Origin of the sequence: Lacisediminimonas profundi (assembly GCF_008831265.1) — a bacterium.
Taxonomy (GTDB): Bacteria; Pseudomonadota; Gammaproteobacteria; order Burkholderiales; family Burkholderiaceae_D; genus Lacisediminimonas; species Lacisediminimonas profundi.
The window spans coordinates 399,514-454,622 of sequence record NZ_VTTH01000004.1 but is presented as its reverse complement, the minus strand read 5'-3'; the positions used below and the strand labels follow the sequence as shown (position 1 = coordinate 454,622).

The following is a 55,109-nucleotide window of genomic DNA, read 5'->3' as shown; positions in this document are numbered from 1 at the left end:
AAAAAACCCCCTGAGACTCTCAGGGGGTTTTCGAATAAAAGCCTGACGATGACCTACTTTCACACTGGTTGCAGCACTATCATCGGCGCGAAGTCGTTTCACGGTCCTGTTCGGGATGGGAAGGGGTGGTTCCGACTTGCTATTGTCATCAGGCATGACTTGTCGATTGTTTGTTGAGCTGTTGCTGCTAGCTCGAACAAGCAATCCAATCTGGAAGAAGTAGTTACAACAAATTTTGGCGGGCGTGAATGCTCAAACTGGCATTACGCTATTCACTTGCCTACACCTTATCAAGGTTATAGGGACAAGCCGCACGGGCAATTAGTATCAGTTAGCTTAACGCATTACTGCGCTTCCACACCTGACCTATCAACGTCCTGGTCTCGAACGACCCTTCAGGGAGATCAAGTCTCCGGGAAATCTCATCTTAAGGCAAGTTTCCCGCTTAGATGCTTTCAGCGGTTATCTCTTCCGAACTTAGCTACCCGGCAATGCCACTGGCGTGACAACCGGTACACCAGAGGTTCGTCCACTCCGGTCCTCTCGTACTAGGAGCAGCCCCCTTCAAATTTCCAACGCCCACGGCAGATAGGGACCAAACTGTCTCACGACGTTTTAAACCCAGCTCACGTACCACTTTAAATGGCGAACAGCCATACCCTTGGGACCGGCTACAGCCCCAGGATGTGATGAGCCGACATCGAGGTGCCAAACTCCCCCGTCGATATGAACTCTTGGGAGGAATCAGCCTGTTATCCCCAGAGTACCTTTTATCCGTTGAGCGATGGCCCTTCCATACAGAACCACCGGATCACTATGTCCTACTTTCGTACCTGCTCGACTTGTCAGTCTCGCAGTTAAGCACGCTTATGCCATTGCACTATTAGCACGATGTCCGACCGTACCTAGCGTACCTTCGAACTCCTCCGTTACACTTTGGGAGGAGACCGCCCCAGTCAAACTGCCTACCATGCACTGTCCCCGATCCGGATAACGGACCAAGGTTAGAACCTCAAACAAACCAGGGTGGTATTTCAAGGTTGGCTCCACGAGAACTAGCGTCCCCGCTTCAAAGCCTCCCACCTATCCTACACAGATTGGTTCAAAGTCCAATGCAAAGCTACAGTAAAGGTTCATGGGGTCTTTCCGTCTAGCCGCGGGTAGATTGCATCATCACAAACATTTCAACTTCGCTGAGTCTCGGGAGGAGACAGTGTGGCCATCGTTACGCCATTCGTGCAGGTCGGAACTTACCCGACAAGGAATTTCGCTACCTTAGGACCGTTATAGTTACGGCCGCCGTTTACTGGGACTTCAATCAAGAGCTTGCACCCCATCATTTAATCTTCCAGCACCGGGCAGGCGTCACACCCTATACGTCCACTTTCGTGTTTGCAGAGTGCTGTGTTTTTATTAAACAGTCGCAGCCACCAGTTTATTGCAACCCTTTCGTCCTTCTGGCGCGAGCCAGTCAAACTACAAGGGCGTACCTTATCCCGAAGTTACGGTACCAATTTGCCGAGTTCCTTCTCCCGAGTTCTCTCAAGCGCCTTAGAATACTCATCTCGCCCACCTGTGTCGGTTTGCGGTACGGTCTCGTTAGACTGAAGCTTAGAGGCTTTTCTTGGGACCACTTCCGATTGCTTCGCAGCACAAGGCCGCTCGTTCCATGCCCTTGAATTACGCTACCGGATTTGCCTAGTAGCCTTCTCCAACACAGAAACCGGGACTTCCAACACCCGGACAACCTTCCGCGATCCGTCCCCCCATCGCATCTAACGACGGTGCAGGAATATTAACCTGCTTCCCATCAGCTACGCATCTCTGCCTCGCCTTAGGGGCCGACTCACCCTGCTCCGATGAACGTTGAACAGGAAACCTTGGGCTTACGGCGTGGGGGCTTTTCACCCCCATTATCGCTACTCATGTCAGCATTCGCACTTCTGATACCTCCAGCATCCCTTACGAGACACCTTCGCAGGCTTACAGAACGCTCTCCTACCATATATCCGAAGATATATCCGCAGCTTCGGTGACTGGCTTAGCCCCGTTACATCTTCCGCGCAGGACGACTCGATCAGTGAGCTATTACGCTTTCTTTAAAGGATGGCTGCTTCTAAGCCAACCTCCTGACTGTTTTAGCCTTCCCACCTCGTTTTCCACTTAGCCAATCTTTGGGACCTTAGCTGGCGGTCTGGGTTGTTTCCCTCTTGACGCCGGACGTTAGCACCCGACGTCTGTCTCCCAAGCTCGCACTCATCGGTATTCGGAGTTTGCAATGGTTTGGTAAGTCGCGATGACCCCCTAGCCATAACAGTGCTCTACCCCCGATGGTGATACTTGAGGCACTACCTAAATAGTTTTCGGAGAGAACCAGCTATTTCCAAGTTTGTTTAGCCTTTCACCCCTACCCACAGCTCATCCCCTAATTTTTCAACATTAGTGGGTTCGGACCTCCAGTGCGTGTTACCGCACCTTCATCCTGGCCATGAGTAGATCACTTGGTTTCGGGTCTACACCCAGCGACTGAACGCCCTATTCGGACTCGATTTCTCTACGGCTTCCCTATACGGTTAACCTTGCCACTGAATGTAAGTCGCTGACCCATTATACAAAAGGTACGCAGTCACGGAACAAGTCCGCTCCTACTGTTTGTATGCACACGGTTTCAGGATCTATTTCACTCCCCTTCCGGGGTTCTTTTCGCCTTTCCCTCACGGTACTGGTTCACTATCGGTCGATTACGAGTATTTAGCCTTGGAGGATGGTCCCCCCATGTTCAGACAGGATTTCACGTGTCCCGCCCTACTTGTCGCAAGCTTAGTTCCACACCAGGGATTTCGTGTAAGGGGCTATCACCCTCTATGGCCGCCATTTCCAGAGCGTTCCACTATCGCTGATGCTAAATCTTGCAGGCTGTTCCCATTTCGCTCGCCACTACTTTGGGAATCTCGGTTGATTTCTTTTCCTGTAGCTACTTAGATGTTTCAGTTCGCCACGTTCGCTTCACACACCTATGTATTCAGTGAGTGATGACCTTTCGGCCGGGTTTCCCCATTCGGAAATCTGCGGATCAAAGCTTGTTTGCCAGCTCCCCGCAGCTTATCGCAGGCTACTACGTCCTTCATCGCCTGTAATCGCCAAGGCATCCACCATGTGCACTTATTCACTTGTCCCTATAACGTTGATCTCTCTTGCGAGAGCGTTATAGAAAAGTTGAGTTCGCGTGTTTGCCGTATCCAAAGAGATTCGTCTTTTTGAGAACTCTTTACATACTTTATGATTGATACAATCACAACCCACCAGTCGTTACCTCTGCGCTCATCACAAACGCATCAGCTCCAACTGATAAATTCTTTACTTCTTCCAGATTGTTAAAGAACAAAACAGCTTATTGATCCAAACGATCAAACCTAAATGGCGCCGTCCAATATCTTGCGATACCTGGCCGTCTCACTTAGGTTTGAAGTCTTGGTGGAGGTTGACGGGATCGAACCGACGACCCCCTGCTTGCAAAGCAGGTGCTCTCCCAGCTGAGCTAAACCCCCGAAACCTTCATGGTGGGTCTGGTTGGGCTCGAACCAACGACCCCCGCGTTATCAACACGGTGCTCTAACCAACTGAGCTACAGACCCCTTCGGATCAGTACCCAATCAAACCCCCGGCAGACTATTCCTGCCGACTGCCGACCGTTCACTGTTCTTCTTCTTATTAACACACCGATAAGTGTGGACGCTTAACTTCCGCGCTTACTCTAGAAAGGAGGTGATCCAGCCGCACCTTCCGATACGGCTACCTTGTTACGACTTCACCCCAGTCACGAATCCTACCGTGGTAAGCGCCCTCCTTGCGGTTAAGCTACCTACTTCTGGTAAAACCCGCTCCCATGGTGTGACGGGCGGTGTGTACAAGACCCGGGAACGTATTCACCGCGACATGCTGATCCGCGATTACTAGCGATTCCAACTTCATGTAGTCGAGTTGCAGACTACAATCCGGACTACGATACACTTTCTGGGATTAGCTCCCCCTCGCGGGTTGGCGGCCCTCTGTATGTACCATTGTATGACGTGTGAAGCCCTACCCATAAGGGCCATGAGGACTTGACGTCATCCCCACCTTCCTCCGGTTTGTCACCGGCAGTCTCATTAGAGTGCCCTTTCGTAGCAACTAATGACAAGGGTTGCGCTCGTTGCGGGACTTAACCCAACATCTCACGACACGAGCTGACGACAGCCATGCAGCACCTGTGTTCTGGTTCCCTTTCGGGCACCCCCGCCTCTCAGCAGGGTTCCAGACATGTCAAGGGTAGGTAAGGTTTTTCGCGTTGCATCGAATTAATCCACATCATCCACCGCTTGTGCGGGTCCCCGTCAATTCCTTTGAGTTTTAATCTTGCGACCGTACTCCCCAGGCGGTCTACTTCACGCGTTAGCTGCGTTACCAAGTCAATTAAGACCCGACAACTAGTAGACATCGTTTAGGGCGTGGACTACCAGGGTATCTAATCCTGTTTGCTCCCCACGCTTTCGTGCATGAGCGTCAGTGTTATCCCAGGGGGCTGCCTTCGCCATCGGTATTCCTCCACATATCTACGCATTTCACTGCTACACGTGGAATTCTACCCCCCTCTGACACACTCTAGCCGTGCAGTCACAAATGCAATTCCCAGGTTGAGCCCGGGGATTTCACATCTGTCTTGCACAACCGCCTGCGCACGCTTTACGCCCAGTAATTCCGATTAACGCTTGCACCCTACGTATTACCGCGGCTGCTGGCACGTAGTTAGCCGGTGCTTATTCTTCAGGTACCGTCATTAGCAAAGGATATTAGCCCTCACCGTTTCGTTCCTGACAAAAGTGCTTTACAACCCGAAGGCCTTCTTCACACACGCGGCATTGCTGGATCAGGGTTTCCCCCATTGTCCAAAATTCCCCACTGCTGCCTCCCGTAGGAGTCTGGGCCGTGTCTCAGTCCCAGTGTGGCTGGTCGTCCTCTCAGACCAGCTACTGATCGTCGCCTTGGTGAGCTTTTACCCCACCAACTAGCTAATCAGATATCGGCCGCTCCTGGAGCGTGAGGCCTTGCGGTCCCCCACTTTCATCCGTAGATCGTATGCGGTATTAGCTAGTCTTTCGACTAGTTATCCCCCACTCCAGGGCACGTTCCGATATATTACTCACCCGTTCGCCACTCGCCGCCAGGGTTGCCCCCGCGCTGCCGTTCGACTTGCATGTGTAAGGCATGCCGCCAGCGTTCAATCTGAGCCAGGATCAAACTCTTCAGTTTAATCTCTGTTTTGTGCCATTTCTGGCAGGTTCCGAAGAACCGTCGCTCACTCAAAATACTGACAGGAATGTTCTTGCGAACCTTCCTATATTTCTTCTTTGTGAGCACTTCATGTTTTAAGTATTCCAGATCCGCTTTCGCGCATCCGGCGCACTTCCATCAAGCGCCCACACTTATCGGTTGTTAATTTTTAAAGAACTTTTCCACTTAGCAACCAGCCCTTCCGGGCCAGGCAGCTCGCTGTCGAATCGTTTTGTTCGTCAGCAGCAGAGAGATGAGATTATGGGGCAATTTCTTCTGACCGTCAACCCCTTGTTCAACATTTCGGGGAGTTCGTTCGTTGCCTCACAACTACTACAGAATAAAAAACCCCCTGAGACTCTCAGGGGGTTTTCGAATAAAAGCCTGACGATGACCTACTTTCACACTGGTTGCAGCACTATCATCGGCGCGAAGTCGTTTCACGGTCCTGTTCGGGATGGGAAGGGGTGGTTCCGACTTGCTATTGTCATCAGGCATGACTTGTCGATTGTTTGTTGAGCTGTTGCTGCTAGCTCGAACAAGCAATCCAATCTGGAAGAAGTAGTTACAACAAATTTTGGCGGGCGTGAATGCTCAAACTGGCATTACGCTATTCACTTGCCTACACCTTATCAAGGTTATAGGGACAAGCCGCACGGGCAATTAGTATCAGTTAGCTTAACGCATTACTGCGCTTCCACACCTGACCTATCAACGTCCTGGTCTCGAACGACCCTTCAGGGAGATCAAGTCTCCGGGAAATCTCATCTTAAGGCAAGTTTCCCGCTTAGATGCTTTCAGCGGTTATCTCTTCCGAACTTAGCTACCCGGCAATGCCACTGGCGTGACAACCGGTACACCAGAGGTTCGTCCACTCCGGTCCTCTCGTACTAGGAGCAGCCCCCTTCAAATTTCCAACGCCCACGGCAGATAGGGACCAAACTGTCTCACGACGTTTTAAACCCAGCTCACGTACCACTTTAAATGGCGAACAGCCATACCCTTGGGACCGGCTACAGCCCCAGGATGTGATGAGCCGACATCGAGGTGCCAAACTCCCCCGTCGATATGAACTCTTGGGAGGAATCAGCCTGTTATCCCCAGAGTACCTTTTATCCGTTGAGCGATGGCCCTTCCATACAGAACCACCGGATCACTATGTCCTACTTTCGTACCTGCTCGACTTGTCAGTCTCGCAGTTAAGCACGCTTATGCCATTGCACTATTAGCACGATGTCCGACCGTACCTAGCGTACCTTCGAACTCCTCCGTTACACTTTGGGAGGAGACCGCCCCAGTCAAACTGCCTACCATGCACTGTCCCCGATCCGGATAACGGACCAAGGTTAGAACCTCAAACAAACCAGGGTGGTATTTCAAGGTTGGCTCCACGAGAACTAGCGTCCCCGCTTCAAAGCCTCCCACCTATCCTACACAGATTGGTTCAAAGTCCAATGCAAAGCTACAGTAAAGGTTCATGGGGTCTTTCCGTCTAGCCGCGGGTAGATTGCATCATCACAAACATTTCAACTTCGCTGAGTCTCGGGAGGAGACAGTGTGGCCATCGTTACGCCATTCGTGCAGGTCGGAACTTACCCGACAAGGAATTTCGCTACCTTAGGACCGTTATAGTTACGGCCGCCGTTTACTGGGACTTCAATCAAGAGCTTGCACCCCATCATTTAATCTTCCAGCACCGGGCAGGCGTCACACCCTATACGTCCACTTTCGTGTTTGCAGAGTGCTGTGTTTTTATTAAACAGTCGCAGCCACCAGTTTATTGCAACCCTTTCGTCCTTCTGGCGCGAGCCAGTCAAACTACAAGGGCGTACCTTATCCCGAAGTTACGGTACCAATTTGCCGAGTTCCTTCTCCCGAGTTCTCTCAAGCGCCTTAGAATACTCATCTCGCCCACCTGTGTCGGTTTGCGGTACGGTCTCGTTAGACTGAAGCTTAGAGGCTTTTCTTGGGACCACTTCCGATTGCTTCGCAGCACAAGGCCGCTCGTTCCATGCCCTTGAATTACGCTACCGGATTTGCCTAGTAGCCTTCTCCAACACAGAAACCGGGACTTCCAACACCCGGACAACCTTCCGCGATCCGTCCCCCCATCGCATCTAACGACGGTGCAGGAATATTAACCTGCTTCCCATCAGCTACGCATCTCTGCCTCGCCTTAGGGGCCGACTCACCCTGCTCCGATGAACGTTGAACAGGAAACCTTGGGCTTACGGCGTGGGGGCTTTTCACCCCCATTATCGCTACTCATGTCAGCATTCGCACTTCTGATACCTCCAGCATCCCTTACGAGACACCTTCGCAGGCTTACAGAACGCTCTCCTACCATATATCCGAAGATATATCCGCAGCTTCGGTGACTGGCTTAGCCCCGTTACATCTTCCGCGCAGGACGACTCGATCAGTGAGCTATTACGCTTTCTTTAAAGGATGGCTGCTTCTAAGCCAACCTCCTGACTGTTTTAGCCTTCCCACCTCGTTTTCCACTTAGCCAATCTTTGGGACCTTAGCTGGCGGTCTGGGTTGTTTCCCTCTTGACGCCGGACGTTAGCACCCGACGTCTGTCTCCCAAGCTCGCACTCATCGGTATTCGGAGTTTGCAATGGTTTGGTAAGTCGCGATGACCCCCTAGCCATAACAGTGCTCTACCCCCGATGGTGATACTTGAGGCACTACCTAAATAGTTTTCGGAGAGAACCAGCTATTTCCAAGTTTGTTTAGCCTTTCACCCCTACCCACAGCTCATCCCCTAATTTTTCAACATTAGTGGGTTCGGACCTCCAGTGCGTGTTACCGCACCTTCATCCTGGCCATGAGTAGATCACTTGGTTTCGGGTCTACACCCAGCGACTGAACGCCCTATTCGGACTCGATTTCTCTACGGCTTCCCTATACGGTTAACCTTGCCACTGAATGTAAGTCGCTGACCCATTATACAAAAGGTACGCAGTCACGGAACAAGTCCGCTCCTACTGTTTGTATGCACACGGTTTCAGGATCTATTTCACTCCCCTTCCGGGGTTCTTTTCGCCTTTCCCTCACGGTACTGGTTCACTATCGGTCGATTACGAGTATTTAGCCTTGGAGGATGGTCCCCCCATGTTCAGACAGGATTTCACGTGTCCCGCCCTACTTGTCGCAAGCTTAGTTCCACACCAGGGATTTCGTGTAAGGGGCTATCACCCTCTATGGCCGCCATTTCCAGAGCGTTCCACTATCGCTGATGCTAAATCTTGCAGGCTGTTCCCATTTCGCTCGCCACTACTTTGGGAATCTCGGTTGATTTCTTTTCCTGTAGCTACTTAGATGTTTCAGTTCGCCACGTTCGCTTCACACACCTATGTATTCAGTGAGTGATGACCTTTCGGCCGGGTTTCCCCATTCGGAAATCTGCGGATCAAAGCTTGTTTGCCAGCTCCCCGCAGCTTATCGCAGGCTACTACGTCCTTCATCGCCTGTAATCGCCAAGGCATCCACCATGTGCACTTATTCACTTGTCCCTATAACGTTGATCTCTCTTGCGAGAGCGTTATAGAAAAGTTGAGTTCGCGTGTTTGCCGTATCCAAAGAGATTCGTCTTTTTGAGAACTCTTTACATACTTTATGATTGATACAATCACAACCCACCAGTCGTTACCTCTGCGCTCATCACAAACGCATCAGCTCCAACTGATAAATTCTTTACTTCTTCCAGATTGTTAAAGAACAAAACAGCTTATTGATCCAAACGATCAAACCTAAATGGCGCCGTCCAATATCTTGCGATACCTGGCCGTCTCACTTAGGTTTGAAGTCTTGGTGGAGGTTGACGGGATCGAACCGACGACCCCCTGCTTGCAAAGCAGGTGCTCTCCCAGCTGAGCTAAACCCCCGAAACCTTCATGGTGGGTCTGGTTGGGCTCGAACCAACGACCCCCGCGTTATCAACACGGTGCTCTAACCAACTGAGCTACAGACCCCTTCGGATCAGTACCCAATCAAACCCCCGGCAGACTATTCCTGCCGACTGCCGACCGTTCACTGTTCTTCTTCTTATTAACACACCGATAAGTGTGGACGCTTAACTTCCGCGCTTACTCTAGAAAGGAGGTGATCCAGCCGCACCTTCCGATACGGCTACCTTGTTACGACTTCACCCCAGTCACGAATCCTACCGTGGTAAGCGCCCTCCTTGCGGTTAAGCTACCTACTTCTGGTAAAACCCGCTCCCATGGTGTGACGGGCGGTGTGTACAAGACCCGGGAACGTATTCACCGCGACATGCTGATCCGCGATTACTAGCGATTCCAACTTCATGTAGTCGAGTTGCAGACTACAATCCGGACTACGATACACTTTCTGGGATTAGCTCCCCCTCGCGGGTTGGCGGCCCTCTGTATGTACCATTGTATGACGTGTGAAGCCCTACCCATAAGGGCCATGAGGACTTGACGTCATCCCCACCTTCCTCCGGTTTGTCACCGGCAGTCTCATTAGAGTGCCCTTTCGTAGCAACTAATGACAAGGGTTGCGCTCGTTGCGGGACTTAACCCAACATCTCACGACACGAGCTGACGACAGCCATGCAGCACCTGTGTTCTGGTTCCCTTTCGGGCACCCCCGCCTCTCAGCAGGGTTCCAGACATGTCAAGGGTAGGTAAGGTTTTTCGCGTTGCATCGAATTAATCCACATCATCCACCGCTTGTGCGGGTCCCCGTCAATTCCTTTGAGTTTTAATCTTGCGACCGTACTCCCCAGGCGGTCTACTTCACGCGTTAGCTGCGTTACCAAGTCAATTAAGACCCGACAACTAGTAGACATCGTTTAGGGCGTGGACTACCAGGGTATCTAATCCTGTTTGCTCCCCACGCTTTCGTGCATGAGCGTCAGTGTTATCCCAGGGGGCTGCCTTCGCCATCGGTATTCCTCCACATATCTACGCATTTCACTGCTACACGTGGAATTCTACCCCCCTCTGACACACTCTAGCCGTGCAGTCACAAATGCAATTCCCAGGTTGAGCCCGGGGATTTCACATCTGTCTTGCACAACCGCCTGCGCACGCTTTACGCCCAGTAATTCCGATTAACGCTTGCACCCTACGTATTACCGCGGCTGCTGGCACGTAGTTAGCCGGTGCTTATTCTTCAGGTACCGTCATTAGCAAAGGATATTAGCCCTCACCGTTTCGTTCCTGACAAAAGTGCTTTACAACCCGAAGGCCTTCTTCACACACGCGGCATTGCTGGATCAGGGTTTCCCCCATTGTCCAAAATTCCCCACTGCTGCCTCCCGTAGGAGTCTGGGCCGTGTCTCAGTCCCAGTGTGGCTGGTCGTCCTCTCAGACCAGCTACTGATCGTCGCCTTGGTGAGCTTTTACCCCACCAACTAGCTAATCAGATATCGGCCGCTCCTGGAGCGTGAGGCCTTGCGGTCCCCCACTTTCATCCGTAGATCGTATGCGGTATTAGCTAGTCTTTCGACTAGTTATCCCCCACTCCAGGGCACGTTCCGATATATTACTCACCCGTTCGCCACTCGCCGCCAGGGTTGCCCCCGCGCTGCCGTTCGACTTGCATGTGTAAGGCATGCCGCCAGCGTTCAATCTGAGCCAGGATCAAACTCTTCAGTTTAATCTCTGTTTTGTGCCATTTCTGGCAGGTTCCGAAGAACCGTCGCTCACTCAAAATACTGACAGGAATGTTCTTGCGAACCTTCCTATACTTCTTTTTTGTGAGCACTTCATGTTTTAAGTATTCCAGATCCGCTTTCGCGCATCCGGCGCACTTCCATCAAGCGCCCACACTTATCGGTTGTTAATTTTTAAAGAACTTTTCCGCTTAGCAACCAGCCCTTCCGGGCCAGGCAGCTCGCTGTCGAATCGTTTTGTTCGTCAGCAGCAGAGAGATGAGATTATGAAGCATTTTCTTCAAATCAACCAGCTTTTTGTTTCGCTTTTTTTTCGCTAGACATCGCTGCGTTGACTACCTGCACCCCCGTCTTTCTTCAGCCTTTTCGAACCGCTTTTCGCGGCTTTCGAAGCGCTGTTTCGCGACGGGAGGCGAACTATATCAAAGGTTACGGAAGGCTGGCAAGCGCTTCTGTAAAAAAGCGTTCATTCCCTCTTTCTGGTCCTCGGTGCCGAACGTGGAGTGGAACGAGCGGCGCTCGAACAGCACGCCCTCCGAAAGGGGTGCTTCATAGGCGCGATTGATCGCCTCCTTGATCATCATGGCAACCGGAAGCGACATGGAAGCGATTACCTGCGCTGCCTCCATCGCCTCGTCCAGCAAGCGCTCGACCGCCACCACGCGGGATACCAGGCCGGCTCGTTCAGCCTCGGCAGCGTCCATGATGCGCGCCGTCAGGCACATGTCCATGGCCTTCGCCTTGGATACCGCCCGCGGCAGACGCTGGGTGCCGCCTGCGCCCGGCATTGTTCCCAGCTTGATTTCCGGCTGGCTGAACTTCGCATTCTCGGCGGCGATAATGAAATCGCACATCATCGCCACCTCGCAGCCTCCGCCGAATGCATACCCGGCGACCGCGGCGATCACCGGCTTGCGGGTGCTGCGCAGGCCTTCCCAATTGCGGGTGATGTAGTCGCCTTTGTATACGTCCATGAATGAGTAGCCCGCCATCGCACTGATGTCCGCTCCGGCTGCAAATGCCCGCTCACTGCCAGTAAGGACTATGCATCCAATGTTCTCGTCCGAATCGAATTGATTCAACGCATGACCCAATTCGTCCATCAATGCGTCATTCAGTGCGTTCAACGCCTTCGGCCGATTCAGCCGTATCAATCCCACCCGATCCTTTGTCTCCACCAGGATATTTTCGTATTGCATGACCGCCGACTCCTTTTCAATTGGGGATAAGTTCGCCGTTCATTTTAACGGGGCGCGGCACGGGGATCTCCGGCCAATCACGACATTGACCTCGATCAATGGCAGCCGGGAGTCCATGCCTAAGATACAAGCCGTCAACAGCGAGGAGATCGAGCGATGCTGCAAGAGATGTGGTCGAATGGTTTTTCCACTGGCGCGAGCTGGTTGGATGAGTTGCACTTCGGTATCGCGAAATCCCTCAGGCGAGCCAGCGGTGCGCCGGATCCTGATTTCGGCAGGGCTTATAACGACCTGCTTGCCGATCTGGAAATGGTGTTCCGGGAAGAAGAGGAAAAAATGGCTGATTCCGACCCGGTCGCAGCCAGGAGCCACCGCGAACAGCATGCGCAGGTACTGCATGGCCTGCATTGTGCGCATGGGCAGGTGCTGGATGGCGACCTTCACCTCGGGCGCCAGATAGCAACGGAACTGCTGCCCCGCTGGCTGAGCTTTCACATGGCCACGATGGATGTTCCGCTTTTCAGGAGAAGCAGTGACTCCAGCATCAGTGAGAGCGCCAGCGCCACCAGCGCCTGCCCATCGACATCATGACCGGGGTAGTTTAGGGAGCAACACCCACATTGCCCCGCGCTGCTTCATCCGCCCCGCCACTTCACCCGCCCCACTTCCGAAGCCCCAGAAGAAATCCCCGCGCACCGCGCCGCGGATGGCCCCGCCAGTATCCTGCGCCAGCATCAGGCGCTGCAGGGGCTTGTCACTCCCCGGCTCGGTAGTGGCAAGAAAAACCGGAGCGCCAAGCACCAACATCCGCGGATCGACCGCCATTGACCGGGCCGGAGTCAGGGGCACCCCGAGGGCACCCTTCGGCCCCTGTTCGACTGCGGGCAGCTTCTCCTCCCGGAAGAAGACGACGCTCGGGTTCGCATCGAGGAGCTCCTGGCGGCGCCCCGGATTGGCGACGAACCAGGCCTTGATCGACGCTGCGGAAGCCTGGTCCAGTGTCATTTCTCCCTTATCCACCAGATAACGTCCGATCGACTTGTAGGGATGGCCGTTCTGGTCCGCATATGCGACCCGCACCGTCTCACGCGTATCCGCAAGTTGGACCCGCCCCGATCCCTGCACCTCGAGGAAGAAGGCGTCTATCGCATTGTCGACCCACAGCAACTCCTTGCCAGCCAGGAGGTTCGACTTCGCCACTTCAGCGCGCGTCGCATAAGGCACGACCTTGTTGCCCGCCAGCCGTCCACGCAGGCGCATCCCCTTCAGATCGGGGTATACCGAGCTCAGGTCAATGGTCAGCATGTCCTCGGGCACCCGGAACAATGGAATCTGGTAAGGGCCCCCGCGCTTGCGCGCCCCTTTCAGCAATGGTTCGTAATAACCGGTAATGAGTCCGCTATCGCTGCCGTCAGCGTTGATCACTTTATGCGGAACGAAAAAAGATTCGAAGAACAGGCGCACACCCTTGCTGTCGGCACCGTCCACGCCGAGCGCGATCGAACACGGCTCCTTCCATTCGGGCTTTCGAACCAGCACCTCACAGGAAGCAAGGAAAGGCCGCCACGCTTCCCGCAAGTCGTCGGCCTCCCAGCCAGGGATTTCGGCGAATGTGACCGGCTGAAGCCGCGGTTGCGGCTTGGCCTCCACCGGCGGCGGGGGCTGCTCGACCTTGGGTGACGGCGCCACGGCGCAGCCGCCCAGGACAATTGCTGCTGCCAATGCGAGTAAACTTGCCGCTCGTGACAATTCAGAGGTAACACTCATGTGGATCTTGATTGCAGAAGCGCTGTTGGCGCTGGGGCTGTTCGTGTTTATCGTTTGGTGGACCATGTTTTCTGGCAGGAAGCCGGACCAGCGGGGCCAGAGAAACCAGCAGGCCCGGTCCAAAGACGAATCCGGCAAGTAGTTAGTGGAGGGTACGGGGCAGGGTCAGCACGAATTCCGGTATCGCCGCTTCAAAACGGGTGCCGTCTTCAGCCACGCAAAAATACTCCCCGTACATAGTGCCGTGCGGCGTGGTCAGCGTGGCGCCGCTGGTGTACTCGAATTGCTCGCCCGGCTGCAGCAAAGGCTGGTGCCCGACCACCCCAAGTCCATGGACTTCCTGGACCTGGTTGCTGGCGTTGGTAATCACCCAATGCCGCGAGATCAGCTGCGCCGGGATCGAGCCCGCATTGCGGATGGTAATGGTGTAGGCAAATACATACTGCGACTTGTCCGGATCCGACTGCTCCTCAATGTGGCGACTGGCCACTGACACCTTGAATTCGTATGTTGCCATCTCGCTCTCCACTGGATTTTGAACTTCATTGCGCGACCGATTCCACACGAAATCGGTTTGCCTGACAAGTCATCATTCGTACCGGAGGGGTAAAATGCGGGATCGTTCCGAACCATTCCGCACCCCATGACCACCTACCGCATCGCCCCAAGCATCCTGTCTGCCGATTTTGCCCGCCTGGGTGAAGAAGTGCGCAATGTCGTCGCCGCCGGCGCCGACATCATTCACTTCGACGTGATGGACAATCATTACGTGCCGAACCTCACGATCGGCCCCTTGGTCTGCGAAGCGATCCGCCCGCACGTGCAAGTGCCCATCGACGTCCACCTGATGGTCAAGCCGGTGGACCGCATTATCCCGGACTTTGCCAAGGCCGGCGCCAACATCATCACCTTTCATCCCGAAGCGTCCGAACACATCGACCGCAGCCTGCAGCTGATACGCGATAACGGCTGCAAGGCCGGTCTGGTATTCAACCCGGGAACGCCGCTGCACTACCTCGACCATGTGATGGACAAGCTCGACATCATTCTCATCATGTCGGTCAATCCCGGATTCGGCGGGCAATCATTCATACCCGAGGCGCTGACGAAGATTGCAGCGGTCCGCCAGCGCATCGACGCATCCGGGCGCGAGATCATGCTGGAAGTCGATGGCGGCATCAAGGTGGATAACATTGCCCAAGCCGCAGCAGCCGGAGCCGACACCTTCGTGGCCGGCTCGGCCATTTTCGGCAAGCCCGATTACAAAGCGGTAATCGACGCCATGCGCAAGTCGCTCGCCGCAGCGTGAGTTCTGCAATCGCCAGTGCCCTGCAGGGAATCAGGGCAGTAATTATCGATCTCGACGGCACCATGATCGATACGGCGCCGGACTTCCACGTCGCCATCAATCGCATGCGCGCGGACATCGATATGGCGCCGGTGAGCTCGGATGTAATCATCCGCTACGTCGGCAAGGGCACCGAAAACCTGGTCCGCAGCATCCTCGCCCTCGAGACGCCTGCCGACCAGCTGGAAGCAATATTCCCGAAAGCGCTGTCGCGCTACCAACATCATTACCAATCCATCAACGGCGACTACAGCCGGATATATCCGGAGGTCGGGACCGGGCTGGACGCCATGCGCGAGCAGGGCTTGCGGCTGGCGTGCGTCACCAACAAGCCGATTGACTTCGCCCGGCCATTGCTTGAAAAAACGGCGCTGCTCGGATATTTCGAGCTCGTCTACGGCGGCGACTCGCTGCCGCGCAAGAAGCCCGACCCCTATCCGATGCTGCAGGTTTGCCGCGATTTCATGCTTGAGCCTCACCAGGTGCTGGCGATCGGCGATTCGAGCAACGACGCCCAGGCGGCGCGGGCCGCAGGCTGCAAGATTGTCATCGTGCCGTACGGGTACAACCATGGGCTGCCTGTACAAACGATTGATGCCGATGGTATAGTCGAAACCTTGTACCAGGCTGCGGGATTGCTTGCTGCTCCTGTTCCTGCTCCGCTATAGCCAATGGCCAATGGCACACCGCCGCTGCAATCGGCAACAACACGACTATTCAATCATTCATGTTCTCGTTTTCCAAAGAACGTCTTCTGCCGGCCCCGGGGGCCTGGCTATGGCGACGCTGGCAATCCTGGTCCAACTGACCGATTTGCCTGCTGCCGCCGCTCGTCCGTGACGGCAGTTTTCTTGGAAACCCCCGCGCCCCTTACAATAGGGCTCCCCGGAGAGAAGCATGACCGAACTCGAATTCAAATCGCTGGCCACGCAAGGCTACAACCGTATTCCCCTGATCGCCGAGGCCTTCGCCGATCTCGAAACGCCGCTCAGCCTGTACCTGAAGCTGGCGCAATCGCAAAACGGCGGCAAGAACACCTTCCTGCTTGAGTCCGTGGTTGGCGGAGAGCGCTTCGGGCGCTACTCGTTCATCGGACTGCCCGCAGGCACCCTGCTGCGCAGCACAGGAAACACGACCGAAGTCCTCAGGCAGGGCAATGTTGTCGAAACCCACGAAGGCAATCCGCTCGAATTCATAGAAGAATTCATGGCGCGTTACAAGGTCGCGATCAGCCCCGGCATGCCGCGCTTCTGCGGCGGCCTCGCCGGCTACTTCGGCTACGACACCGTGCGCCATGTTGAAAAGCGGCTCGCCAACACAGCGCCGCCCGATGACCTGCACCTGCCCGAGATCCAGTTGCTGCTGACAGAAGAACTGGCCGTCATTGACAACCTTTCCGGCAAGCTCTACCTGATCGTCTACGCCGACCCGACCCTGCCGGAAGCATTTTCCAAAGCACGCCAGCGGCTGCGCGACCTGCGCGCCATGTTGCGCCGCGCGGTCGAGGCGCCGGTCACCTCGGCGTCAGTACGCACCGAAACCTCGCGCGACTTCGCAAAAGTCGACTATCTGAAGGCAGTAGCCAAGGCCAAGGAATACATCATGGCCGGCGACCTGATGCAGGTCCAGATCGGCCAGCGCCTGCGCAAACCCTACGTCGACTCGCCGCTGTCGCTGTACCGGGCACTGCGCTCGCTCAATCCATCGCCGTACATGTATTTCTACAACTTCGGGGACATGCACATTGTCGGCTCGTCCCCGGAGATCCTGGTGCGCAACGAAGCGATGCCAGACGGCCACAAGAAAGTGACGATACGCCCCCTCGCAGGCACCCGGCCGCGCGGCGAAACGCCCGAGCGCGACACTGCACTGGCGACCGAACTGCTGGCCGACCCCAAGGAAATTGCCGAACACGTGATGCTGATCGACCTCGCCCGCAACGACATCGGCCGCATCGCCGAAATCGGAAGCGTCAAGGTGACCGACAAGTTCATCATCGAAAAATATTCGCATGTGCAGCACATCGTGTCGAACGTCGAAGGAACGCTGAAGCCGGACATGTCCAACCTGGACGTACTGCGCGCCACCTTCCCGGCCGGGACGCTGTCCGGCGCACCGAAAGTCCGCGCGATGGAGATCATCGACGAACTCGAACCGGTCAAGCGCGGCATCTACGGCGGCGCCTGCGGATATCTGTCCTTCGGCGGCGAAATGGACCTGGCGATCGCAATTCGGACCGGCGTCATCAAGGACGGCGAACTTTACGTACAAGCAGCAGCGGGAATCGTTGCCGACTCAGTACCGGAGATGGAATGGCAGGAAACCGAGAACAAGGCGCGCGCTGTGCTGCGCGCTGCCGAGCAGGTGCAGGACGGACTGGACGGGGGGATCTGAAATGCTGCTGATGATCGATAACTACGACTCGTTCACCTACAACCTGGTGCAGTACTTTGGCGAGCTCGGTGAAGACGTACGCACCTTCCGCAACGACGAAATCACCTTGCAGAAAATTGCACAGATGAACCCGGCGCGAATCTGCATTTCGCCTGGCCCCTGCACGCCGCATGAAGCCGGCGTCTCGGTGCCCGTCCTGCACGAATTCGGCGGCAAGATTCCCATCCTTGGCGTCTGCCTCGGACACCAGAGCATCGGCGCTGCCTATGGCGGCAAGATCATTCGCGCCAAGCAGGTCATGCACGGCAAGACTTCGCCGATCTGGCATACCGGGGCCGGCGTCTTCAAGGACCTGCCCAGCCCCTATACCGTCACCCGCTACCATTCGCTGGCGATCGAGCGCGAAACACTGCCGGCCTGCCTGGAAATCACGGCATGGACCGAAGACGGTGAAATCATGGGCGTGCGCCACCGCGAATTCAACGTCCAGGGCGTGCAGTTCCATCCGGAGTCGATCCTGACCGAGCATGGCCACCAGCTGCTCGAAAATTTCATCAAAGGCGCCTGATTCCCGGGTGTCTGATTCCAGATTCCCGGTTCCGGTTTCAGCGCAATTTGCGAGAACGAAATGTCCATAACACCACAAGAAGCCCTGCTGCGTTGCATCGATCATCGCGAGATATTCCACGACGAAATGCTGTCGCTTTTCCGCAAGATCATGAGCGGCGAAATGTCGCCGGTGATGATCGCCGCCCTGACCATGGGGCTGCGGGTGAAAAAGGAAACAGTCGGCGAAATTGCCGCCGCAGCACAGGTGATGCGCGAATTCGCCACCAAGGTGCCGGTCAGGGACAGCGAAGGGCTGCTTGACATCGTCGGCACCGGCGGCGACGGCGCCAACACCTTCAATATTTCCACGGCGTCGATGTTCGTTTCCGCTGCAGCAGGCGCCCGGGTTGCCAAGCATGGCGGCCGCAGCGTCTCGTCCTCTTCCGGCAGCGCCGATGTGCTCGAGGCATTGGGCGCCAACATCAACCTGAAACCCGAGCAAGTCGCGCAGTCAATCGAAGAAACCGGCATCGGCTTCATGTTCGCGCCGAATCACCATGCCGCCATGAGGCACGCCGCGCCGGTTCGCAAGGAACTGGGCGTACGCACGATCTTCAACATCCTCGGACCACTCACCAATCCGGCCGGCGCGCCAAACATCCTGATGGGCGTATTCCATCCCGACCTGGTCGGCATCCTGGTACGCGTGCTGCAACGACTGGGCACCAGGCACGCGGTCGTGGTCTGGGGCCGCGACAACCTGGACGAGGTATCGCTGGGCGCCTCGACAATGGTGGGCGAACTGGTTAACGGCGAGATCCGCGAATACGAGATCCATCCTGAAGATTACGGCCTGCAGATGGTTTCGACCCGCAATTTCAAGGTCAACGGCGCCGGGGAATCCAAAGCCCGGGTCCTGGAAGCGCTGAACGATGAGCCCGGACCGGTGCGTGAAATCGTCGCCCTGAACGCCGCCACCGCACTATATGCAGCGAACGTCGTTCCCTCGATCGAGGCAGGACTGGTGAAGGCGCGTGAAACGATCTCCTCCGGCGCCGCCTTGCGCAAGGTCGAGCAGTTCGTACAAACCACACAACGACTCGGCGCCGCCTGACATGTCCGATATCCTGAAAAAAATCCTCGACGTCAAAGCAGACGAAGTGCGCGCCGCCAGCAAGCGGCAAGATCTCGCAAGCCTTCGTCGTGACGTGGAAAGCAACCGCGAAGCGCAACAATCGGTGCGCGGTTTTGAAGCATCCCTGCGCGGAAAGATCGCCGCCGGCAAAGCCGGCGTGATTGCGGAAATCAAGAAAGCATCGCCATCCAAAGGCGTGCTGCGCCCGGACTTCCGGCCCGGCGAGATTGCAGCCAGCTACGCCGGCAATGGAGCGGCCTGCCTGTCAGTCCTCACCGACGTCCAGTTTTTCCAGGGCTCGCCTGATTACCTGAAAGAGGCGCGCGCCGCCTGCGCACTGCCGGCGCTGAGGAAGGATTTCATCGTCGACATGTACCAGGTCTACGAAGCCCGCTCGTGGGGAGCCGACTGCATCCTGCTGATCGTGGCGGCCCTTGATGCCGGCCTCATGGCCGAACTCGAAGCCTGCGCGCATGAGCTGGGCATGGGCGTGCTGGTCGAGGTGCATGACGACAAGGAGCTCGAATCGGCGCTGCGCCTGAAGACTGCCCTGCTCGGCGTCAACAACCGCAACCTGCGCACCTTCGAAACATCGCTGCAGACAACGATCAACTTGCTGCCGCAAATCAGCAAGGACAAGCTGGTGGTGACCGAGTCGGGAATACTGCAGCGCGATGACGTGACCCGCATGCGCCAGGCTGGCGTACATGCGTTCCTGATCGGCGAAGCCTTCATGCGCGCCGACGATCCGGGCGCCGAACTGGCCCGGCTTTTCGACTGACAGCCCTGCGTGGCGGGCCGGTCAGCCCTTGCTGGCCAGCCAGGCCGCACGCAACTTCACAGCGCTGGCGGGCTTGGTCGACGGCGTCAGTTCAAACTTGGGTGTATCGTCTGCGGCCACGATGAGTCGCTTCTCCATCAGTTCATCGCGGCGGAATGCATGCACCGTCACGGTGTCGCCGACCCGGTAGCGCCCCAGCAGCGTGTCCAGGTTACCGGCAGTGACGCGCAGTCCATCGATCGCTACCAGGATATCTCCCGCTGACAAGCCCGCCTGATGCGCAGCGCCGTATTCGTACACAGCCGCCAGCTTGCAGTCGTTTCCTTCCTTGGCCGTGCGCGCCCCCAAGCCAGGTTTCGCCTTCTTTCGACCGTCTTCAATCCCGATCCCGAAAGGCTCGAGCAGATCGGCCAAGGGCACATCCTCCGTGCCATGAACATGGCGCGCCAGGAATCGCTTCAGCGAGAAACCGGCAACTTCCTCCAGCAAGGCCTCCACCACCGATTCGGTCACGCCCTGCCCACCGCCGGACGCATAGAACTCGCGCCCAAAGCGATCCCACAGCGCGCGCATCACGTCATCCAGCGACCTCTTGCCGCACGTGCCGGCGCGTATCGTCAGGTCCAGCGCCAAGCCGATCAGCGCGCCTTTCGCGTAATAGCTCACCACCGCATTGGTGGCGTTCTCGTCCTGACGGTAATACTTCACCCAGGCATCGAAGCTCGATTCGGCCACGCTCTGTTTCTTGCGGCCACTGCCGCGCAGGACGTTGTTGAGTGTCTTGCTCACCAGTTTGCAGTAGGCGGCCTCGTCAATCAGGCCGCTGCGCACCAGCATCAGGTCGTCGTAGTAACTGGTGAGGCCCTCGAACAGCCATAACAGCGAGGTGTAGTTCTCGACCCGCAGGTCGTAGGGAGCGAACGCGGCCGGCTTGATGCGCTTCACATTCCAGGTGTGGAAATACTCGTGGCTGCACAAGCCCAGATAAGTCCGGTAACCCTCGCTGATTTCCTTCTGCCCTTTGACCGGAAGGTCGTTCCTGGAGCAGATCAGCGCAGTTGACGCGCGGTGCTCCAGGCCACCGTAGCCGTCACCCACCGCCAGCGTCATGAACACATAGCGCTTCATCGGCGCCCGCTTGCCATGCGGATCGAACAACGCAATCTGCGTCTCGCAGATCTTGCGCAAGTCCGCTGCCAACCGTGCAAGGTCCAGGTTGGGCACCTGTCCGGTGATGACGATGTCGTGGGCTACGCCGTGGGCCCGGAAAGTGGAGAGCGCGAAGCTGCCCATTTCGACCGGATGATCGATCAGTTCGTCGTAATCCGCCGCGATGTAACTGCCGAATCCATAGCGCTTTGCCTTTGCTTCCTGCAGCGAAGTCGCGACCCGCCAGGCGGCATACTGCTCGCCCTCCGGCGGCAATATCTCCACCAGGTGCGGTTCATTCTCCTGCCCGCAAACCTGCAGGAAAACGCTGGTGCCGTTGAAGAATCCATGGGTCTGGTCCAGATGCGCGGTGCGCACCGACAGGTCCCACGCATAGACCTCATACTGCACCACCAGCGGCCCGTCGCACGGCGCCGCCTGCCATGTATGCTTGTCGACCTTGCGCAGCGCGACCTTGCGGCCCTGGCACTGCGCCTGAATGCGCACGATATTGCGCGCGAACTCCCGGATCATGTAGCTGCCGGGTATCCACGCCGGCAGCATCAACTGCTGGCCCTCACTGGCCGGTCTATCTACCGTCAGGGTGACGAAGAACAGATGGGCAGCCGGATCGCCGGGGACAATCGAATAGCGGACAGCGTTTTTCATTGCCTTACTTCACCGTGGCAAGCCTGGCTTCCAGTGCTTTCGCGTCCAGCGCACCCGCGGCACGAGTGCCATCCGCGAAGAAGATCGTCGGCGTACCCGTGATCTTCAGCTTGCGTCCGAGTTCATACACACGCTCATTCGGCGTGGTGCAACCCTCGGCAGCATCAGGCGCCGCTTTGCCGGACAGCATCCAGTCGTCCCATGCCTTGTTGCGGTCCTTGCTGCACCACACATTGCGTGACTTGACATTGGAGTCTTCCGACAGAATGTTGTACAGGAAGGTATAGACGGTGATGTTGTCGACGTCTTGCAGCGTGCGCCGGAAGCGTTTGCAGTAGCCGCAGTTAGGATCTTCAAAAATCGCGATCACGCGCTTGCCGTTCCCCTTCACTGTTTTCAGCGCGGACTCGAGCGGCAGGTCGGAAAACTTGACCTTGCTGATTTCCTCTATCCTTTCACGGGTGAAGTCGCGCGAGGTCTTCGCATCAAGAATGCGGCCCACGAAAATGTATTTCGCCTGGGCGTCGGTGTAGAAAATATCGTTGCCCACCCGTATCTCGAACATCCCCGAGTACGGGGTTTTCTTCACCGTTTCGATTTTTGCCTCATTCCCGATATGGGATTGGACCAACTTGCGCACGCTGGCCTCCTGCGCGGTCTCCGCCATCACGGAAAATGAAGCCAGCGCCAGCAGCACTGCCAGCAGCATCCCCGGCAGCAGCGCCGGCAGGGTACGAATCGATTTTGTCATTGCATATTCCATTGAAAATTCAGAACGAACCCATTGCATGGGTAATCAGGCGACGCTTGATGAACGGCAGCCGATCCAGCACATCCATTCCCAGGTTGCGCAATACCCGCACCGGCTCCAGGTCGGCCGAGAACAAGCGTTCCAGGCCATCGGTGGCCAATTGCATCAGCAAAACATCTTCCTTCCTGGCACGGGCATAACGCCTCAGCAACCGCTCGTCGCCGCAGTCGCGTCCGGCCTCGCGTTCGGACAGGATCCGCATCAGCGCGGCGACATCGCCAAACCCCAGGTTCATGCCATGGCCGGCCAGCGGATGCACCGCATGCGCGGCATCGCCGGCGAGCACCACCCGCGGGGCAATCATCGACTCGGCTTTCAGGAACATCAGGGGCACCGCCTGCACCGCTTCCGGCTGCAATGGCGTAAGGCGGCCCACCATCTGTCCCGGCAGCTGCGTCAGTGTCTCTGCCAATAATGACAGCGGATCCCGCATGATCTGCTCCGCCAGTGCGTCAGGCGCCGACCAGACCAGCGAAACCCGGTTGCCGGGCAACGGCAGCAGCGCGACGATGCCCTGCTTGTCGGTGAACCACTGCTGCGCAGCGCCGTGATGAGGAATCTCGCATTCGAAGTTGCATACCACCGCCTTCTGGCCGTAGGGCCGGTAGGTGATGCCGATGTCGCATTGACCGCGCACCCAGGACTGGCGGCCATCGGCACCCACCAGCAGGTCGGCATGGATGCTGCGACCATCCTGCAGAGCAACCATTACCGCAGCTGCATCGGTCTCGATGCATTCCGCCAGGCCGTCTACCACCGTCAGCTTGGGCGCGAAGCGGACCGCGCCATCGAGCGCCCGCTCCAGGTTGCTGTCTTCCACAATCCACGCCAGTTCCGTCGCACGCGCGCTATAAGCGTCAAACGAAAGCTTGCCAGCGCGAGCGCTGTCGCCATGCACGACCATCGATTCCACCGGTGCCACCCTTGCATGATCGAGCGCGTCCCAGACCCGCAGTCCGGAAAGCAGGTCTCTCGCAATGCGGTTAAGAGCGAAAACACGGGTGTCCCAGGAGGCAGTTTCCTGCCGCTGCGGGCCAGGAGGACAAAGGAGAACGACCGACAAGCCCGATTGGGCCAGGCCGACGGCCGCTGCCTTGCCAATTGCACCGTTGCCCACGATGCAGATGTCGCATTGGTAATTCATTGACTGATTGCGCCGCTTGGATGCCAGAGATGTAGCGCTCATTATAGCTGCATGGTTTAGAGGAATTCTTCATGAGGGCTTTGCACAAATGAATTACCTTTGCTATACTTGCGCCCCTTGGCCTGGTAGCTCAGTCGGTAGAGCAGAGGATTGAAAATCCTTGTGTCGGTGGTTCGATTCCGCCCCGGGCCACCAAGAGAATCAAGCACTTAGCCCACCCCTAGCCGGTGGGCTTTTTGCTTTCTGGGGTCCGTGTAATCGCCATGTACTCAAATTTTGGGAATGCAGGCGCTCACGGGCGGGCGGCTTTGCCTGTTCTTGGTCTGTTCTCAGCCGTCGATGGGGCGCCTCTCTGGCCATCAACCAAGCGCCGCTCGAGGATGTGACGCCCCCCCCCCCAGCCGCCGCTAGTCAAGGGTTGTTCGGGGAGTATGCAGCCGATCCGCAACAGTGTTAGCCCGATCGGCAATCCAGCGGTTATATAAACGCCGGCTGAGGAGAACAGCCTGCTCATCAAGCAGACCGGCTTGCTCAAGTTGGTGTAACCCGATGCAGACCTCCATGGCCTCGACTGCCCAGGCCTGCCCCAGAGGGGCGTCAATCAGAGCCTCAGCAAGAAGGCGCCTTGTTGCTTCGAGAAGGCGGGGAATTTGTGCGGCGGTCATATTTTGAGCGATTTTCAGAACGACGAGCTTCTACGGTGATCAAAACTGACAATACGCTGAAATTCATTTACTGACTGTTACAGATTTTGGCGAACTTCTGTGATATTAGTAAAAATACATTGCTAGTAAGGTAGTCGAATGGACAGAAATGGCATTCTGGTTGCTACTTTACCCATCGCTCATTCCGCGGCATGCGAAGCGCTTGCGGGAACGTACCCTGTGACATTCGCGGAAACGGTCGAACAAGCATCTCGGCTGATCCGAAGCCGACGCTTCCAGCTCATCGTGGTCACGCTCCAGTTTGACGACAGTCAACCGTTTGAATTGCTTCCTGCGGCCAAAGACTCGGGAACCCCAATCATCCTGGCCAAGCTATTAGTCAGCGTTTTACCAGCGGGGACTATCGCAGCGGCGTTTCGCTCCGCACGTGTCCTTGGTTTTGATGGGTGCATCGATCTTCAATTAAGCGAACGGACATCGGGTCGGGATGAGGCAATCAAGCAATTCCGCGATCTGGTGATGTCGCTTGCATTACCCCGCAAGGTCTAGCCTGGGAGATTTCGACTCCCAAGTTCCGAACTGCCCTCTTCGCTATATCCACTCTTCTTCATTGCTCCCTCGCGTTCGCATGGAGCTATCTTCTTAAATTATTCGTAGTCGGAAAATCCCGGGGCAGGTCAGCGGGTTGGACTTCCTTGCTAGTGTGGTAGATTCCACAACGGAACTTGGCACGAGCCAAGGTGGATTGCCAGTGAAGGGATCGTAACGTGATTAAGTTGAGCGCCACACTCATTCTGCCGCTCGTCCTATGGGGATGCGCCTCTCACACTGGTGTTGTCTCCATGGGGCAGGACACCTTCATGATTGCGAAGCAGCAGGCGACTGGCTTCCCGGGCCCTGGCAACATGAAAGGCGAAATCATCGCCGAAGGATCAGCCCACTGCTCCAGCCAAGGAAAATCGTTCCGAATCTTAAACATGCAAGAGTCTCAGCCGCCGTACATCCTGGGAAATTATCCTCGGTCGGAAATTCAGTTCATGTGCATACCGAAGGACGATCCAGATCATCAGCGTCCTAAGCTCGTGCAATCACCCAATGGGATCATCGAACAGAAGAAGTGATGCGGCAGCAGGGGGGGCTTGAATGAAATCCATACTTATTGCCGCATCCATCGCCTCACTTTCCGGTTGCGTGTTTGAGGACGACAACGCAAAGCCTAAGTATGGAAGTACCGGCTTGGCTGTCAACTGTCGCGCCTACGTTCAAATCGTGATCGACAGCTACCGCATGAAGCAATATTCTGCCGACGAATCTTTCGCTGGGCTGGAAAGAAACTGCGGGATGAATGGACGCGCCTGGAGGGATAGGCGCGATTGAGGTGATCCGGCACGCCACCATGCCGACAACGAGGAGAGATAAGAATGAAAACAACATCCGCAATACTGTTGGCACTTCTGGCGTCGTCAACCTTTGCCGCTGACGTGCAGCATCAAGGCTATGTTCGCAATCATGGCACCTACGTGCAGCCGCACATGCAAACCGCGCCGGACAGTTCACGCCTGAATAACTACAGCACTCAGGGCAACGTGAACCCTTACACCGGCCAAGCTGGGACCGTGAACCTGTATCCATCCTATCAAGCGCCCGCTCCACGGCCCGCGCCGAACAACTACCAGCCTCCGCAGCGCAGTCGCTTTTAAAAACGCTCCTTAAGCCCCTGACCGGAGGCGGCACAACCGTCGGATGGTGCTACGCGGACGCTCGGCTTCAATGCTTCTTAACCTGCCACTCTCATCAGTGCCGGGTGAGATTCCCCGCCCATGTGCGACAACCTATGTACATAACAAATATCAGATCAAGTCAACGATGCGGCATGGGCTTTACTGGACTCAATGGGAGGGGCAGCACACAGTCCCCACGCCACAAGGTCCACGGGAATCACGTGGTTGAACGAGCATGGCTTCGATTCCGACTGGGTAGAAAAGCAGCTGGCCCACGGCGACACCGATCCGGTCAGGGCCACATACAATTTCGCGACCTACATGAACGGCCGGCGGAAGATGATGCAGGAATGGGCGAATTGGCTAGACGCTCTTGCCCAAGACCGTTTCTCACCAGGTACCGGGCTTCGACATTGATGTCCCAGGTATAGGACTGGGCAGCTGAGATGCTGCAAGCGCCTCCTGCGTTATGGATAACGTGGCCATCGCCCAACGCTTAAGCTGGGCGTTAGGCGGACGCACTTTCGCGTCCCCTGGAGTGACCAAAATGATCTTCTTCTGCAGCTTCTTTATCAGACGAAGCGACTCGGATAGGTCGCTGTCATTCGACACGATCACCGCACATTCATACTGGTTGCTCCATGCGTCGTTCAAAGCATGAACCGCCAAGTTGACATCTGACCCTTTTTCCTCGGTCTTGAGCACCTCGGCGAATCTTTGATTTCCTACGGGGTTGGCTAGGGCCATCTTGACTGTCGACGACAGGAAGTGCCCATGATGGACCTTCACTTCCTTGACGTGCGCTCTTAGCGCGTTCAAGTACGCTTGCTGACGTATTGCTACCCCTGGATCATTGGGCCGAGGAGACACGTTAGCGGTGTAGTAGTTGATTGCGGCAATCTCGTGGTGAGGCTGAAGAACTTCCCTGAAGAGGGTCAGCAGATCAAGCCACTTGTATGGAGTGCCCTTCAGAGCACCGTAGTAGAGATTGAAGCCGTCGATATAGATTGCTGTTTTCATCGCCCCAAAAGCAAAAGCCCCTCTAGAGGGGCTTTGCACTCATCAATCGAAATTGATGAGGGAGTAGTGACTTAAATTCTACCCTCGATCCGCCCCCTATGTCAACCTCGAACTTACTCCATTTGTTGCAAGGCGTAAACACCCGGCGCCTCCTCAGGCACTTCCGTTCTTCTTTTCAACATCGCCTCCACTTGCATCTCCTGAGGCTCCGCCGCTCCCGCCGCACACCCCAGCAGTTGCTAGGGTGAGGAATACTAGGCCTGCTGACAAAGCAGCTTGGAAGCTGAAGTAGAGATTGGCCGCCGAACCAATTAGGCCAAATGCGACTAAGACTGCGCCCGTGGTCGTGCTCGAAGACAGCTTCGCCCCAAGGAGGGCCAGGGTTAGAGAACCTCGACCTGCTTGTGCGCTCTTCCCTGCGACCGTACAAATCGCGACGCCGCCTAACACAGAGAGTAGACAAAGAATTTCCGCAACGAAGAAAAACGCAAAGACCCACCCCACCTCTTTCTCCTAGTAGATGCCCGGATCAAAATCTATGCGCCCGTCGAAGCGCGCTTCCGAAAAAAGTCGCATAACGATTTCCTTTTGGAAATGTTTCACAAATGATATAGAAGCCGGATCTAAATGCAATGCCGTAAAACGATCGTTTTCCAACATCAACGTAAAGCAATGAAAATAGATGTTAATAAATTAGGGGTTGTATTTTCCAACGGTGGCGCATATACTGACACCGTTTTCTAACGGGCTGGGAGACCTAAATGACAATGACGACCCTAGAAGAACAGTTCGGCGAGCTGATGACGCTGGACGACATCGCCACTCTTTACAAATGCAGCCGTAGGCATGGGCGAGACGTAATCACGAAGCTGGTTGGCTTCCCGGACCTAGCGCCCGGCTCGTCAACGTTCCGCCCGCGCTGGCTGACCGCTGAGGTGCGAGCGTTCCTGCATCGCAAATCCTGAGGAGGGCATGGCAATGGCAACTTTCGGCTACGGCAGGGTCAGCACCAAAGAACAGACCACCGCTAACCAACGCCTGGAGATCGAGCAGGCCGGCTACCAGGTTGATTATTGGTTTGCGGACGAAGGGGTGTCGGGAAAGATGCAGGCCAGCGCCCGCCCACAGTTCGCCAAGCTACTCCAGCAGGTCAGGGACGGGGAAACCCTGGTCGTGGCAAAGCTGGACCGGCTGGGCCGTGACGCGATCGACGTGGGCGGGACTATCAAGACGCTCGCTGCCCGCAACATCAAGGTCGTCGTTCTCCAGCTTGGCAACCTCGACCTGACCAGCGCAGCCGGCAAGCTCATGCTGACGATGCTCAGCGCCGTGGCCGAAATGGAGCGGGATCTGCTGGTGGAGCGGACACAGGCCGGATTGGCTAGGGCGAAGGCAGAAGGCAAGCGCCTGGGCAGGCCGTCCAAGACCAATGGGGAGCAGCGCCAACAGATAACAGCTGACTACGCTGCCGGCGTCTCAGTCAGCGAACTGGCCCGCCGATTCCAGGTGTCCCGCGCCAACATCCTAGGCATCGTGAAGCCGTAACGGTCATTCGGCAGTAACACCCAGCGACTTCTATTCGCCCAACCAAGCGCATAGCCAACCGGATATGGCCTGCCGCGGACCATGTAAAACTGCAGAACCCAATCGCAGGGCAGGGCTACCGACCAAATACCAAGGCTCGCTTCGGCGAGCCTTTTTCATTTTTGAAAGGGAAGACTTCGTATGTGTAGCCCCCTCTTTCTACAGATGACTGACAAGAAATGGGGCTTTGGCAGCACATTGCCCTTTTGCAATGCTTGGCGCAGACTAAGGGCCTTCCAACTGGACGGAGGCTAGAAAATGCGTTTCAAGCGTAGTGCCAGTGCCACCCTGATTGTGGCCATGCTCGCAGGATGCTCCACCGCCTCAAAGGACATTGTTGCCACCAATGTCTCCCCCATGCAGTACGCGAACTACGACTGCGAGCAAATCCGGCTGGAGATGATCCGCGTTTCTAACCGCGTCAATGAAATGACCGGCAAGCTGGACAAGAATCGCGAGAATGACAACATGGTTGCCACCGCTGGTGCGATTCTGTTCTTCCCGGCCCTATTCTTCTTGGGCGGGACGAAAGAGCAGGAGGCGGAATATGCTCGGCTGAAGGGCGAATACAACGCCTTGGATCAGGTGTCGATTCAGAAGAAGTGCATTGCTGGCGCGACTACGACTGCAGCAGCCCCCGCCGATCCGAACATGGTGAAGGCCGTCGCCCCGGCGACGGAAACGACGAAGCCGTCCGGGAACTGACTATTGGAGCGTCACGCCAGGCGGTCGGCCCTGCTCGGATAAGCAGGGCTGGCCAGCCTCGGAAAGAATGAACTGCCTAGCCTGCGCAAAGCTGTCCAGATAAGGAACTGGTGGCGTCCAATTCATGGAGCGCAGTTGCTCATCCGCCCCGTCCAAACTTTCCCGCAACGCCTGCGCCACAAAGGGATTAGCCCTCAAGGCGTTAAGCAGTACTGCGACGGCGGTCTGACAGACCTTCGCTGCGCCTGCCTCCGTCCAAATGCTGTGCGCCATGCCTTCTACGTTCCTGCGCAACTCTTGCACCTGATCCTCCAGATCTTTGATGCGCTTGTCCTTACCTGTGTCGTCCATGATTCACCCTAAGCCGCTATAGGCTCGCGCCCCGCCTCGATGAGCCGTTGCACGTCCTTGGGATCGAACCGCAGCTGCTTGCCAATGCGGATCGAGGGCAGGGGCAGCCGGTGGACAGTTGAATGCGAAACGTCCAGCTTCGCCGCTACCTCTTGAATATCGAGAAGCGCACCAGTCCGCAGCTTGGTTTCCGCAGACTGAGCCTTTGCTGCCTTCAATTCGTCCATGGTCCCTCCTACCATTTAATCAACCCCTTGTTGATCGCCGAGCCGCCCAGCATTCCACCAAGCCCCATGAGGCCACCAAACATATTGCTTGATGCCATATTCGCCGCATTGGTCGCGCCAAGTTGGGCGTTGTACCCGGCCTGCGCTGCGCCCAACATGTCCGGGCCTGCAGTGGTGGCCTGCTGGGGGACGCTGGAGAATGTCGGGTTCGTCACCTGAGAGCCCGTCCGCAACGCGTTCAGCTCATTGAGGGGCTGATTGCGAATAGACGAAGCAATCTGCATGGTCTGCGGCGCGGTATTGATCGCGGCGACGTTGGCTTGCTGGTAGGCGTCATTGCGGCCATTGTTGAAGTCGCGCGAGGCGTTGGCGTATGCCTCAGTGCCCGGTGCGATGCCCTGATTGGCAAGTTGCGCCTGCATCTGCCCTTCGCGCTGCTGCCATTGCGGATCAAGGCGCGAGGTGTAGGACTGGTACGCCTTGTCCTGCACATCCTGCACGCTGCCGAAGTCGAACGGGTTGGACTGTGCATCCGCGACCCTGCCAACAGCTTGATCCTGCAAACCTGCCAGGCCGAGGCTTGACTTGTTCTGCTGGTCGAATAGCTGCTGCTGTTCAGGCGAGAAATTGACGTTGGCCGACCACATGTCCTGATCGTTCGGGTCTTGCGAGTAGTTCAGGTTCCCGTATGGCGTGTTGTAGTCCACCCGGTTCGCCTTCGTGCCGAGGCGGGCCATATCCAGATTGCCGGATGCGGTTTCCTTCGCTGCCCCGGCGTAGTCGGGCGGGGGCGGGGCTGAGCTTTTTGCTCCCATCTGCATTCCTCCTGAAAGCGGCTAATGCCGTGTGGTCAATCGTAAGTCCTAACTATGAAGCGAACCTTCACGCCTCTCATTTTGGGCATCGGTTGTCCCAATTTCCTGCGAGTTTTGGGACAGTTGCAGCGCCTCTCCCAGCACTCGGTAAGCTTCGCTTCTGGAGATTTCGAAACGGGCCATAAGCCGCTCCCTGGCTGTCGCCCTGGACACTTTCAAGTCCAGGAGTCGCCTGGCGTGCGCAATGCGTTCCCCGCGGTCGACCAGCCTCATGCCGTGGTCAGCGCCCACCCGCAGAACAACCTCCCGCACCTGCTGCAGCACGGACGGATCTCCGTCTATGCAGTCGAGCTGTTGCAGGATTTGGTGGATGGCGGATATGCGCAATTCACACCTCGTAGACCTTTAGCGACTTGAGCAGCCGCCGAAACTCTTTCATCTCGCTGACGACTGCTGCCGACCGTTGGCCGTGCTTAGTGGCGTTCATTGCTGCGGCTGCCTTTCCTTGCGGCGTTGCCGGACCGGTCGATTTTTCCCACGGCTTCCAGTCCCGTATCAACTCCGCTTGTCGCTCCCGCTCCTCCAGAGTCCAATGTCGCACTGCGGCTCTCCATTAAAAGTTCGTTCGTTGAGGTCACGTCTTTTTCCTCCGCGCGGGGAGGTGATGGCATCGGCTCGCTGCCGTTATTCACCTGCTGCTGGCTTGCGATGTTGGCCTGTCGAATAAAGGTGGCGGACTTCGGGTGCTTCAGATCACCCAGCGCCTCTACGGTGGTTCGGCACTGGCTTTGCGCCTTCAGAGCCATGCGCATGTACATGTCGGCCGCAGGTGGATATTTGCCCATATTTGCAGCCGCTCGCCTAGCCAAGCTATGAAACATGTTGTCCAGCACGATGGCGTGGCACGACAAAATCTCCTCCGGCCGGGAAAGGTCTCCGGCTTTCACTTGGTCGGCGATCCGCTGGAACTCCCCGAGCATGCCGTTCGAGTCGCTTTGATCGGAAAGTGGCTGGAAGACGTGCATGGTGTCGACCGCGTTGATGTTCGGCTCGATTAGGTACCGGGAAAACGCGGCCCCTTTGGTTTCCCCCTCTCCCGCCTGCAGTTGGATAACGGGCTTGCCTGGTTTGGCCGGCTCATCTGCAGACGGCCTGTCTGACTTTTTTAGGCGTGACATAACTCGATCTGATTTGCTCATTGCATTGCCTCCTCGTTGCTAAAGGGATCGGCGAGGCCGTTTTGTCTGCACCAGTCAGTCAGCCGAATAAATCTGTTTTCAGCGGTCTGCTCGTAGCCGTTGCGGTGCGCATCGGCCAGAACAGTCCAGTAGTTGACGAGGCCGGGGTTCGCGCGGGTGTCGGCCTTTGCCTGCTCCACGTCCTCCGGAGTCCAGCCGTAGCGGTTGGCGATGTAGGCAAAGTCCTTGAGGAATTGGCGGGAAACGTTCATCGGTCGGCCCAATCCTTCCCGTCAGATTCCGGAATGCGCACTTCGACTGTCAGCCCAGCCAGTGTGAGGCGCTTGGCCAGAGCGAATGCCGCCGCCTGCCCGGTAAAGCTGTTGTCGTTGTCGCCGGCAATCAGTACGCGCTCGACGCCGGCCGGGGGAACCCAATCCTCCAGCAGTTGCGCCGTGGTCGCTGCCCAAGTTGGGACGCCGAACCGGGAAAACGCCGCTAACGCCGTTTCAATGCCCTCGGCGATGCCCAGATGTGTGCCGACATCCGAAAGCCTCACAGCGGCCTGATTTAGGGGCTTGCCGGGCATAATCTTCTTCACCTGGCCGACCGGCGCCTTTGTTCCGGCGTCCGTTAGGTAGGTTCGATGGATCGAAACGCCATTGCCGGCTGGATCACGCAATCTGGCCACCATCGCGGGAAAGACGCCCAGATCTTTGCCATCGTTGTCCCGGTATCGCAGCGCCGGGTGGAAGCGTAAGTCGGCAGGAACGTCCTCAATGCCGACCCGGGCGTTCAGGTATCGCCACACTGGGTCCCCGCGCGTTACTGCCCGGCTTTGACTCCACACATTGCGCAGCGCCTTGAGCTTGCTTTCCTCCGAGCGCTCCGCCTTGACCGGCCCAGCCTGGATCGTCCCAAGGACGGCATCGACCTCTTTGGCCGCCTTGCTGAACTCCCATCCGTGCAGGTTGCGGAGAAGGGCAAAGCCGTCCCCGCTGCCGCACTGCGAGCAGAACCAGGTTCCACGCCCATCCTTGTCATCGAACCGGAACCGATCCTTGCCGCCGCAGTGCGGACAAGGTCCATGCTTATTGCGCAGATGCTTCTCGTCTATGCCAAGCGCTTGCAAGATGCCCGGCCAGCGTCCGATGGCTTCCCTAGCCGTGTTTGGCCTATGCAGCATGGCTGGCCTCGCTGGTCTTGGAAGTCTTGGCGTGTCTGATCTGCAAATGCCTCAAGAAGCCATGCACCTCGGGTGTCGGCTCCATTGCCACGTCCTCTAGCCCCCGAGGCCATACGCCGAAATATTCGCGATACTTGTGCGAGATCCAGCCGTCGCGGTACCCCTTGCTCGCCGCAATGGCAAGCAGCTGCGAATAAAACGCCTGCTTGTCCATCTTCGAGGGCTTCTTGCCTTTTTTCAGCAGGACCAGGTCGCCGTCGATCACTTCGACGTTTGCCCGGACTGTAGGCGCGAAACCGCAGACAGGGCATTTGTGAACGCGGGCCGGCTTGACGTATGCGCAAGATGGGCAGGCTTTCGGCAGCGCTGGTTCTGACTTGTCCCCGCCAGCCTTTTGCTTCGACGTCCCATCGTCAAGTTCGAGCGGAAACTCGTCAGTTGGGAAGCCGAGCCGGGCGACCGTGCCTGAGTGATCCAGAATCAGCGCCCTGGACTTGGTTTCATGCGGGCGCAAAACCCTCCCTGCCATCTGGATGTAGCGGATCAGTGAGCGGGTCGGGCGAGCCAGAATCAGCGTGCAGCAAGCGGGAAAATCCCAGCCCTCGCACAGGATGCCGACATTGGAGACAACCCGCGTCTCCCCGCTTTCGACACGGCGCAGGATCGCTTCCCGCTCGGCATCCTCGGTGTGGCAGTCGATATGCTCGGCCCGAACGCCGGCGCCGCAGAACCGATCAACGATGTGCTTGCTGTGCGCAATGTTCGACGCAAAGCAGACCGTAGGTGTGTCGTTCGCCAGGCGCAACCAGTGCGAAACGATGTCGCCCACCAGCTCGGGTTTGTCGACAGCCCGACCGACATCCGTTTCCGAGTAGTCCATTTCGCCCCAGGCATTGCGGGATTGCTTAATCCCGGTCATGTCCGGCTCGGATGGCGCGTAGATGTCGCAATCGACCAAGTAGCCGTCGGCGATCAACTCAGGAATCGTCGCTGCAATAACCATTCGTTCGAACAGGGCACCGGACAGCTCGGCGTAATGCTTGCCTAAGCCGCGGGCGTAAGGCGTCGCGGACAACCCGATGACCGGGCATTTAGCCGCTGCGATGACTTGCCGGTAGTCCTTCGAGCCTGCGACCGTGTGCGCCTCATCGATGATCAGCAGATCCACGTCCGGCAGTCCCCGGCGCGCCACTGTCTGAATCGACGCGACAAGCACGTCCTCGTAGACCTGCCGTGTATTCGCTCCCTGGATGATTCCGTGCTCGATGCCGGACTTGCTGAAGCGCCGCGACGTTTGCATGACCAAGTGAACCCGGTTACACAGGAAGGCAATCCGCTTGCGCTTGAGTCGGGCGCCCTTGACCAGAGCCATCCCGATTTCGGTCTTGCCGGACCCAGTGGGCGAGTTCAGCAGAACCCGGCTGTGCCCCTCAGCCAAGGTTGACCTGAGGTTTTGGACCGCGAGCGCTTGATATGGGCGCAGCACTAAGTCGGTTAAAAGAGTCTTACCTTGGCTTGGGGCTTTTGTGGGGTTGCTTTGCGATGCGAAGCGAGGGGTTTTGACGTTAACCTCTCCTCTTCTTAGAGTCACCTCAGTGGCTTGCAGGACGCTCGCATCTTGTGCGAGCTCAGTTGCTTGCAACGTGCTAGCAACATGCGTGCAGCTTATGATCGTCTCAATGGCTAGCATACGAGGAACCCCGCAGCGACAAGCGCATCAAGATCGATGTTTGTACAAGAAAGTTTCCGCTCAAGGAATGCAACATCGAACGGCACTTTGCCCGCATGCTGACTTGCATAGAGCCACAACAGCAGGAGGTGGCCTTTTGCCGCATCCGGGAGACCGCAGAACTCGTAATCATCCAAAAGGGTTCGATGCAGCTTGATCCAGGGCGGGCTGCGCTTTTTGTAGTGCTGGAACTGTTCCCAGTTTTTGACCTTGAGGAATTTCATGCCGCACCCCCCAACTCGAAGGAGAGCTGCGGGCTGGTGGAGTCAGCCCTGCGTCCAATGAGCACGTATCTGGCGATTCCGACATGAACCAAGCCATCCGCGCCCAACAGCCGTTCGCGGTAAGAGGCAATGAGCCAACCATCGGCTTCCAACTCCTGGACGCGCGTGGCAATACGGTAAAAGCCACACGCCACACCTTCGGGTGTGTTTATCCCCCGATCACCGAGGTATTCGAGGACGCGAAGTAGTGTTTGGCATTGGGTTGCACCGGTAGTGTCGCGAAGTGCCAGGCCGTGGGCCTGTAGTTCTCGGCGCAGTTTGCTGGTACGATGCACGCCACACCTAAGAACTTTTCTTTGCCCTGTCACGCCGCCGCCAAGCTCTGTGACATTAGCGCCTCCCTCTCGGGAGGCGTTTGCTTTTGTGGGATTAGGCATTTTCACCTCCGTTCAGGAGGCGGGCCAACTCCTCGAGCGGCCAAGCAAGCCGGCCGTTGATTCGGATTGGCCGGATAGGCCCGTTTTCCAAGCAGGCCCACTTGCGCAAGGTCTGTGGCTGGCGGTTCAGCGCCTTGGCTGCGACCTCTGTAGAGACGGCGGTTCTTAGCTGTTGAAGTGTCTGCATCATCAGGCTCCTGTGTTGATCCAACAAGAAGCCATCTGACAGTCAGGAAAACCGGGAAACAAGCCGACAAAAAAATAACGGCGCGAGCCGCAAAGCCGCGCCGTTATTAGGTTTGAGGCGATTCCCGCCTTTCCCGATTCAATACTTTTTACTGTTTCCCGGTTATCCCGGTTTTCCCGGCACTTGTCGGGCTATATTTCGGCAGCTTCCAGCCGCCCTGCAATGCCATGCGCAAGATGTTTCCCGCCGTAAGCGGACCTCCTCGCGGGCTCTCTATGCCTTTTAGTTGAAGTTCCTCAGCGACCTTCTCAGAGATCGATTCTTTGGCCAAGGTGTAGCCCAGCGCTCGCGCCTCCAAATATATCCGGGCCGCTTCTATGCGAGCTTGCGCTTCCCAAGGCAATTTCTTGTCGGCTCTTGGCTCGTCGCTCGAGTCGGGATTGTCCGACACTATGAGGTCAGCCTTCTTGGCATTTGACTTGGCAAAGGCCGCCAACTGATCAGGGATTGCGATTCCAACTTGCCTTGCCCATTCAGCGACTTCTGCGAGAGAGACTTTGCTCAAGTTGCTGTCGCCCATGTTGTTGACATTGGGCTTGAAGTACTCGCGCTTGTGCAGATTGGCCTTCAAGAGCAAGAGCCTCTTCTTGAGGTCAAGATGCGAGTCGATGAAGTCGTCAAAGTCCCGGCAGTCCGGAGAACGCTTATGAGGGTCCAGGCCACACGTCAGAAACCCCGCCTCCCAAACTCTTACGGCATCCAAGAGGCGCCAGAAATCCCAGTCAATGTCTTGATCATAGCTTGCAGCGTTTTTCATATGCGCCCTCGACGCCCCTTACAGTGAGGAGCCATGCCGGCCAGGTAAGGGAGCCTGGTTTTCCCGCCGTCGCGGTAGGCATGGCAAATCTGTTCTGTCATTCGCCTTGATAGTAGGGATCGTTGGCCGCCTCTCGGCCGCTAAACCGCTTGAGTTGCCACTCCCTTATCTGAACAAGCGCTGTGGCCCATTCGCCGGGGGTCAGGGTACGCCAACCCGCCTCCGGACGTGGCCACACACGCTGCACCCGGAAGGCTGCGATGTCTGGCCAATTGGCATTGGCTGGATTGGGACGGTTGGCGTGAGTGTAAAGCACGACAAACGCGGGGAGGTTGGCCATGCGCGCGAGATTACGAATGACGCCGGTCGGCTTTTCCTGCCCTATGTCCATAGCGACTTCAATCAGGCAGAGTGGGCTCTTGTCCGGGTAATTGTACTCAGTGAACAGCACGCTATCGAGGTCCGCCATCGTGAGTTTTGCCGCTTGGCCTTGACCAAGGAACCGGACAATCGATTTGACGCGATGCCAGACACCGTAGCTGCGGTCTCTGGTCTCATATCGCTCGACGCGAAGTGGGAACGTCACTGCGCGCCTCGCTGATTGTTGTTAACGACAAACCTTAATGAACGCGATTGACGCGAAGGTCCTTCCGCGGATGACTTGAAAAATGGCCGCGCCGCCTCTGTACGGGTCCCCATCACGCTGACTCCTCCGATGCGATGGCTCGAACCTTCTCTATTATTTCAGCCATGCCAGCCAGGTAGTGGTGCATTGCGCAAGTGAGTGCCGTGATTCTGGCGTCATTCTTCGCAACTTCATTGGTGACCAGGTCGAGCGACTGAAACAGACCCATAATTACCTCGTGGGTCGCATCCAGGTCTTCCGCTGCCGCGGCTATTGACGCGGTCATTATGCGGCCTCCTGCAATTTCGACAGCAGACCGGGATATTCACAACCGGCCTCCTCGTTGACGAGCATGGCGTGCATCAGGGATGTCATAGGCCTGACGATCTGAAGTACGCCCTTCACAGCGACCTCCGCGTCAATCTCGCCGTCCGATAAGGGCTCTTCTTGAGGAAACTTCGAAGTCATTGCATCCAGCGAGTCAAGTGCATCGCAAAGTGAACATAATGTCCATCCGAAACGACGGCCTCGCCTATCGTCCATGTTGATAGCATTGCTTGGGCATCGCTTGTCGTATGCATCCAGGAAGGCAAGCCACTGAGGGATAGCACAGGCATCGTCAGCGGTGGATTTAATGACATCCCGCTCGAAGTTCATCAAGGACCGCAGACGATGGACGCCGGAATCTATTCCACCGTCCGCGTCCCAGCCGGAAGCTGCGTTGCGACCCGCTTGGGCCGCTTCCGCAGCGGGGTGACGCAGTGAATACGCGAGCGGTCTTGGTGCGTAATCTTCCTCTTCAAACCCCGCCTCCGACATGGTGAAGCGGAAAATTACCTCCCGTTGGTGGTCGTTAAGGAGGCGGAATGCTCGCAGGAGCGTGCGCTCCTGGTTCGTCGTCGGCACGTTGCCGGCCGGTGTTTCTGTAGAATCGACTGCAGCCATGGTTGCTACTCCTCATAAGTAGTGCTCTTGGTCAGGCGGGGCAGTGTGCTAGTAACACTCTGTTCCGCCGCTTGCCTGAGTACCGTCAGGCGACGGTCAATCTTCTTTCCGTGGCGGCTCTATCATCCTCGCGAGCCGCTTGATCTCCTGCGCCATCTCCAAGAACTTAGCTGCCCATCCGGGGATCGGCGTCGTGCCGTTAAGCCACCGGCTTGGCGTGTTCTTGTCAACGTCCGCCATCCGGCAAAAATCCGACTGCTTCCAACCTAGTGACTGAAGCGCGGCTCGAAACTCCTCAGGGGTCATGTGCCTCCTTCGCGTACGCGTTAGTCAACGGTAATCAATATACCAGAATTACCGTAAAGAGTACAAAATTCTATAAATATTACTCAATTTCTGATTTTCGCCATCCATGCAGATGGCTTTCTACAATGCCGCGGCGTCGATAACGCGCAGCGCAGATCGCGCTTGCTGTGCTGGCTTGAAATCAATTCCGCCCTGCTCCAGCATCCACCCTTCAATCTTGACGTGCCACATGCGCAGCAGGTCCAAAGGGCGGCGGATGTAGTTCTGTTCGCGCACGCCTTGGGGTGCGTGCCCCTGAATTTGCGCAGCGATACCAGCAGGGGTTTCGGTCCACTCGCTCAACGTCGCAAAACTTCGGCGCAGGCCATGAAGCGACATATCAAGTCCTGCCACGGCGCAGGCTTTGCGGTGGGCTATGCTCGGCTCGGTCAAGCGGCCAGATGCTGCGGTGGGGCTGCTAAAAACCCACTGCGAGGGCTTCCATGTTTCCCCATTGGTTTCGCACTTCCGCAATGCCCGTACGCTGGGCGGTGTCTCGTTGATGCGCTTAAGGTTCATCAGCAAGTGCGCGACATATGGAGTCATCGGCACCATGCGGAAATCCTCTACCTTGTCGTTCAGCTTCAGGCTTCGCCATTGGAAATCCACGTCCTCCCACTTGAGCGCGGCCAGTTCCTCACGACGGGCGCCAGTCAGCAGCAAGCATTGCAGGTAGGCGTTAATGACGGGATTGCTAATTTGTCGGACAGCAGCAAACCACGCGGGTAACTGCTCGCGCTGTAAAACGTCGTTCTTCTTTTTGGACTTGCCCAAGCTCTCGCGGGCTTTCTTGCTTTGTGCCGCGGTCGCATTGCAGATGCCCGTGTAGTCGTTGTGCGAGGCGCACCAGAAAAGGCAGGCTTTCAGCAGGCGCAATGCAAGGCGGGCGCGGGTCGGTCGGGCTTTGGCTTCTACCTTCGCCCAAGCCTCTACGCGCTCGGTGCTCAGGTCGACCAAGCGCACCCCTGCCAGTGATGCAAGCGGTCCCGGCTCGGTCAGCTTCGGGCTTCGCTTTCGCTGCTCGCCCCCGGCTTGAATGATTCGCAGGTGGTCGCGGTGGTGAAGGGAGGACCAAAGCGCTGAACGGTCCTCCATGTACTTCGGCCAAACATCGCCCAGCGTCACGGACTCACGGAATGCCTGCAAGCGTCGGGCGTCGGCTTCCGCCTCTCTCGCATCCCGGGCGGCCTGCTTTGCGGCCATCGCGTCCACTTTCACTTGGCGCGGGTCTTGGCCGGTATCTATGAGCATTTTTAGGCGGCGGGCTTCCTGCCGGGCGGCGTCAATGCTCCATACATCGGGCGAACCAATCGTGATTCGCATTACTTGCCCGTCCAATCTGGCTTGGAAGACATAGGACTTGGGGACCTTGTCCTTGCCACCATCTCTCCGGGTCTGTGTTGCACGAACACCCAATCCCGGCGCGTCGGTGTCCCAAAGAAAGGATTGCCCCTTCCCTGGCTCGCATTGGAACTCGCCAACCCGGCCAGCCGTTAGTTTCGCTTTTGCCATCAATTACCCCGTTTCTGACTTCCATGTAATCGCCATGTAATCAAGTTTGGAGTATATTCGTCAACATGCATCAACGCAACACAAGGACTTTATTTACCTAAGTGGTTGTTTTTTATTGATTACATGAGAATTAGCGACTGAAATCAACGGCAAGAAATGGCATTATCCAAGGATTGAAAATCCTTGTGTCGGTGGTTCGATTCCGCCCCGGGCCACCAAGGATATTCCTTACAAAAACGCCAACCTTCACGGGTTGGCGTTTTTGTTTCTGGGGTCAACTGTCCTGGCGTCCAGCCAGCTTCATACCGAGAGCGGGCCAACACCTTCTTCTGCCTCCGGGCCGGTGACAACCGGCCCGGAGGCACGATCGCTAACACCCGCGCCGGAAAACATGTCCCGTCTTTGGTGTTGGGCCAAGTCACCGCGACGAGAGCACCGGTCGCCGGCACCTTGCAAAGGTTCCCCAGCATTTCAATCTGGTAGCGGTCATTCCCGAGGACGTAGCTTTCGAGCGAATGGTCGCCCTTCGTCGTGGCGAGCCCGGAATCAGCATCGCTGGTTTCGTGCCTGACGCTGTGATGTGCCGCACTCATAGTGGTACTTGAGCCCCGCCATGGTCCAGCCGGGATCATGCGCGACGCCCTGCGCGTCGGCGTTCTGCATCGCATCCCGGTCGGGCCAACGCTTTGCAGCATCGGCAGCCCGTTCCGCCCTCACAAAGGTCCATGACCTGCCGGTCCGGGTCTCATAGGGTCAATGACGGTGCCGGCAGCAGACAGAGCCTTGTTATAACGTATCATTGCGGTCGACCGGGTGGAGGGGGAATTCCTCCGAATGCCAGCATGCCTGCCGGTCGCGGAGCGCCCGCACCTTATGAAGCAAGCGTGACCGGCGCGCCACCCAGATGATTCCATCCCGGCAGAAAGTCCTCGGAGACAGTGCTTGAAAAAGGTAGCAATCCTTCAGTCCAACTATATCCCCTGGAAGGGCTATTTCGACATGATCGCCGCGGTGGATGAATTCATACTCTACGACGACGTGCAGTACACGAAAAACGATTGGCGCAACCGCAACCAGATCAAGACGCCGCAAGGCGTGCAGTGGCTGACGGTCCCGGTCGGGCAGGATATCGGCCGGCGCATACGGGACGTCACCCTGGCTGGCGGCTGGCAGGAGAAGCATTGGAAGTCCTTGAAAGCCAACTATGCGCGTGCGCCGTACTTCGCGGAAGTCGCATCCTGGCTTGAGCCCATGTACCTGGAAAATGCCTACACCCACCTGTCGCAGATGAATCGCCGCTTCATCAAGGGGATCTGCGATTATCTCGGCATCAGGACCGCGGTTACCAGCTCCTGGGATTACGAACCTGGCGACGACGGCAAGACTGCGCGACTGGTCAACCTGTGCCGGCAGGCAGGAGGAAGTGAATACATTTCGGGTCCGTCGGCCAGGGATTACATTGATGAGCATGCGTTCGCCGATGCGGGCATCACGCTTTCCTGGTTCGATTACGCCGGCTATCCGGCGTACCGGCAACTGTGGGGAACGTACACCCACCAGGTCAGCATCCTCGACCTGCTTTTCAATTGCGGCAAGCAATCGCCCCGTTACATGAGGTATGTCAGCTGATGAAGCTATCCATTGTTGCCACGCTGTACCGGTCAGCCGCGTACGTCCGTGAGTTCCACGAGCGGGCAAGCGCGGCCGCGCGCAAATTGGTCGGCGAAGGCGAATACGAGATCGTCCTTGTCAACGACGGCTCGCCGGACAACAGCCTGCAACTGGCTGTCGAGCTAGCGGGGCGCGACCCGCACTTGGTGGTGGTAGACCTGTCGCGCAATTTCGGCCACCACAAGGCGATGATGACGGGCCTCGACCACGCCCGCGGGGAACGGATATTCCTGATCGACAGCGATCTCGAAGAAGCGCCCGAATACCTGACCAGTTTCGCAGAGCAGATGGACCGCGAGTCATGCGACGTGGTCTACGGCGTGCAGGGCACGCGCAAAGGCGGATGGTTCGAGCGGTGCAGCGGCTACCTGTTCTGGAAGCTGATCGCAGCGCTTTCGGGCCTGCCACTGCCTGCGAATGTGGTGACCGCCAGGCTGATGACGCGCCAGTATGTCGATGCCTTGCTCCTGCACGACGAGCGCGAAGTGTTCATGGCCGGGCTCTGGTTCATTACAGGTTTTGACCAGCGCGCGCAGACCGTGCACAAGCTTGATACCAGCGAATCCACCTATACGATGCGCCGCAGGGTTTCACTGTTAGTCAACTCCGTCACGTCATTCAGCAACCTGCCGCTGGTCGCCATCTTCTATGTTGGCTTGGTCATCCTCGCGCTGGCATGCTGCTATATCGCCTTCCTGGTGCTCAACTGGTTCTTCCTGTCCACGCCGGTGGAGGGCTGGACTTCCGTGGTGGCTTCCGTATGGCTGCTAGGCGGCTTGATCGTGTCGTTCATGGGCGTCATCGGCATCTATCTGTCGAAGATTTATTCGGAGGCCAAGCGGCGTCCCTACACCGTCGTGAAGAGGGTCTATGGAAATCGCCAGGATTAAGCGCATCGTATTCCTTTGTTCCGGCGGCGGCGGAAACCTGCGTTTCGTCCACAAGGCGATCGAACTTGGATTGATAGCCGATGCGCAGATCGTGGCCGTCCTGACGGACCGCGATTGCCCTGCGAATGCGTTCGCCACATCCGTCGGCATCGCCAACCGGAGCATCGCGTTCAGGGACGACGGCCAGCGCTCGTTGCTCGCTGCGCTGGACGAGCATGAACCCGATCTCGTCATCACAACGGTGCACAAGATCCTGCATCCATCCGTGGTCGAAAAATACCGCGGCCGGCTGATCAACCTTCACTACTCACTGTTACCCGCGTTCGGCGGGGAAATCGGCGTGCGGCCGGTGCAGGCTGCACTGGCATACGGCGCACGCTTCACTGGCGTGACGGTGCATCTGGTCGATGAAACCGTTGACGGCGGCCGGCCGGTCGTGCAAGCGGTCATCCCTACAAGTCCGGGCGACGAAGATTTCGACGCCTTGATGAACCTGGTTTTTCGCTGCGGCTGCATCGCGCTGCTCATGGCCATTGCGGTTCGCCTGAACGGCTGGCCGGCATTCCCCGGATCGAGCTTGCAACTGATGCAGCGCATGTGCTGCTTCAGCGCCGCGGTCAGCCTGCCCGGCGAAGTGCTGTCCGACGAAAAATTCTGGCAAGCGATCGCCGCGACGGATATTGCCGGGCCCGGACAAGCATGAAGAACTACCTCGCGATCCTGCCAATTGCATTGCTGGTCACCTACAGCCAGGTCATGGTCAAATGGCGATCGGGCATCGAAAACGATGCTGCGGGCGCCAGCTTCGCTTCCCGGCTGCTCAACTTCGCATCGGATCCGGTCATCCTGTCCGCCTATGCCGCCGCACTGCTTGCGTCCTTTGCCTGGCTTTACGTCGTCAGCAAACTCCCGCTCACCATCGCCTTTCCGGTTTATATCGGCGTCACCTTCGTCATGGTCATGGTCAGCGGCTGGATTTTCCTGGCCGAAGCCATTACCGTCACCAAGCTTCTCGCCGTTGCGTTGATCCTCGGCGGAATCATTCTTGGCATGAACGCCGATGGATGAGGCGCCGATCATCGAGCAACGCTCTATTGCGAGCTGTCCGGCCATCGACATGGAGCAATGGCTGGCTCAGGTGCGATCACTCTTTGCCGGCATTGCTGCCGATCTACTGCCCCTGTTCGACACCTATTCGGGCGAGGCTCTGTTCGGGCGCTCTTACATCGCAGCCGACATCGCCAGCTTACCGCGCGGAGCGCGCGTGCTTGAAGTGGGCGCAGGCGGGCTTTTGCTCAGCTGCCAGCTGCTCAGGGAAGGCTTCGAGGTCACGGCGCTCGAACCGACCGGCTCCGGGTTTTCGCATTTCGACCGCATGCGCCAGATCGTGATGGACCACGCGCGCAGCCAGGGCTGCGTGCCTGCATTGCTGGACTTTCCCGCAGAGCGTCTGGATGTCGTGAGCCGTTATGATTACGCCTTCTCCATCAATGTGATGGAGCATGTGGACGACGTTGCGCAGGTGATTGCCAACGTCATGACGAGCCTGAGGGCTGGCGGGCGGTATCGCTTCACATGCCCGAACTACCTGTTCCCGTACGAGCCCCACTTCAACATCCCAACCTTCTTTTCGAAGAATCTGACCGAGAAAGCCATGCGCAAGCGCATATTCAACAGCCAGCGAGTGACCGATCCGGCTGGGACCTGGGCGTCCCTGAACTGGATCACCGTTCCGCAGATCAAGCGCAGCGTGCGGCGGATTCCCGGCGCCAGCCTGGCGCTTGATCCTGCGATGCTGGTGTCCACACTGGAACGCGTGGTGTCGGACCAGCGCTTCGCCGAACGCCGTTCGGGCGCGGTGCGCGCCATACTCGGGGCCATGGTCCGTTTGCAGCTGCACCGCTTGCTTGGGCTGGTGCCGGCACTGTTCCAACCCATCATTGACTGCACGATCACGAAAACTGACGCGCCGGGGGAGGCCTGATGGCGCAAACGACCAGCGGATTGCGAGCGGTCCTGTCCCATCCACGCATTTATTCATCCTTCCAGTCCCTGATGGGGGCGCGCAAGTTCCGGACAAATTTCGTCTCCCGCTACATCCGCCCCTTTCCCGGCATGGCCTTGCTCGACGTCGGTTGCGGACCGGCCGACATCCTGGCCTATCTGCCCGATATAAATTATTGGGGCTTCGACATCAGCGAGGACTACATCGGGAAAGCGCGCCGCAGCTTTGGGCACCGCGGCCATTTCCATTGCAAGCAACTGCAGATGGAGGACCTTGATCGCCTTCCCCCATTTGACGTGGTGCTGGCAATCGGACTACTGCACCATCTGGACGACGAGGTGGCGCTTGACGTGCTGCGGCTGGCGCACAGCGCGTTGCGCCCGGGCGGCCGGCTGCTTACTGTGGATCCTTGCCTCGATCCTTCGCAAAATGCGATCTCGCGCTTCCTGGTCAGCAATGACCGCGGCCAGAACGTTCGCAACAAAACCGGGTATGCAGCGCTGGCTGGCGCGGTATTCGGTGATTTCAGCGCCGAACTTCGCCACCAGGCATGGATTCCCTATACGCACTGCTTCATGGAGTGCGTGAAATCATGATGTCCGGCGGATGCGATCAATGAAAATTTTTCCCGCACAAGATGTGCAAGCCGGCCGGCTTGCCTTGTGCCACGCAGGAGACCCGCATGAATGCACGCATCTGCGCCCGCGTATCGGCAAAACCATGCAGCACTGGAGGCTGGAGATGAGCAACAAATGAGCAACGAAAAGATCCAGTTCAACCAGCCGCACATGACCGGCAAGGAACTCTATTACATCGCCGAGGCCAAGTTCGGCAACATGCTGGCCGGGGACGGCGCGTTCACCAAGCGCTGCCACCAATGGCTGGAAAACTATAGCGGCTGCAGAAAGGCGTTGTTGACCCACTCCTGCACTGCCGCTCTCGAAATGGCGGCCCTGCTGCTCGACATCCAACCGGGCGACGAAGTAATCATGCCGTCATTCACTTTCGTTTCCACGGCCAATGCGTTCGTGTTGCGTGGCGGGGTTCCGGTGTTCGTCGATATCCGTGACGACACATTGAACCTGGACGAGCGATTGATCGAAGCTGCCATAACGTCGCGCACGAAGGCAATCGTGCCCGTGCATTATGCGGGCGTCGCCTGCGAGATGGACGCCATCATGGACATCGCACGCCGGCATGGACTCAAGGTCGTCGAGGACGCCGCGCAGGGCGTGATGGCGCGTTACAAGGGACGTGCGCTCGGCAGCATAGGCGACCTTGGGGCGTACAGCTTCCACGAGACCAAGAACGTCATCTCTGGCGAGGGTGGCGCGCTGCTGGTAAACGATCCCGCTTTCGCCATGCGCGCGGAAATCATCCGCGAGAAGGGCACCGACCGCAGCCGCTTCTTCCGGGGCGAGGTGGACAAGTACACATGGCAGGAGGTTGGATCCTCGTTCCTGCCCGGCGAACTGATTGCCGCGTTCCTGTGGGCGCAACTGGAAGACGCCGAGCCCATCACCAGCAACCGGCTGGCAAGCTGGAGCCGGTATCACGCCGCGCTGGCGCCCCTGGAATCGAAGGGCTTGTTGCGCCGTCCCGTCGTGCCTGAAGGCTGCGAGCACAATGCCCATATGTATTACGTGCTGCTGGCGCCGGGAATCGACAGGCAGGCGGTATTGTCGGCGTTGAAGCGGGAAGACATCCATTCGGTCTTCCATTATGTTCCGCTGCACTCATCGCCGGCAGGTCAGCGCTACGGGCGGATCCACGGCTCGATGCGTGTCACCGACATGCAGTCCGAACGGCTGGTTCGCCTGCCGCTGTGGGTAGGCCTGACGCAAGCCCAGCAGGACCGCGTCGTCGACGCGCTGTCCAGGGCGCTGGAAGCGCCGACAGCCTGAGCGATCCAGGAACCGCCAGGCCCAACGATATAGAACGACAAGAACACGAAGGACGGCAATATTCCGATGGAGTGCACACAAGCCCGCGCCGGCGGCAAATACGACCGCCAGTTGCTGGATTCGATTTCGCTTCCGGAAAATCAGTCGAACACCCTATTCGCCGCGCTGCTGCTGACGGCCATTTGTATTTTCGCAGCCGGGAACCTGTTGTTGCAGGATGCTTCAGTCTTGCGCCAGACAGCGCCGATTGCCATCACCTGCCTGGCGGTGATCCTGGTTTTTTACGGCTTGTCCAGGAGACTCGGCAGTGCTGCCTGGGGCCTTGTTATTTCCTTTGGCTTGATGGCGCTGATCGGCAACGCGAGTTGGCACTGGCTGGCGCCGCTTTTCTACCTGTTGGCGGTTTTCGGGCTGGTCGATGCCATACGGTTCTTGCGGGTTGGCATGCGCGAGATACCGCTGCTTTTGCTGATGGCCTTGACCGCGACGGCGGTCATCATCGGGCACGGCGGGACCTACACGTTCTTCGACATGCTCCAGCGGGTGCAATCGGGCGCTGCGCACTACGACATGCTGTTCCATGCCAGCATCGCTGCCATGATCAAGAATTACGGACTGGTGTCGACCGGCCTGCACGGCCTGGTCGAGACCCCGTACCACGTACTGTCCCACATGCTGGTCGCCGGCATCAGCGTCCTGTCCGGTGCCGGCGTGCTGGAAGTCTATGGCGTAGCGCCACAGATGCTGTTTGTTCCTGTGCTGGTTCTTTCCATCGTTGCATGTTGCGCGATGCTGGGCCGGACCGATTCGAGGAATATTCCCCTAGGGTGGGCCCTGGCCTGCTTCCTGTTGGTATTGGCGCCCCGCTTGTTCGGGAAATGGGCATTCTGGGACTCGTATCTTGCATCCGAATCGTTCACCGTTTCGCTTGTGTTCCTGATGCTCGGCTTGCCCCTTCTCTTCAAGCGCAAGCTCAGTGCGGCCGACTTGATCCTCGCGGCGAGTGTGGCAGGGCTGGCGGGAGCAGCCAAAGCCCCGGTTGGACTCATGTTCGCCGGCTTGTGGTGGCTACGGGCTGTTATCCTGCGCCGCGGCCGGGTTCCTGCCGACTGGCTGGCGCTCGCGCTGGTTGCGGCGGTTGCCGCACTAGTGGCCTTCCATGCCGCCAGCGCCAATGCGCCGACGAAGATCGTTCCCTTCGGCTCCATCCCCGTCTACTCATGGCACGGCAGTGACCTGGCAAAGACGGTGCAAGACCTGTCCGGCCCCGGCCCGGTCTCGGGACTTTCGGTGGCATGGGCGTTGGCCGCGATATCCAGCTTCATGGCTTTGCATTTTTCGCTGGCCTGGCTGGTCGTTGCCGGATATGTCCACAAGCAGGGCATCCGCGCATTGGTTAATGCGCCGGCTGCGCTCTTTTCCTTTGGAGCCATGGCTGCTGGCGTGTTGATCGTTGGCTTGTTCGATCTGCCTGGCGGGGCCGCCTTCTACTTTTCCGCCATTGCTTTTTTCGTTTCACTGCCATTTGTCATGACCATGATGATCAATGGCTTGGGGAAGATGCGGCTACGGCCGGGCCTGGGAAATGTGGTCGTCAACTTCGTGTTGCTGCCGCTGGTGCTGTTGCTGGTGATCGCGGATGGACGCAAAGCCGCGCGTGAAATAGCAGCAAGCCATCGCACGAATGCGCGGCAGCACAATGCACTTGTCGATTCCTTGCTGGAACTGCGGCGCCAGGCTCCCCTCAACATCGTGCTCCGGCCGGGCAAAGAGCCGCTGACTGGCAATCCGATCAAGGCCTGCTTTGCGCAGCCATTCATTTATCCCGCAGTTTCCGAACGGCCGTGGGCCGACGTAATCCAGCCGGGTGAACACTGTTTGTTCCAGTATTACGGCTACGCACAGTACGGCCTGACGGCCGGGCACCAGGAAATCACGGTGCGGCCTGTGGTGCCGGCTGGCATGAAGGAAGTTCCGTGGACAATCACGGACCCGCATTGAACGGACCATGCGTAATCGTCAGGCGAGAGCGCTTCCTTCATGCCGCTGAATGATGCCGTGGCCAAACCAGTCAGCGAATTCCCGCGCAATGCGTCTGCAGTTTCATCTGCAGACGCCGTAGCCAGCCGTCGAACGTCATCCCGTCAGCACGCAGATTGTAGAAACAGCCCAGGCTCAGCAACGCCGAACGCAGCGATCTCTCTTCGCGGGAATGAGAGAGAAGGACCGTCAACTCGGCCAGCGCCAGTGACAGCGCATGGAGAGAAGCGTCGGCCAGGTAGCGCCTGAGGATTTCGTCGGGAGGGAGCGATTGTTCTTCCCAGTCCTGGTGAAAATGACCGGAAAACAGGGCATTCAGGTTAGGGTACAGATTCTTCATGAGAGCGCATGCCAGGTTCGTGAGACGACGCCCAGTACACCCCGCCCATCCTCTCGCCTCAAGAATCGTTAGCCCGCTGGTGATTCCGACATAGCGACACGTCTGCATGTGTTCGGTAGTGCGTCGATCGAAAGCGAGCGCACTGTCCGGGTGCACAAATCGGATATAGCCTGATACGCTATGATCTTGCAGCGCAGGCAACCGCCTTGCGTTCAACCAAACGACAAGCCGCCATGTACTTCTGCGTATTCGAACACAACGGTGCCCCACGCCTGGGCTGCGCGACTGACAGCGACTGCACCGCGGTCGTCAATCTGACTGATGCATGGCCCACAGGACCGGAGTCCGCTCCGGCAGACGTTGCCGAACTTGCGCGCATGGGTGAATCCGGGGTCGCCATTGCCAGGGAACTCCTGCACAGCGGGCTGGCTTCCATTCCGGTTGGAGAAGTCCGTTTCCTCGCGCCGATCCCGCGCCCGGCGAAGAATGTTTTCTGCGTAGGCCGGAACTACCGCGAACACATCATCGAAGGCAATATTGCGAAGGGGATCGCACCCGACACCTTCCCGGAACACATCGAGTTTTTCACCAAGGCCGTGACCAGCGTGATCGGCCATGGCGCGACCATCCCGTCCTATGCCGGCCTGACCGGCATGCTGGACTACGAGGCGGAACTGGCGATCGTGATCGGCGCCGGCGGAAAAGACCTGACGGTCGAGGCCGCTTGCGACGCGGTTTTTGGCTACACCATCGTCAATGACGTGACCGCGCGCGACCTGCAGCGCAAGCACGGCCAGTGGTTCAAGGGAAAAAGCCTGGACCGGACCTGCCCGATGGGCCCGTGGGTCGCCCACAAGTCCGTGGTGCCGGATCCGAACGCGCTCACGATACGACTCTGGGTGAATGGCGAACTGCGGCAGGACAGCAATACATCGACCATGATATTCGACGTGCCGACGGTCATTAACCAGCTTTCAGCGGGGCTGACGCTGGAACCGGGCGACGTCATTGCGACCGGCACGCCATCGGGCGTCGGTTACGCGATGCAACCGCCACGCCCGCTGCAGGATGGGGATGTGGTGACGATCGAGATTGAATCGATCGGGACGCTCGAGAATCCGGTCCACGACGATGCCTGAGGCAGGACGCGGCATCGGCACCGGCAGCCCGGGCCGCGACGGGCGACAGGAGCGGCGCCGGACCTTGCTGCTGGCCATGCTGGCCTCTATCCTTCCGCGCCCCCTGCTCGCGCAATCCGGCTGGCCTGACAAGCCCATCCGCCTGATCGTCGCCTATGGCGCGGGCGGGAACGCCGACATCCGCGCCCGGCAGCTTGCGCAGTATCTGGCGCCCGCACTGGGCCAGCCCGTGATCGTCGAGAACAAGCCCGGTGCGGGCGGCAACATCGGAACCGAGATCGTTGCCCGGGCAGCGCCGGATGGCTACACGATCGGGATCGGAAGCTTTGCTCCGCTGGCGGTGAACAAGGCCTTGTTCGGCAACCTGAAATTCGACCCGTTGACAGACCTCGCGCCAGTCGTGTTGACCGACTCGGGACCTCTCGTGCTGTGCGTCCCGGCCGCCTCCCGCTTTGCGAACGTTGACGACATCGTGAAGGCGGCACGCGCCAGGCCGGGGACGCTGACATTTGCTTCCGGCGGGATTGGCGGCTCGCATCATCTGTCCGCGGAACTGCTCAAGCAGGCGGCCGGGATCGACATGATCCATGTGCCCTACAAGGGCGGCTCGGCCGGCACAACGGACCTGCTTGGAGGGAATGTCGACATGATGTTCGAGCAAATGTACTCGGCATTGCCGAACATCCGGGCCGGGAAGCTGCGGCCGCTGGGGATCACGAGCGCGAAGCGCGCGGCACTGCTGCCGGACGTTCCGACCTTCGCCGAGCTTGGACTGCCGAGAGTGATCGTAACCAATTGGCAGGGCGTGATCGCGCCAAAGGGCACGCCTCAAGCGCTGGTGGAGAGGCTTAATCGCGCGATCAACAAGATCCTGGCGGAACCGGCGGTACACCGCGCGATCTCCGAGCAGGCGAATGATGTGCTGGGTGGGTCACCCGAGGAATTCGCCGCATTCATCCGGGCCGAGTCGGCAAAATGGAGTACGGTGGTCAGGCAGGGGAATATCAGGCCTTGACCACGTCCTGAGTGACGGCTGGGAACAACGGCTCAATGCGATCCCCAGCATGCGCCCCGTTTGGAAGGCGGGTTCCTTTGCTGTAATATCGGGCGGGAATGGATCCGACGGGTGGAATGAAGAATAAAGGCCGTACAGGCGTGTCCAGGCATCCTGTTTTTGCTCAACTGCAACATCTTGGCTGACGCTGCCGATGATGGCCGGACAACAGTTGCCTTGACCTGCCCCAGCCTGCTTCACCGACCAAGTCCCATCGTCCCGGCATACCCGCCGTTGTCCACCACGCACCACGCACGATGCACCATGCGTGCCGGACCAGCGGTTTTCCGGTCAACCGGATTTCCATGTGAACATGCCTGCGCTTGCTGAACGTGAAACGGCAGGGCGGTAGCGTGGCGTGTCGTGGAATCAAGGAAACACCATTGAATCCCTTGCCCACGCTTGCCATTGCCGGTGAGCGCCATGCAGCCGGACCCAGCAATTCCCGCCGGACGGTCCCGGCTCCCACGAATCTTCGAAAGGATGGATGTTGATACCTTACGGGCGACAGAACATTAGCCAGGCAGACATTGACGCAGTCATCGCGGTATTGCGTTCGGACTTCCTGACCCAGGGGCCAGTGGTCCCGGAATTCGAGCGCACAGTGTCCGAGTACTGCAAAAGCAAGTATGGGGTTGCTGTCAACAGCGCCACGTCCGCCTTGCACCTGGCATGCCTTGCACTCGGCGTTGGTCCGGGCGACAGGGTCTGGACCACTCCGATCACTTTCGTTGCTTCGTCCAACTGCGCCCTTTACTGCGGTGCCGAAGTCGATTTTGTCGACATCGACCCGAGGACTTACAACATGAGTCCGGCAGCGCTGGCGGCCAAACTGGAATCCGCAGAAAAGAACGGGACGCTGCCGAAGGTGGTCGTGCCCGTCCACCTGTGCGGCCAGTCATGCGAAATGGAAGCGATCCACGCCCTGTCCCTCCAATACGGCTTTCGCATCATTGAAGACGCGTCTCACGCGATCGGGGGCAGCTACAAGGGCGAGCCGATCGGAAACTGCCGCTTCAGCGACATCGCCATCTTCAGTTTTCATCCAGTCAAGATCGTCACGACAGGCGAAGGCGGCATGGCGGTGACGAACGACCACGAGCTTGCCGCATCGATGCAACGCTTGCGCAGCCATGGCATCACGCGCGATCCGGCCGAAATGACCACGCCGTCCGAAGGGCCGTGGTTTTACCAGCAGATCGACCTGGGATTCAATTACCGCATGACCGACATGCAGGCCGCACTTGGCATCAGCCAGTTTCAGCGGCTGGACGAGTTCGTCAAGCAGCGGCATGCCCTCGCATCCAGCTACAATTCGCTGCTCGAATCATGCCCGGTGACCGTGCCATGGCAGCATCCGGACTGTCATTCGTCTTTCCACCTTTACGTGGTCCAGATTCATCCGGCGGAGATGAAAGCTTCACAGCGAGAAGTTTTCGAGCGACTGCGCAGCCACGGCATCATGGTCAACCTGCACTACATCCCGGTTTATCGCCATCCCTATTACCGGTCGCACGGTCACGCCACCACCAGCCTGCCAGAGGCGGAACGCTACTATTCCCAAGCGCTGACGCTGCCGCTTTATCCCGGGCTCGAGGCGCACCAGCAGCGTGAAGTGGTGGAGCACATGAAGTCGCCGCTGGGCCATCAAACAATTTTCTGAACGGTTCCAAGAGGATGATGAAGAGACTTGCCCTCGGGACGGTCCAGTTCGGACTGCCCTACGGCATTGCCAACAAGTCCGGGCAGCCCGGCAGCGAGACGATCCGGGAAATCCTGGAAACAGCCCGCCGAGCCGGAGTCGACACGCTGGACACCGCGATAGCGTACGGCGACAGCGAGCGGCGCCTTGGGCTGGCCGGTGTCGGGGAGTGGAAGGTCATTTCCAAGCTGCCTGCTTTTCCTGATGGAGCAGATGCCACAGCCTGGGTACGGGAATCCGTGGAGACATCCCTCAGCCGGCTGCGGCTGGACAGGCTGGACGGATTGTTGCTGCATCAACCGGGCGTGCTGCTCGGGCCGCACGGCAAAGCCGTCCATGAATGCCTCAGGCAACTGAAGCAGGAATCGAAAATCGGGAAAATCGGAATATCCGTCTACGGCCCTGAAGAACTGGACGCCATCCTGCCCGCCTACCCTGTTGATCTTGTCCAGGCGCCGTTCAATATCGTCGACCGGCGCTTGCTGGCAAGCGGGTGGCTGGACAAAATGCACAAGTCGGGTATCGAAATCCATGTCCGATCAATATTCCTGCAAGGCCTGCTCCTGATGAGCTGTGCCGAGCGGCCCGCCAAATTCCAGCGATGGAACACCCTTTGGCAAAAGTGGGACGAGTGGCTCCACGCCACCGGCCTATCCCCGCTGCGTGCCTGCCTCGGATTCGCCCTGGCGCATCCACAAGTCAGCCGCGTCATCGTTGGCGTGGAATCGCCGCTGCAATTGGTGGAGATCCTCGAAGCGGCCGCGGCGCCCGGCCCCCTGCCACCGCCCCTGCTGGGCAGTGAGGATCCGGACCTCATCAATCCATCACGCTGGAATTCCTTATGAAAGTCGTTGCCATTGTCCAGGCCCGCATGGGCTCCACCCGATTGCCCAACAAGGTCATGAAACCGATCGCCGGCGTGCCGATGATCGAGTTGCTGCTTGACCGGCTTTCGCGCTCGCGCGAGCTCGCACAAATCGTGCTGGCGACATCCGTCGATCCGCGCAACCAGCCACTGGTCGATCATGTCCGGGAACTGGGGTACGCCTGCGAACAAGGCAGTGAAGACAATGTCCTCGATCGATTCGTCCAGGCCGCGCGCAAGCACCAGGCTGACGTTGTGGTCCGCATCACTGGCGACTGCCCGCTGACAGACCCGGAACTGGTGGATGAATGTATCCGGCGATTCCGCACTTCGGAGGTGGACTATTTCACCAACACGAGTCCGCCCACCTTTCCGGATGGCCTCGATATCGAAGTCGTGAGCGTGAAAGCACTGGAACAGGCCTTGCTCGAATCGGACAAGTCCTCGGACCTGGAGCACGTTACCCCTTACGTTCGCGAGTCCGGGAAATTCCGGACCGGGAACATGGAAAATGACAAAGACTTCTCCAGCCTGCGCTGGACCGTTGACGAACAGGCGGACTTCGACGTCGTCAATGCGGTGTTCCGGCATTTTTCTCCTGACGATCATTTCGGCTGGCGTGAAGTTCTGGCATTGCACCAGAGCCAGCCGCAACTGTTCGCCGCCAACCAGCAACTTATCCGCAACGAAGGAGCACTCTTGGGTACCGGTCAGAAACTGTGGAAACACGCCAAGCAAATCATCCCGGGCGGCAACATGCTCTTGTCCAAGCGGGCGGAGATGTTCCTTCCGGAGCAGTGGCCCGCCTATTTCAGCAAAGCAAAGGGCTGCAAGGTCTGGGACATGGATGGCAACGAATTCATCGACATGTGCATCATGGGTATTGGCACCAATACCCTGGGCTACGGACATCCGGAGGTAGATGATGCCGTGCGGCGCACGATCGACGCCGGCAACATGTCGACATTCAACTGCCCGGAAGAAGTCTACCTGGCGGAAAAGCTGATTGAGTTGCATCCATGGGCTGACATGGCGCGCTTCGCCCGGTCTGGCGGCGAAGCGAATGCAATCGCCATTCGCATCGCACGGGCAGCGACCGGAAAAGATGGCGTTGCCGTGTGCGGGTATCACGGCTGGCATGACTGGTACTTGTCGGCCAATCTCGGCGACGACGAAAACCTGGCCGGCCATCTGCTTCCCGGCCTGGAACCAAAGGGCGTCCCGAAAAACCTGCGCGGCACCGTCTTCCCCTTCAATTACAACAACTTCGCGGAACTCGAAGCGCTGGTGAACAAGCACGACATCGGCGTGATCAAGATGGAA

General features: G+C 57.8%; 49 protein-coding genes, 6 tRNA genes and 6 rRNA genes (1 of these 61 running past the window's edge). 30 read left to right on the top strand and 31 right to left on the bottom strand.

The annotated features are described in order from the left end of the window. Nucleotides 1-40: 40 nt before the first annotated feature. The 11 genes from rrf (FVE66_RS14530) to FVE66_RS14480 all read right to left on the bottom strand — a co-directional run bounded on the left by rrf (FVE66_RS14530) (nucleotide 41) and on the right by FVE66_RS14480 (nucleotide 12,156). Nucleotides 41-153, bottom strand: a 5S ribosomal RNA gene (rrf, locus tag FVE66_RS14530). Between the two features lie 147 nt (nucleotides 154-300). Beyond that, nucleotides 301-3,176: ribosomal RNA gene (locus FVE66_RS14525) — 23S ribosomal RNA — on the bottom strand. Nucleotides 3,177-3,472: 296 nt separating this feature from the next. After that, nucleotides 3,473-3,548 (bottom strand) — tRNA-Ala (locus FVE66_RS14520). A 10-nt stretch (nucleotides 3,549-3,558) separates the two neighbouring features. Next, a tRNA-Ile gene (locus FVE66_RS14515) sits at nucleotides 3,559-3,635 on the bottom strand. A gap of 123 nt (nucleotides 3,636-3,758) precedes the next feature. Then, a 16S ribosomal RNA gene (locus FVE66_RS14510) occupies nucleotides 3,759-5,289 on the bottom strand. 403 nt (nucleotides 5,290-5,692) lie between these two features. Beyond that, nucleotides 5,693-5,805 (bottom strand): 5S ribosomal RNA (gene rrf, locus FVE66_RS14505). Nucleotides 5,806-5,952: 147 nt separating this feature from the next. After that, nucleotides 5,953-8,828, bottom strand: a 23S ribosomal RNA gene (locus FVE66_RS14500). A gap of 296 nt (nucleotides 8,829-9,124) precedes the next feature. Continuing rightward, nucleotides 9,125-9,200 (bottom strand) — tRNA-Ala (locus tag FVE66_RS14495). Between the two features lie 10 nt (nucleotides 9,201-9,210). Continuing rightward, nucleotides 9,211-9,287, bottom strand: a tRNA-Ile gene (locus FVE66_RS14490). 123 nt (nucleotides 9,288-9,410) lie between these two features. Further along, nucleotides 9,411-10,941, bottom strand: a 16S ribosomal RNA gene (locus tag FVE66_RS14485). The 16S, 23S and 5S rRNA genes sit together here with 4 tRNA genes alongside, the layout of an rRNA operon. Nucleotides 10,942-11,379: 438 nt before the next feature. Next, nucleotides 11,380-12,156: an enoyl-CoA hydratase gene (locus FVE66_RS14480; protein WP_151448144.1), complete on the bottom strand. Its 777-nt coding sequence runs from the start codon at nucleotides 12,154-12,156 to the stop codon at nucleotides 11,380-11,382. 156 nt (nucleotides 12,157-12,312) lie between these two features. Here FVE66_RS14480 and FVE66_RS14475 point away from each other — a divergent pair, with 156 nt between their 5' ends. Next, nucleotides 12,313-12,747 carry a bacteriohemerythrin gene (locus FVE66_RS14475; protein ID WP_151448143.1) on the top strand — a complete coding sequence of 145 codons (435 nt, stop codon included), beginning with the start codon at nucleotides 12,313-12,315 and terminating at the stop codon, nucleotides 12,745-12,747. Here FVE66_RS14475 and mltA read toward each other — a convergent pair. After that, a complete protein-coding gene (mltA, locus tag FVE66_RS14470; RefSeq protein ID WP_151448142.1) occupies nucleotides 12,742-13,923 on the bottom strand; it encodes a murein transglycosylase A in 1,182 nt (393 codons plus the stop codon). The two genes, FVE66_RS14475 and mltA, sit on opposite strands and share 6 nt — an antisense overlap. A gap of 142 nt (nucleotides 13,924-14,065) precedes the next feature. Continuing rightward, entirely contained in the window at nucleotides 14,066-14,440 is a 375-nt protein-coding gene (gene apaG, locus FVE66_RS14465; protein WP_151448141.1) for a Co2+/Mg2+ efflux protein ApaG, read from the bottom strand. Between the two features lie 126 nt (nucleotides 14,441-14,566). Here apaG and rpe point away from each other — a divergent pair, with 126 nt between their 5' ends. The 6 genes from rpe (at nucleotide 14,567) to trpC (ending at nucleotide 20,130) form a co-directional block, all read left to right on the top strand. Next, nucleotides 14,567-15,232, top strand: coding sequence for a ribulose-phosphate 3-epimerase (gene rpe, locus FVE66_RS14460; RefSeq protein ID WP_151448140.1), 666 nt, complete (start codon nucleotides 14,567-14,569; stop codon nucleotides 15,230-15,232). Beyond that, complete coding sequence (locus FVE66_RS14455) at nucleotides 15,229-15,939, top strand: phosphoglycolate phosphatase (protein WP_277753168.1); 711 nt, start codon at nucleotides 15,229-15,231, stop codon at nucleotides 15,937-15,939. The genes rpe and FVE66_RS14455 overlap by 4 nt, the downstream gene beginning before the upstream one ends. 229 nt (nucleotides 15,940-16,168) lie before the next feature. Beyond that, nucleotides 16,169-17,665 carry an anthranilate synthase component I gene (trpE, locus tag FVE66_RS14450; RefSeq protein WP_151448139.1) on the top strand — a complete coding sequence of 499 codons (1,497 nt, stop codon included), beginning with the start codon at nucleotides 16,169-16,171 and terminating at the stop codon, nucleotides 17,663-17,665. 1 nt (nucleotide 17,666) lies between these two features. Continuing rightward, complete coding sequence (locus tag FVE66_RS14445; RefSeq protein WP_151448138.1) at nucleotides 17,667-18,233, top strand: aminodeoxychorismate/anthranilate synthase component II; 567 nt, start codon at nucleotides 17,667-17,669, stop codon at nucleotides 18,231-18,233. 60 nt (nucleotides 18,234-18,293) lie between these two features. Beyond that, entirely contained in the window at nucleotides 18,294-19,328 is a 1,035-nt protein-coding gene (trpD, locus tag FVE66_RS14440) for an anthranilate phosphoribosyltransferase (RefSeq protein WP_151448137.1), read from the top strand. 1 nt (nucleotide 19,329) lies between these two features. Then, nucleotides 19,330-20,130: an indole-3-glycerol phosphate synthase TrpC gene (gene trpC, locus FVE66_RS14435; protein ID WP_151448136.1), complete on the top strand. Its 801-nt coding sequence runs from the start codon at nucleotides 19,330-19,332 to the stop codon at nucleotides 20,128-20,130. Between the two features lie 21 nt (nucleotides 20,131-20,151). Here trpC and FVE66_RS14430 read toward each other — a convergent pair whose 3' ends face one another. From FVE66_RS14430 to FVE66_RS14420, 3 genes are read right to left on the bottom strand one after another with little or no spacing between them, the layout of a single operon-like run. Beyond that, nucleotides 20,152-21,948 carry a M61 family metallopeptidase gene (locus tag FVE66_RS14430; protein WP_151448135.1) on the bottom strand — a complete coding sequence of 599 codons (1,797 nt, stop codon included), beginning with the start codon at nucleotides 21,946-21,948 and terminating at the stop codon, nucleotides 20,152-20,154. A 4-nt stretch (nucleotides 21,949-21,952) separates the two neighbouring features. Further along, entirely contained in the window at nucleotides 21,953-22,699 is a 747-nt protein-coding gene (locus tag FVE66_RS14425; RefSeq protein WP_241673227.1) for a DsbC family protein, read from the bottom strand. 19 nt (nucleotides 22,700-22,718) lie between these two features. Continuing rightward, nucleotides 22,719-23,945, bottom strand: a complete 1,227-nt coding sequence (locus tag FVE66_RS14420) for an FAD-dependent monooxygenase (protein ID WP_241673226.1) — start codon at nucleotides 23,943-23,945, stop codon at nucleotides 22,719-22,721. 77 nt (nucleotides 23,946-24,022) lie between these two features. Between FVE66_RS14420 and FVE66_RS14415 the strand changes: the two genes are divergently transcribed. From FVE66_RS14415 to FVE66_RS14395, 5 genes are all read left to right on the top strand, one after another. Further along, a tRNA-Phe gene (locus FVE66_RS14415) sits at nucleotides 24,023-24,098 on the top strand. A gap of 608 nt (nucleotides 24,099-24,706) precedes the next feature. Next, a complete protein-coding gene (locus FVE66_RS14410) occupies nucleotides 24,707-25,117 on the top strand; it encodes a hypothetical protein (protein ID WP_151448134.1) in 411 nt (136 codons plus the stop codon). A gap of 227 nt (nucleotides 25,118-25,344) precedes the next feature. Next, nucleotides 25,345-25,689 (top strand): hypothetical protein, encoded by a 345-nt coding sequence (locus tag FVE66_RS14405; RefSeq protein WP_206668767.1) that lies wholly within the window; start codon nucleotides 25,345-25,347, stop codon nucleotides 25,687-25,689. A gap of 22 nt (nucleotides 25,690-25,711) precedes the next feature. Then, nucleotides 25,712-25,945 (top strand): kynureninase, encoded by a 234-nt coding sequence (locus tag FVE66_RS14400; RefSeq protein ID WP_151448132.1) that lies wholly within the window; start codon nucleotides 25,712-25,714, stop codon nucleotides 25,943-25,945. A 44-nt stretch (nucleotides 25,946-25,989) separates the two neighbouring features. Further along, on the top strand, nucleotides 25,990-26,268 hold the full coding sequence (locus FVE66_RS14395) for a hypothetical protein (protein WP_194164394.1): 279 nt from the start codon (nucleotides 25,990-25,992) through the stop codon (nucleotides 26,266-26,268). Between the two features lie 411 nt (nucleotides 26,269-26,679). Here FVE66_RS14395 and FVE66_RS14390 read toward each other — a convergent pair whose 3' ends face one another. Next, entirely contained in the window at nucleotides 26,680-27,309 is a 630-nt protein-coding gene (locus FVE66_RS14390) for an NYN domain-containing protein (protein ID WP_151448131.1), read from the bottom strand. A gap of 761 nt (nucleotides 27,310-28,070) precedes the next feature. Here FVE66_RS14390 and FVE66_RS14385 point away from each other — a divergent pair. The 3 genes from FVE66_RS14385 (at nucleotide 28,071) to FVE66_RS14375 (ending at nucleotide 29,598) form a co-directional block, all read left to right on the top strand. Beyond that, complete coding sequence (locus FVE66_RS14385; protein ID WP_151448130.1) at nucleotides 28,071-28,274, top strand: hypothetical protein; 204 nt, start codon at nucleotides 28,071-28,073, stop codon at nucleotides 28,272-28,274. Between the two features lie 13 nt (nucleotides 28,275-28,287). Further along, nucleotides 28,288-28,854 (top strand): recombinase family protein, encoded by a 567-nt coding sequence (locus FVE66_RS14380; RefSeq protein WP_151448129.1) that lies wholly within the window; start codon nucleotides 28,288-28,290, stop codon nucleotides 28,852-28,854. A 297-nt stretch (nucleotides 28,855-29,151) separates the two neighbouring features. Continuing rightward, entirely contained in the window at nucleotides 29,152-29,598 is a 447-nt protein-coding gene (locus tag FVE66_RS14375; RefSeq protein ID WP_194164393.1) for a hypothetical protein, read from the top strand. Here the strand turns inward: FVE66_RS14375 and FVE66_RS14370 are convergent, their stop codons facing one another. The 8 genes from FVE66_RS14370 to FVE66_RS14330 all read right to left on the bottom strand — a co-directional run bounded on the left by FVE66_RS14370 (nucleotide 29,599) and on the right by FVE66_RS14330 (nucleotide 35,308). Then, a complete protein-coding gene (locus tag FVE66_RS14370; protein WP_151448128.1) occupies nucleotides 29,599-29,949 on the bottom strand; it encodes a hypothetical protein in 351 nt (116 codons plus the stop codon). A gap of 8 nt (nucleotides 29,950-29,957) precedes the next feature. Beyond that, nucleotides 29,958-30,176: a helix-turn-helix domain-containing protein gene (locus FVE66_RS14365; RefSeq protein WP_161993279.1), complete on the bottom strand. Its 219-nt coding sequence runs from the start codon at nucleotides 30,174-30,176 to the stop codon at nucleotides 29,958-29,960. Nucleotides 30,177-30,184: 8 nt separating this feature from the next. Continuing rightward, a complete protein-coding gene (locus FVE66_RS14360; RefSeq protein ID WP_151448126.1) occupies nucleotides 30,185-30,991 on the bottom strand; it encodes a hypothetical protein in 807 nt (268 codons plus the stop codon). 473 nt (nucleotides 30,992-31,464) lie between these two features. Further along, a complete protein-coding gene (locus FVE66_RS20515) occupies nucleotides 31,465-32,190 on the bottom strand; it encodes a hypothetical protein (protein ID WP_241673225.1) in 726 nt (241 codons plus the stop codon). Further along, nucleotides 32,187-32,441, bottom strand: coding sequence for an alanine racemase (locus FVE66_RS14345; protein WP_151448123.1), 255 nt, complete (start codon nucleotides 32,439-32,441; stop codon nucleotides 32,187-32,189). The genes FVE66_RS20515 and FVE66_RS14345 overlap by 4 nt, the downstream gene beginning before the upstream one ends. Continuing rightward, the gene (locus FVE66_RS14340) at nucleotides 32,438-33,355 is read right to left on the bottom strand and encodes a DUF7146 domain-containing protein (RefSeq protein WP_151448122.1); all 918 of its coding nucleotides are present in this window, start codon (nucleotides 33,353-33,355) and stop codon (nucleotides 32,438-32,440) included. Before FVE66_RS14340 ends, FVE66_RS14345 begins: the two co-directional genes overlap by 4 nt. Next, nucleotides 33,345-35,045, bottom strand: coding sequence for a DEAD/DEAH box helicase (locus FVE66_RS14335; RefSeq protein WP_151448121.1), 1,701 nt, complete (start codon nucleotides 35,043-35,045; stop codon nucleotides 33,345-33,347). Before FVE66_RS14335 ends, FVE66_RS14340 begins: the two co-directional genes overlap by 11 nt. Further along, nucleotides 35,039-35,308 carry a hypothetical protein gene (locus FVE66_RS14330; RefSeq protein WP_151448120.1) on the bottom strand — a complete coding sequence of 90 codons (270 nt, stop codon included), beginning with the start codon at nucleotides 35,306-35,308 and terminating at the stop codon, nucleotides 35,039-35,041. Before FVE66_RS14330 ends, FVE66_RS14335 begins: the two co-directional genes overlap by 7 nt. Before the next feature lie 83 nt (nucleotides 35,309-35,391). Here FVE66_RS14330 and FVE66_RS20510 point away from each other — a divergent pair, with 83 nt between their 5' ends. After that, nucleotides 35,392-35,556 (top strand): hypothetical protein, encoded by a 165-nt coding sequence (locus FVE66_RS20510; RefSeq protein WP_241673224.1) that lies wholly within the window; start codon nucleotides 35,392-35,394, stop codon nucleotides 35,554-35,556. Between the two features lie 524 nt (nucleotides 35,557-36,080). On the opposite strand, the gene FVE66_RS14315 is transcribed toward FVE66_RS20510, so the two are convergent. The 5 genes from FVE66_RS14315 to FVE66_RS14295 all read right to left on the bottom strand — a co-directional run bounded on the left by FVE66_RS14315 (nucleotide 36,081) and on the right by FVE66_RS14295 (nucleotide 40,176). Then, a complete protein-coding gene (locus FVE66_RS14315; RefSeq protein WP_151448118.1) occupies nucleotides 36,081-36,749 on the bottom strand; it encodes a hypothetical protein in 669 nt (222 codons plus the stop codon). Between the two features lie 97 nt (nucleotides 36,750-36,846). Continuing rightward, nucleotides 36,847-37,335, bottom strand: a complete 489-nt coding sequence (locus FVE66_RS14310) for a hypothetical protein (protein ID WP_151448117.1) — start codon at nucleotides 37,333-37,335, stop codon at nucleotides 36,847-36,849. Nucleotides 37,336-37,447: 112 nt separating this feature from the next. Further along, complete coding sequence (locus tag FVE66_RS14305; RefSeq protein WP_151448116.1) at nucleotides 37,448-37,660, bottom strand: hypothetical protein; 213 nt, start codon at nucleotides 37,658-37,660, stop codon at nucleotides 37,448-37,450. Then, nucleotides 37,660-38,319, bottom strand: a complete 660-nt coding sequence (locus tag FVE66_RS14300; RefSeq protein ID WP_151448115.1) for a hypothetical protein — start codon at nucleotides 38,317-38,319, stop codon at nucleotides 37,660-37,662. The genes FVE66_RS14305 and FVE66_RS14300 overlap by 1 nt, the downstream gene beginning before the upstream one ends. Before the next feature lie 426 nt (nucleotides 38,320-38,745). After that, nucleotides 38,746-40,176, bottom strand: coding sequence for a tyrosine-type recombinase/integrase (locus tag FVE66_RS14295; RefSeq protein WP_151448114.1), 1,431 nt, complete (start codon nucleotides 40,174-40,176; stop codon nucleotides 38,746-38,748). A gap of 148 nt (nucleotides 40,177-40,324) precedes the next feature. Here FVE66_RS14295 and FVE66_RS14290 point away from each other — a divergent pair. The 9 genes from FVE66_RS14290 to FVE66_RS14250 all read left to right on the top strand — a co-directional run bounded on the left by FVE66_RS14290 (nucleotide 40,325) and on the right by FVE66_RS14250 (nucleotide 48,647). After that, nucleotides 40,325-40,394 (top strand) — tRNA-Phe (locus FVE66_RS14290). 724 nt (nucleotides 40,395-41,118) lie between these two features. Then, nucleotides 41,119-41,805, top strand: coding sequence for a WbqC family protein (locus FVE66_RS14285; protein WP_151448113.1), 687 nt, complete (start codon nucleotides 41,119-41,121; stop codon nucleotides 41,803-41,805). Then, on the top strand, nucleotides 41,805-42,737 hold the full coding sequence (locus FVE66_RS14280) for a glycosyltransferase family 2 protein (RefSeq protein ID WP_151448112.1): 933 nt from the start codon (nucleotides 41,805-41,807) through the stop codon (nucleotides 42,735-42,737). The genes FVE66_RS14285 and FVE66_RS14280 overlap by 1 nt, the downstream gene beginning before the upstream one ends. Beyond that, nucleotides 42,718-43,440 carry a phosphoribosylglycinamide formyltransferase gene (gene purN / locus FVE66_RS14275; protein ID WP_151448111.1) on the top strand — a complete coding sequence of 241 codons (723 nt, stop codon included), beginning with the start codon at nucleotides 42,718-42,720 and terminating at the stop codon, nucleotides 43,438-43,440. Before FVE66_RS14280 ends, purN begins: the two co-directional genes overlap by 20 nt. After that, on the top strand, nucleotides 43,437-43,805 hold the full coding sequence (locus tag FVE66_RS14270) for a DMT family transporter (protein ID WP_151448110.1): 369 nt from the start codon (nucleotides 43,437-43,439) through the stop codon (nucleotides 43,803-43,805). Before purN ends, FVE66_RS14270 begins: the two co-directional genes overlap by 4 nt. Further along, entirely contained in the window at nucleotides 43,798-44,721 is a 924-nt protein-coding gene (locus FVE66_RS14265; RefSeq protein ID WP_151448109.1) for a class I SAM-dependent methyltransferase, read from the top strand. Before FVE66_RS14270 ends, FVE66_RS14265 begins: the two co-directional genes overlap by 8 nt. Beyond that, nucleotides 44,721-45,338, top strand: coding sequence for a class I SAM-dependent methyltransferase (locus FVE66_RS14260; RefSeq protein ID WP_151448108.1), 618 nt, complete (start codon nucleotides 44,721-44,723; stop codon nucleotides 45,336-45,338). The genes FVE66_RS14265 and FVE66_RS14260 overlap by 1 nt, the downstream gene beginning before the upstream one ends. Nucleotides 45,339-45,494: 156 nt before the next feature. Continuing rightward, nucleotides 45,495-46,646 carry a dTDP-4-amino-4,6-dideoxygalactose transaminase gene (rffA, locus tag FVE66_RS14255; protein WP_151448107.1) on the top strand — a complete coding sequence of 384 codons (1,152 nt, stop codon included), beginning with the start codon at nucleotides 45,495-45,497 and terminating at the stop codon, nucleotides 46,644-46,646. A 66-nt stretch (nucleotides 46,647-46,712) separates the two neighbouring features. Beyond that, complete coding sequence (locus FVE66_RS14250) at nucleotides 46,713-48,647, top strand: hypothetical protein (RefSeq protein ID WP_151448106.1); 1,935 nt, start codon at nucleotides 46,713-46,715, stop codon at nucleotides 48,645-48,647. Nucleotides 48,648-48,717: 70 nt separating this feature from the next. On the opposite strand, the gene FVE66_RS14245 is transcribed toward FVE66_RS14250, so the two are convergent. Further along, the gene (locus FVE66_RS14245; protein ID WP_151448105.1) at nucleotides 48,718-49,026 is read right to left on the bottom strand and encodes a contact-dependent growth inhibition system immunity protein; all 309 of its coding nucleotides are present in this window, start codon (nucleotides 49,024-49,026) and stop codon (nucleotides 48,718-48,720) included. Nucleotides 49,027-49,232: 206 nt separating this feature from the next. On the opposite strand from FVE66_RS14245, the gene FVE66_RS14240 reads away from it, so the two are divergent. The 5 genes from FVE66_RS14240 to FVE66_RS14220 all read left to right on the top strand — a co-directional run. Further along, on the top strand, nucleotides 49,233-50,165 hold the full coding sequence (locus tag FVE66_RS14240) for a fumarylacetoacetate hydrolase family protein (RefSeq protein ID WP_241673222.1): 933 nt from the start codon (nucleotides 49,233-49,235) through the stop codon (nucleotides 50,163-50,165). After that, nucleotides 50,158-51,180 carry a Bug family tripartite tricarboxylate transporter substrate binding protein gene (locus FVE66_RS14235; RefSeq protein WP_241673221.1) on the top strand — a complete coding sequence of 341 codons (1,023 nt, stop codon included), beginning with the start codon at nucleotides 50,158-50,160 and terminating at the stop codon, nucleotides 51,178-51,180. Before FVE66_RS14240 ends, FVE66_RS14235 begins: the two co-directional genes overlap by 8 nt. Nucleotides 51,181-51,706: 526 nt before the next feature. Then, a complete protein-coding gene (pseC, locus tag FVE66_RS14230; protein WP_151448104.1) occupies nucleotides 51,707-52,882 on the top strand; it encodes a UDP-4-amino-4,6-dideoxy-N-acetyl-beta-L-altrosamine transaminase in 1,176 nt (391 codons plus the stop codon). 17 nt (nucleotides 52,883-52,899) lie between these two features. Next, complete coding sequence (locus FVE66_RS14225) at nucleotides 52,900-53,766, top strand: aldo/keto reductase (RefSeq protein ID WP_241673220.1); 867 nt, start codon at nucleotides 52,900-52,902, stop codon at nucleotides 53,764-53,766. Next, on the top strand, nucleotides 53,763-55,109 hold the 5' portion of the coding sequence (locus tag FVE66_RS14220) for an aminotransferase class III-fold pyridoxal phosphate-dependent enzyme (RefSeq protein ID WP_151448102.1). It continues 681 nt past the right edge of the window; 1,347 of the gene's 2,028 nt are visible here — the first part of the coding sequence; its start codon is at nucleotides 53,763-53,765; its stop codon lies off the right edge, out of view. Before FVE66_RS14225 ends, FVE66_RS14220 begins: the two co-directional genes overlap by 4 nt.

Coding starts and splice junctions, on each gene's coding strand:
- FVE66_RS14235 (WP_241673221.1), top strand. CDS start 50,158: ATGCCTGAGGCAGGACGCGGCATCGGCACCGGCAGCCCGGGCCGCGAC.
- pseC (WP_151448104.1), top strand. CDS start 51,707: ATGTTGATACCTTACGGGCGACAGAACATTAGCCAGGCAGACATTGAC.
- trpC (WP_151448136.1), top strand. CDS start 19,330: ATGTCCGATATCCTGAAAAAAATCCTCGACGTCAAAGCAGACGAAGTG.
- FVE66_RS14280 (WP_151448112.1), top strand. CDS start 41,805: ATGAAGCTATCCATTGTTGCCACGCTGTACCGGTCAGCCGCGTACGTC.
- purN (WP_151448111.1), top strand. CDS start 42,718: ATGGAAATCGCCAGGATTAAGCGCATCGTATTCCTTTGTTCCGGCGGC.
- FVE66_RS14225 (WP_241673220.1), top strand. CDS start 52,900: ATGAAGAGACTTGCCCTCGGGACGGTCCAGTTCGGACTGCCCTACGGC.
- FVE66_RS14245 (WP_151448105.1), bottom strand. CDS start 49,026: ATGAAGAATCTGTACCCTAACCTGAATGCCCTGTTTTCCGGTCATTTT.
- FVE66_RS14370 (WP_151448128.1), bottom strand. CDS start 29,949: ATGGACGACACAGGTAAGGACAAGCGCATCAAAGATCTGGAGGATCAG.
- trpD (WP_151448137.1), top strand. CDS start 18,294: ATGTCCATAACACCACAAGAAGCCCTGCTGCGTTGCATCGATCATCGC.
- FVE66_RS14360 (WP_151448126.1), bottom strand. CDS start 30,991: ATGGGAGCAAAAAGCTCAGCCCCGCCCCCGCCCGACTACGCCGGGGCA.
- FVE66_RS14390 (WP_151448131.1), bottom strand. CDS start 27,309: ATGAAAACAGCAATCTATATCGACGGCTTCAATCTCTACTACGGTGCT.
- FVE66_RS14265 (WP_151448109.1), top strand. CDS start 43,798: ATGGATGAGGCGCCGATCATCGAGCAACGCTCTATTGCGAGCTGTCCG.
- FVE66_RS14380 (WP_151448129.1), top strand. CDS start 28,288: ATGGCAACTTTCGGCTACGGCAGGGTCAGCACCAAAGAACAGACCACC.
- FVE66_RS14410 (WP_151448134.1), top strand. CDS start 24,707: ATGGACAGAAATGGCATTCTGGTTGCTACTTTACCCATCGCTCATTCC.
- FVE66_RS14345 (WP_151448123.1), bottom strand. CDS start 32,441: ATGAACGTTTCCCGCCAATTCCTCAAGGACTTTGCCTACATCGCCAAC.
- FVE66_RS20515 (WP_241673225.1), bottom strand. CDS start 32,190: ATGAGCAAATCAGATCGAGTTATGTCACGCCTAAAAAAGTCAGACAGG.
- FVE66_RS14330 (WP_151448120.1), bottom strand. CDS start 35,308: ATGAAATTCCTCAAGGTCAAAAACTGGGAACAGTTCCAGCACTACAAA.
- FVE66_RS14400 (WP_151448132.1), top strand. CDS start 25,712: ATGAAATCCATACTTATTGCCGCATCCATCGCCTCACTTTCCGGTTGC.
- FVE66_RS14305 (WP_151448116.1), bottom strand. CDS start 37,660: ATGACCGCGTCAATAGCCGCGGCAGCGGAAGACCTGGATGCGACCCAC.
- FVE66_RS14375 (WP_194164393.1), top strand. CDS start 29,152: ATGCGTTTCAAGCGTAGTGCCAGTGCCACCCTGATTGTGGCCATGCTC.
- FVE66_RS14395 (WP_194164394.1), top strand. CDS start 25,990: ATGAAAACAACATCCGCAATACTGTTGGCACTTCTGGCGTCGTCAACC.
- FVE66_RS14340 (WP_151448122.1), bottom strand. CDS start 33,355: ATGCTGCATAGGCCAAACACGGCTAGGGAAGCCATCGGACGCTGGCCG.
- FVE66_RS14475 (WP_151448143.1), top strand. CDS start 12,313: ATGCTGCAAGAGATGTGGTCGAATGGTTTTTCCACTGGCGCGAGCTGG.
- FVE66_RS14335 (WP_151448121.1), bottom strand. CDS start 35,045: ATGCTAGCCATTGAGACGATCATAAGCTGCACGCATGTTGCTAGCACG.
- FVE66_RS14365 (WP_161993279.1), bottom strand. CDS start 30,176: ATGGACGAATTGAAGGCAGCAAAGGCTCAGTCTGCGGAAACCAAGCTG.
- FVE66_RS14270 (WP_151448110.1), top strand. CDS start 43,437: ATGAAGAACTACCTCGCGATCCTGCCAATTGCATTGCTGGTCACCTAC.
- rpe (WP_151448140.1), top strand. CDS start 14,567: ATGACCACCTACCGCATCGCCCCAAGCATCCTGTCTGCCGATTTTGCC.
- FVE66_RS14420 (WP_241673226.1), bottom strand. CDS start 23,945: ATGAGCGCTACATCTCTGGCATCCAAGCGGCGCAATCAGTCAATGAAT.
- FVE66_RS14300 (WP_151448115.1), bottom strand. CDS start 38,319: ATGGCTGCAGTCGATTCTACAGAAACACCGGCCGGCAACGTGCCGACG.
- FVE66_RS14425 (WP_241673227.1), bottom strand. CDS start 22,699: ATGACAAAATCGATTCGTACCCTGCCGGCGCTGCTGCCGGGGATGCTG.
- FVE66_RS14385 (WP_151448130.1), top strand. CDS start 28,071: ATGACAATGACGACCCTAGAAGAACAGTTCGGCGAGCTGATGACGCTG.
- FVE66_RS14315 (WP_151448118.1), bottom strand. CDS start 36,749: ATGAAAAACGCTGCAAGCTATGATCAAGACATTGACTGGGATTTCTGG.
- FVE66_RS14480 (WP_151448144.1), bottom strand. CDS start 12,156: ATGCAATACGAAAATATCCTGGTGGAGACAAAGGATCGGGTGGGATTG.
- FVE66_RS20510 (WP_241673224.1), top strand. CDS start 35,392: ATGAACCAAGCCATCCGCGCCCAACAGCCGTTCGCGGTAAGAGGCAAT.
- apaG (WP_151448141.1), bottom strand. CDS start 14,440: ATGGCAACATACGAATTCAAGGTGTCAGTGGCCAGTCGCCACATTGAG.
- trpE (WP_151448139.1), top strand. CDS start 16,169: ATGACCGAACTCGAATTCAAATCGCTGGCCACGCAAGGCTACAACCGT.
- FVE66_RS14295 (WP_151448114.1), bottom strand. CDS start 40,176: ATGGCAAAAGCGAAACTAACGGCTGGCCGGGTTGGCGAGTTCCAATGC.
- FVE66_RS14445 (WP_151448138.1), top strand. CDS start 17,667: ATGCTGCTGATGATCGATAACTACGACTCGTTCACCTACAACCTGGTG.
- FVE66_RS14250 (WP_151448106.1), top strand. CDS start 46,713: ATGGAGTGCACACAAGCCCGCGCCGGCGGCAAATACGACCGCCAGTTG.
- mltA (WP_151448142.1), bottom strand. CDS start 13,923: ATGAGTGTTACCTCTGAATTGTCACGAGCGGCAAGTTTACTCGCATTG.
- rffA (WP_151448107.1), top strand. CDS start 45,495: ATGAGCAACGAAAAGATCCAGTTCAACCAGCCGCACATGACCGGCAAG.
- FVE66_RS14430 (WP_151448135.1), bottom strand. CDS start 21,948: ATGAAAAACGCTGTCCGCTATTCGATTGTCCCCGGCGATCCGGCTGCC.
- FVE66_RS14260 (WP_151448108.1), top strand. CDS start 44,721: ATGGCGCAAACGACCAGCGGATTGCGAGCGGTCCTGTCCCATCCACGC.